Source organism: Streptomyces macrosporus (assembly GCF_039533145.1).
GTDB classification, from domain to species: domain Bacteria; phylum Actinomycetota; class Actinomycetes; order Streptomycetales; family Streptomycetaceae; genus Streptomyces; species Streptomyces macrosporus.
The window spans coordinates 163,498-220,675 of sequence record NZ_BAAASZ010000027.1 but is presented as its reverse complement, the minus strand read 5'-3'; the positions used below and the strand labels follow the sequence as shown (position 1 = coordinate 220,675).

Below are 57,178 nucleotides of genomic sequence, written 5' to 3'. Positions count from 1 at the left end.
CCGGCGGGCGGCGCGGAACTTGGCCACCTCCTCCAGGATCGTGGTCCGCGCGACGAAGAAGAACGACAGCCGGGGCGCGAAGTCGTCCACGTCCATCCCGGCCGCGACCGCGGTGCGCACGTACTCGATGCCGTCGGCGAGGGTGAAGGCGATCTCCTGCGCGGGCGTCGCCCCGGCCTCGGCCATGTGGTAGCCGGAGATGGAGATGGTGTTCCAGCGCGGCATCTCCGCCTTGCAGTACCGGAAGATGTCCGCGATCAGCCGCAGCGACGGCTTGGGCGGGAAGATGTAGGTGCCGCGGGCGATGTACTCCTTGAGCACGTCGTTCTGGATCGTGCCGGTCAGCTTCGCCGCCGGCACCCCCTGCTCCTCGGCGACCAGCTGGTACAGCAGCAGCAGGACCGCGGCGGGCGCGTTGATCGTCATCGAGGTGGAGACCTCGCCCAGCGGGATGCCGTCGAACAGCACCCGCATGTCCTCGATCGAGTCGATCGCCACGCCGACCTTGCCGACCTCGCCGTGGGCGATGGGCGCGTCGGAGTCGTGGCCCATCTGGGTGGGCAGGTCGAAGGCGACCGACAGGCCCATGGTGCCGTTGGCGATGAGCTGCTTGTAGCGGGCGTTGGACTCCACCGCCGTGCCGAAGCCGGCGTACTGCCGCATCGTCCACGGCCGTCCGGTGTACATCGTCGGGTAGACGCCCCGGGTGTACGGGTAGACGCCCGGCTCGCCCAGCTTCTCGGCCGGGTCCCAGCCCCGGAGCGCGTCGGGTCCGTAGACCGGCTCGATCGGCAGTCCGCTCTCCGTGAGCCGTGCGTTGCCGGCGTTGCCAGTCTCGCGTGCCATGTTCGATGCCTCCCGGTTCGTCGCCCTGTCCGACACGGACTGTAGCGATCGGCGCGCGGACGATGGGAGAGCCACAACCTGGGACCTTGCTCACAGGAGAGCAGGGGGGCTCTCGGAAGAGCCCGGCGCGCACCCCGCGCGACGATTCGTGCGGACCCCCTCCCCCATCGTCCACGGTTCGGGCATGGTTGCGACCGGGAATCCACAACCAGTGGAGGCCGGGCGGGAGCCGGGTTCTCCGATGTCCCGGGGGGTTTTCATGGCACACGGTTCCACCGGAACCGGCGTCCGCGCGGTGTGCGCCGCGGCGGCCGTCGTACTGCTGGGGGCGGGCTGTACGGTGCAGCCGGCCGGGGCGGAGTCGCGGCCCGTACCGTCCGCGCCGCCGTCCGTGCCGCCGTCCGCGGCACCGTCCGTGACCGACACCACACCGGCCGCCTCGCCGACGCCCCCGCCGTCGGCGTCCGCGAGCCCGGCGGAGCCGGAGGAGCGGAAGGGGCCGGAGCCGTCGGCGACGCCCACGCCCCCCGCGGCGCCCCCGCCGATCCTGGCGGAGGGCGCGCGGGGGGAGAAGGTGCGGGAGCTCCAGGCCCGGCTGCGCCAGGCGGGGCACTTCGACCTCGTTCCGACCGGCTACTACGGGACGATCACCGCCGCGTCGGTGTCCGCGTTCCGGCAGCGGGTGGGCCTGCCGGCCGGCGGCCAGGTCACGGACGCCACCTGGAACGCCCTGACGGCGCGGACGAGGACGCCCACGCGGCAGGAGCTGTACCCGTCGACCACCCGGCCGCCCGCCGACCCCGACCCGCGGTGCCTGACGGGACGGGTGTTGTGCATCAGCAAGGAGAGCCGGACGCTGACCTGGATGATCGACGGCAGGGTCCTGTCGGCGATGGACGTGCGCTTCGGCTCGGAGCTCACCCCGACCCGGGAGGGCGCGTTCAGGGTCACCTTCAAGAGCCGGCACCACCACTCGACGCTCTACGACACCCCGATGCCGTACGCGATGTTCTTCAGCGGGGGCCAGGCGGTGCACTACTCGGCGGACTTCGCCGCCAACGGCTACGACGGCGCCTCGCACGGCTGCGTCAACGTGCGGGACGAGGCGAGGATCGCCGCGCTCTTCGACCAGGTGAGGCCGGGCGACAAGGTGATCGTCCACTGATGGTCCGCGGGACCGGGAGCGCCGCGTGCGGCGGCGGGGACGCGGAAGGACGGTGAGAAGCGGCGCGGGCGGGGCCGGGGGAACGTGCCCCGCCCGCGCCTACGCGCATCCCGCAGGTACGGGGGGAACCTTGGGTGGCGCGCTCGCCGATGACCAGTCGGCTCGTTCTGTACTGCGTCGGTGGCTCGAAAAGTGTCACACCCGCCGGAGGAGATCCCTCCGGTCAGGGATCGGAGCAGGACGGAGGGTCAGAAACCGGCCGGCGCGGAGGACGGGCCGGCGGGATCGGGGTCGGTGCCCGTGCCTCCGCCCGGGCCGGCCGGACCGGTGTCGGTGAGGAAGGGCTCCTCGGGAGCCTCGGGAGCCTCGGGCAGCGTGTCGCCGCCCTCGCCCTCGTCGGGCAGCGTGTCGCCGCCCTCGCCCTCGTCGGGGAGGGCGTCGCCGCCCTCGCCTTCCTCGCCGTCCCTCGGGGGAGCGGTCGGAGCCGCGCCGCCGTTGGACGAGCCGCCGCCGTTGGACGAGCCGCCTCCGGGAGCGCCGTCGCCGTCGCCGTCCGTGCCGTCGTTCCGGCGGCAGAAGTCGTCGATCTTGTTGAGGCCGCCCGCGGCGCGCTCCAGGTCCACGCGGTCGGCCCGGTTCAGCACGCCGTTCTTGCGCTTGTCGCACAGCGCCACGACCCACGCCTCCGGTTCGGACGTCCGGTCGGCGGGCGCGTCGGCCCCGTCGCCGTCCTCGGCACCGTCCGCGGAGCGTCCGTCGCCCACGGCGCGGTCGCCGGGGGCCGCGCCGGCGGGGTCGCCGTCGCCCGTGCCCCCTCGGCCGCCGTGCGTTCCGCCGTCGCCGGGGCCGCCGTTCCGCCCGTCCTCGCCGGCCGGGACGCCGTTGCCGCCGGAGGCGCGCCGGGCGGAGTCCTCGTCCCCGGGCAGGCCCGACACGCTCGACACCGGGGAGGGCGAGCCGGTCCCGCGGTCGAACGGCGCCGGCAGCACACCGGTGCCCGCCGCGACGGCGACGCCGCCCACCACGCAGCCGGCGAGCCCCACCGCGAGGCCGGCCCGCAGGGGACGCCCGTACGAGCCCGCCCACGGCAGTCGGCGGACGCGCCGCCTCCCGGCACCGTCCGCGGCCTCGGCGCGGGCCGCTCGGAAGGCCGCCAGCGCGGCGGCCTCCCCGGGCAGTTCGGCTCCGTCGTCGCGTGCGCCGGGCGCGGACGCCCGACCGGCCGCGGCGGCGGCAGCGGTGGTGGTGGGGACGGCGGCGAGTTCGTCGAGGGCCTTCGCCAGGGCGGCCGCGCGCGCGTCGTGCGGCGCGGACGGGGAGGGGCCGTGGGCCGAACGGCCGCGCAGCAGACGCTCCGCGGCTTCCTCGTCCAGCCAGCTGTACCGGTCGTCGGCCCTCACGTTTCCCTCAGCGCTCTTCTGGCCTTTTCCGTCACACCCCGCGCCGTGCTCGCGCGCGGGGTGGGCACCCCGTCGCCCGTCGCTTCCTCTCCGTCGAGCATCTCCGCGAGCTTGCGCAGACCGCGGTGGGCGGCCGTCCGCACCGCGCCCGGCCGTTTGCCCAGCACCTTCGCGGCCCCCTTGGCGTCGAGCCCGACCACCACGCGCAGCACGACCGCCTCGGCCTGGTCGCGCGGCAGCCGGGAGATCAGGGCCATGGTGTGCCCGGTGCCGATCGACTCCAGCGCCTCGTCGACGGTGTCGGAGCCGGCGGGCAGCACGGCCAGCTCGGCCTCGTCGTCGACGGAACCGGTGGCGGGCCGCCGGCCGCGCGCCCGGATGTGGTCCAGCGCGCGGTTGCGGGCGATCCGCGCCGTCCAGCCGCGGAAGCGGTCGGCGTCGCCGTCGAAGCGGTCCAGGTCCCGGGCGATCTGCAGCCACGCCTCGGAGGCCACGTCCTCGGCGTCGGCCTCCGGAACCAGCGTCCGCACGTATCCCAGCAGGCGGGGATGGACAGCGCGGTAGACGGTGCGGAAGGCGCATTCGTCCCCCTCTCGCGCCGCTCGCACCGCTGCGGTGAGTTCCGCGTCTTCCCCCTGCACGCCTTGTCCTGCCCCACTTCGCGATGTAGCGCCCGGCCGCGCCCCTGGCCGAGCACGGTCTCGCCATGATGCTTCGATCTGCGTCGATGCGAAGCAGCACGCTACGACCTAGTGTGCTCTCCCGTCCATGCGGACGGGTTCTTAGTTACGGAGAAGAAAGGCGCCGAGGACGCTCCGGGGAGACCCCGGGAAGGGCTCGCGGAGGTCCTGCGGAGGGTCGTGTGGAAGGCGAGTAACACATTTCCGCTCCCCGACGCTGATGTGGACAGCGGGCCTCGCTCGGCGCGACGGCCCGTACTCGACGACGGCCGGGGTCTCTCCTGTGGGGGGTGGCGACCCCGGCCGTCTTCGCGTCTCCCGCCCTTCCTTCGTCCCCTCTCGCCCGTGTTTCGGGGCTTTCGCCCACATAGCCGTGACGTTTCGGCTTCCCCGCGCGCTGAGTGGAGAGTCCCGTCGCGGACGGGACGAGCGAGTTTTGGACATCGATCCAGACGACACGACAAGGGGCGGGACATTTGAGTCCGCGAAGAGCACGTGCGCGCAGAACGATGAGCGTGAGGAGGCGCGCCTGGCTGACCCTGGGCGCCGTGGTGGTCGGCGGCGCCGGAGTGGTGACCGTGGCCGTGGCGAACCCGCCGGAGAACCGCGAGCCGTCCGTGGCCGCGTCACCGGTCAGGGTCCACTCCGTGAAGCTCCAGGCCAAGGGCAACGGCAAGGAGGAGGTCGCCCGCCGCGACACCAGGCCGTTCAGCCTGCTGGGCATCTCCTGGCCACGGGCCACCGCCGAGATCGACGGCCGGGCCGAGATCCGCACCCGCAGCATCGAGACCGGCGAGTGGTCCCCGTGGCGGGAACTGGGCCTGGACCTGCACGTCCCCGAGGGCGAGGAGGGCCGTGAGGCCCAGGCCCGCGGCGCGACCGAACCGCGCTGGGTCGGCCCCTCGGACGGCGTGGAGGCCCGCGTCGTGTCGGACGACGGGCGGACGACCGCCGGACTCCCCGACGGGATGCGGCTGGACCTGGTCGACCCGGGCGTGACCAAGCGCGAGGCGAAGAACGCCGACGCCGCGGCCTCCGGCACGGACATGGAGCCCGCCGCCTACGTGGCGAACGACCCCACGGGCACCCCCTTGGAGCCCTCGGTGGAGACCACGACCCCGGCGCCGTCGACCGAGCCCTCCGACACCCCCACCACGGGCCCCGCCCCGTCGGACTCCGCCCCGGCGGACCCGACCACCGACCCCGGCGGCTCCCCCTCGCCCACCGACGGCGCGACGACGGACCCGTCTCCGACCCCGACCGTGCCGACCGCGCCCGAGTCGACCGTCACCCGGCCGCCGATCGTCTCCCGCGCCGCCTGGGGCGCCGACGAGTCCCTGGCCGAGGACCCCCCGGAGTACCTGGAGGGCGTCAAGGCGGTCTTCGTCCACCACACCACGGACGCCAACGCCTACAGCTGCTCGCAGTCGCCCGCGATCGTCCGGGCGATCATGGCGTACCACATCGAGAGCAACGGCTGGAACGACCTCGGCTACAACTTCCTCGTCGACAAGTGCGGCACGGTCTTCGAGGGCCGCCGCGGCGGCGTCGACCTGCCGGTGCGCGGCGCCCACACCTACGGCTTCAACGGCGACTCCACCGGCATCGCGGTGATCGGCAACTACGCCACCGACGGCGTGCCCACCCGGACCGTCCTGAACGCCGTCTCGCGCGTGGCCGCCTGGAAGCTCGGCCAGTACGGCGTGAACCCCGCCGGCAAGGTGACGCTCACCGCCGCGGGCGACACCGGCGTGTGGAAGACGGGCGAGCAGGCGACGCTCGACACCATCTCCGGCCACCGCGACGGCTTCGCCACCGAGTGCCCCGGCGACGCCCTGTACACCAAGCTGTCGGAGATCCGGCGCTTCGCCGCGAGCCCGGCCGCGAGCTCCGCCGCCCCGACCGCCGACGTCAACCGCGACGGCATGGCCGACATGGCGGCCGGCGCCCATCGGGCCGCAGTCGGCGGCAAGTCGGGCGCGGGCACCGTCACCGTGGTGCCCGGCGGCGTGGACGGCCCGGTCGCCGCGTCCAGGATCACCCTCTCCCAGTCCAGCCCGGGCGTCGTGGGCGCCGCCGAGTCGGGCGACAACTTCGGCGAGGCCACCGCGTACGGCGACGTCAACGGCGACGGCCACGCGGACCTGGTGGTCGGCATCCCCGGCGAGGACGACTCGGTGGGCCACACCGACGCCGGCGGGGCGACGATCCTCTACGGTCCCGCCTTCGACAGGAGCAACTGGCTGGAGGCCGCCACCGCGGACCGCGTGAGCGGGGCCCGGTTCGGTTCGACGATCGCCGTCGGCGACTTCGACAGCGACGGCCACGCCGACGTCTTCACCGCGTCCCGCAAGGGACCGGCGGGCTGGTGGGCGTTCGACGGCGCCGACCGCGGCGTGCGCAAGGGCACCCTGCAGGCGGCGTCCGGCACCATCTCCCACCTGGCGTCCGCCACCGGCGACTTCAACCGCGACGGCTACGCCGACGTGGTCCTCAACCACCGGGACTCCGGCGGCATCGGCCGGCTGACCCTCCTCAACGGCTCGGCCGAGGGCCTGAAGTACGTCGGTCTGGCCTCCGTCAAGGGCGGCCGCTCGGTCGCCGCGGGCGACATCAACGGCGACGGCCACGCGGACCTGGTGGTCGGCCAGCCCTACGCTTCCGAGTCCGGCGCCTACAGCGGCGGTCAGATCACCGTGCTGCCCGGTTCGGCGAGCGGCCCGACCACCACCGGCCGGAAGGTCTTCCACCAGAACACCTCCGGCGTCCCGGGCGCCGCCGAGGCCGGCGACGCGATGGGCTGGTCGGTCGCGACCGGCGACGTCAACGGCGACGGCCGCGACGACGTCCTCACCGGTCTGGCCCGCGAGGACCTCACCCGCGACGGCGTCAACCGCAAGGACGCGGGCATGGCGCTGCTGTTCCACGGCACCTCGTCCGGCCTGGGCACCTCCGGTGCCCAGACCCTCCACCAGGACGTCACGGGCATGCCCGGGGCGAGCGAGACCGGTGACCACCTCGGTTCGGAGTCCCTGCTCGCCGACCTCTCCGGCTGGGGCCGCGCGGACCTGGCCATCGGCGCCGACGGCGAGGACACCAACGACGGCACGATCCTCCAGCTCGACGCGGGCAGCACGGGCGTCTCGCCCTCCGGCGGCGTCTACTACACCCTCTCGAAGCTGGGCCTCCCCGCGGACGTCCGGCTGGGCGGCCAGTTGGCGCCGTGACCGGGTGACGCGCCCTCCGCGTGAGCGGACGGCGTGCACGGCGCCCGTGCACGGCGGGGGCCGGACGGGACACTCCCGTCCGGCCCCCTCGCCGTTTCCCCGCCCGCGGACGGGTACGTCCGCCCTTCCCTCCGCCGGGCGCCGCTGGGGGACGGGCCGGATCACGCCTGCCGGGTGTGGCGGTGTTCTCGTTGACATGGCGTCAATTGCGCTGCCGAGGACGGACCGTGTCGACGTTGCCCGCACGGCCGTGGAAGGATCTCGCCCGTGATGGATGCGGCGGGTGACGGCAACCGTGTCTCCCTCGAGCACAGCGGGGACCTGAGCGCTGCGGTTCTGGGTGCGCAGCGGGGCGACGAGGCGGCCTTCCGTGCCCTCTACCGACGTCTCAACCCCGAACTCCTCCGCTACGCGACCGTCATCGTCGGCCAGGACGCCGAGGACGTGGTGGCCGAGACCTGGTTACAGATCGCCCGGGACGTGTTGCGTTTCCAGGGGGACGGCGCCGCGTTCCGCCGTTTCGCCCTGGCCGTGACGCGCAACCGGGCCCGAGACGTCCTGCGTCGCAGGAAGAGGCGCGTACAGGAGATCACCGTACCGACCGACGAACTGCCCGAACCGCACGTCACCGGTGCCCCCGGCGGAGGAAGCGCCCCGGACGCGGCGGAGGTGGCCGGAGCGAAGCTGTCGACACGTGAGATCGTCTCCCTCATCGCCACTCTCCCCGGCCCACAGGCGGAGGCGGTCCTGCTGCGCGTGGTCCTGGACCTGGACACCAGGAGCAGCGCCGAGATCCTCGGCAAGCGACCGGGGGCGGTGGCCATGGCCCTGTCACGTGGTCTGAAGAAACTGGCCCGGCTGGTGGAACGGCCCGAGGCAACGGCGGTACGGAGGTGAACGACCCGATGCGGGACGGGAAGGAAGACGCCCGTGTGGACGAGGCCGTACTGCGCCGTCTGATCGCCGAGGGCTCCAGGGCGGGAGCCGGGCGCCGAGGCACGGACGACCAGCCGTCGGAGAGCAGTCTGCGCGCCCTCGCCGCCGCCCTCGACGCCGTGGCGGCCCCGCCGGAGCCCGGCGAACTCAAGGGCGAGGAGGAGGCGCTGGCGGCCTTCCGGGCGGCCCGTGCCGAGCGGGCCGACGCGCCGGCGACCGGCCTGCGGGGCCGTCTCGCCCGGCTGGCCCGGCGGCTGAGGCGCATGCGTACGAGCGCGCTCGGGGTGGTGGTGGTCGCCGTCCTCGGCAGCGGGGTGGCGGTGGCCGCCGGCGGGGTCCCGTTCCTGCCCGGGAACGGCCCGGAGGGAGCGTCCGGCACCTCGCCGGCGCCGGGCACCGGCTCGACCCCGTCCTCGCCCGCGTCCCCGGACCCCACGGCGGCGGGTCCGCGTCCCGGCGCCTCGGAACCCGGCGGGCTCCGGCCCTCCGGCGCCTCGTCGCGGCTCATCGCGCTGTGCCGGTCCCGCCAGAAGGACCCGGACACCGCTCCGCGGAAGGCGCTGGCCGCCGCGGCGGGCGGCGGCGACCGGGTCGACGCCTACTGCGCGCGGGTCCTGGACGACGCCACGGCGCGACCGGGCGGCGGAGACGACCGGGAGAACGGCCGGGGGCAGGGGAGCGACGGCGACCGGGGCAATGGCGGCGGCAACGGCAACCCCGGCGGAAACAACGGCACCTCCGGCACCTCCGGCACCTCCGGCGGCAACGGCGGCCAGGGCAACGGGAACGGCGGCGGAAACCCCGGTGGGAGCAACGGCAACCCCGCCGAGGGGAACCAGGGCGACAGCGGTCGGGGGAACGGCGGCCAGGGCAACGGGACCGCGGGCCGGGGCAACGACGGCGGGAACGGGAACGGCACCGCGGGCCAGGACAACGGCAACGGCACCGGCACCGGCACCGGTGGTCGGGGGAACGGCGGCGGCAACGGCACCGCGGGCCGCGGCGACGACGGCAACGGCGGCAACGGCCACCAGGGGAACGGAAACCGGGGCGGCGGCCAGGCCAACGGCCACGCCCACGGCCACCAGGGCAACGGCGGCCCCGGAAACGGGCCCGGGCTCGGCGCGCGGGGCGGCGGAAACCGCCCCTGACCCCGGGGCCGGACTCCCCCGTGAGGTGGGACGGAGCGGCGGTCGTGTCCGCCGTCCGCCCCACCCACGGTGATCACGCGGTGATCACGCGGTGGTCATGCCGTCACGGGCCCGTCTCAGCGGACCCGGACCGTGGCCGTGGCGACGGCCTCGGTGTGCCGCGCGTCCCCCGCGTAGCGGACGGTGTACTGGATCTCCCCCTTGGCCCCGGGCCGGTCCGTGAAGGTGAACGTGCCGTCGGCCGCGACCTCCGCGCTGCCGACGACCGTGCCCTCGCCGTCCGCGGGGTCGTCGAGGCGGCTCACCTCGACGGTGCTCCCGGCGGCGAACGGCGCCGTCGAGACCAGCCGCCCGGTCAGGACGAGGTCCTTGTTCCGGCCGGCGGACTCGGGCGCCTGGACCGTCATGGTCGTCTCCGTCTTCGCCGGCTCGTGGAGGACCTGGAGCGTCAGGTTCTCGGTCCCGTACTGCTCGGTGAGCGCGAAGATCCGGCCGGCGTCCGGGGTCCAGGCGAGGCCGGCGGGCCGCAGGGTCGGGGTGTGGCCCGAGGTCTGCGGGAAGTCGTACTCCCGGAACGCCGTGGAGAGGCCCGGCTCGAACAGGTAAACGTCGGGCGAGTAGGCGCCGTCGATCCCGGCCGCGATCGCCCCGTCGGGGGCGATGGCCACGGAGTTCGGGTACGAGTCGGTGGTGTAGCGGCCGGCGGCGGCCAGGTCCGAGGTCCGGTAGGCGTGGTGGTGGTACGGGTAGCCGCTGGCCAGGATCACCTGCCCGCCGTCCGGGGTGACGGCCATGTCCCGGAGGTTGCCGCTGCCGTCCGCGCCCGGGTCCCGGCGGTACGCCCGCCCCTGCGCCGTGCCCGAACCCACGTCGTACACCGCCACCTCCGTCGGGCTCTGGCCCGGGGCGCCGGCCACCAGCGTCCCCGGATCGCCCGGGGCCGAGGCCAGCAGCGGGGCGGAGTACCAGTCGTACGGGCCCTCCTGGTCGAGGGTGACCACCGGGTCGTCGGACGAGAGGTCGAGCGAGCCCAGATTGCCCTCGCCCGACGTGCCGTAGCCGAACCAGAGCCTCTCTCCGGCCAGGGCCACCTGTCTCGGCGCGGTGCCCGCGCCCGTGTCGTGGCGGGCGGTCTCCGCCAGGCTCCCGGTGTCGATCTCGGCTATCGCGTCGCCGTCCCGCAGCGCCACGTACAGGCTGCCGGAGTCCTCGGAGAGCGCGAGCCCGGTGGCGCCGGGCAGGGAGACGATCCGCGCGACGAGCGCGCCGTCGTAGTCGGTCACCACGACGCTGCCGCCCTGGGGATCGCTGATGAAGACGCGCTCGTGGACGCCGTCGACCACGATGTCGCCGTGGGACGTGATCGGGAGTTGGACGCTGCCGTCGGCGGCGGCCGGGGCCGCCCCGACACCGAGGAGCACCATCGAGCCGAGGGCGGCGGACAGCACGGCGCGTCCGGCCGCGCGACGGACCTGTCGAGCCCGCCGAGCCTGTCGAGCCTGTCGAGCCTGTCGAGTACGCAAGCCTCTTCCTCTCCACACAGGGGGTCGACCGGTCGGTCACCGGCCGTGATCGGAAACGTAGGCCACGCCACTGACAACACCCGTTCGAGCACCGGGAACCGGTCCGGACGGCGGCCGGCGCCCTCCTCCTCCCCGGCAGGCGCGGCGGATCCTCCCGGGGTGCGCCGATCCCCCGACAGGGCACCCCGTAGGGTCGGGCCATGGATCTCCGACTGCCCAGGCCCCGCGGACGGCTGCTCGCGGCGGCCGCCGCCGTCGCCGTCCTCGCCGGAGGCGGTGCGTGGGCGGCCCTCCCGGACGACGGGCCGGCCGTGCGCCACACGGAACGGACGTTCACCATGCCCGAGTCCGCCGACGGCGGGGACGGGGACGGCGGCACCGTCCGCATCGACACCTCCTACTTCACCGCCGGCGACCCGTCCGTGCGCCGCCCCGCGGTGCTGCTGGGCCACGGCTTCGGCGGCAGCAAGGCGGACCTGCGCGGACAGGCCGAGGACCTGGCCCGTTCCGGCTACGCCGTACTGACCTGGTCCGCCCGCGGATTCGGCGCCTCCACCGGCCGGATCGGGCTGAACGACCCCGAGCGCGAGGTCGCCGACGTCGGCCGCCTGATCGACTGGCTGGCGGAGCGGCCCGAGGTCCGGCTCGACGGGAAGGGCGACCCCCGGGTGGGGGTGGCGGGCGCCTCCTACGGCGGCGCGGTCTCGCTGCTGGCCGCCGGACACGACGAGCGGGTCGACGCCATCGCCCCCCGCATCACCTACTGGGACCTGTCCGAGGCCCTCTTCCCCGACGGCGTCTTCAAGGAGCTGTGGACCGGCATCTTCTTCACCACGGGCTCCACCGTCTCCGGCACCGGCACCCCCACCGCCGGGCCGGCGCCGAAGCGGGTCGGCTGCGGCCGGTTCGCCACGGAGCTGTGCGCGATGTACGAGCGGGTCGCCGTCTCCGGAGAGCCGGACGAGAAGGCGCGCGCACTGCTGCGGGAGCGCAGCCCGGTGGCCGTCGCCGACCGGATCGACGTGCCCACCCTGATCCTCCAGGGGCAGTCCGACTCGCTCTTCCCGCTCGACCACGCCGACGCCATGGCCGAGGCGATCCGCGCCAACGGCGCCCCCGTGGCGGTGGAGTGGATCGCGGGCGGCCACGACGGCGGGCCCGACGAGACCGCGCGGCTGGACGACCGGACGCGCGCCTGGTTCGACCGCCACCTCAAGGGCGACACCGGCGCGGACACCGGGCCGGCCTTCCGCGTCACCCGCACCGGCGGGATGGACTCCACCGACGGGGACGTCCGGCTGCGCGCCGCCACCGCCGAGAGCTACCCCGGCCTGCGCGCCGGCACCCGGACCATCGCCCTGCACGGACGCGAGCAGACCTTCGCCAACCCGGCGGGCGGCGGCCCGCCCGCCGTCTCCTCCGTGCCCGGTCTCGGGGCCGTCGGCGGACTGTCGGACCTGGGCGTGCAGCTCTCCCTGGACTACCCCGGCCAGCACGCCCGCTTCGAGTCGGCGCCGCTGGCGGAGGCCGTACAGGTCACCGGCACGCCCACGGTGCGGGTGAGGGTGGAGACGGACTCCGAGGACGGCGACGCGGTGCTGTTCGCCAAGCTCTACGACGTCGGCCCCGACGGGCGCCGGCAGTCCCTGCCCCACCAACTGGTGGCGCCGGTGCGGGTCACCGGCGCGGAGAAGGGCCGGACCGTCGAGGTGCGGCTGCCGTCGATCGACCACCGCTTCGAGTCCGGGCACCGCATGCGGCTGGTGCTGTCCGCGACCGACATGGCCTACGCCTCGCCGGTCGAACCGGCCGCCCACACCGTCTCCCTGGCCGGTGGCGGGGTGAGCGTGCCGACCGCGCCGGGGCTGGAGGTCGCCGCGGAGCCGCTGCCGTGGTGGGTGTGGGGCCTGCCGGCGGCCGGTGCCGTCGTGGGCGCGGCGCTCCTGCTGACCGGACGCCGCGGGACCGCGCGGGACGCCGCTCCGGAGACGGACCCCGAGCGGGCGGACGTGCCGCTGGAGATCACCGGCCTGTCCAAGCGGTACGCCGGCTCGGTCGACCGCTACGCGGTGCGCGACCTGTCCTTCCGCGTCGAGCGCGGCCAGGTGCTCGGCCTGCTGGGTCCCAACGGCGCGGGCAAGACCACCACGCTGCGCATGCTGATGGGCCTGATCACCCCCGACAGCGGCGAGATCCGGATCTTCGGCCGGCGGGTCCGTCCGGGCGCGCCCGTCCTGTCCAGGGTCGGCGCGTTCGTCGAGGGCGCGGGCTTCCTGCCGCACCTGTCCGGCCGGGCCAACCTGGAGCTGTACTGGCGGGCCACCGGACGCCCCGCCGAGGACGCCCACCTGGAGGAGGCGCTGGAGATCGCCGGGCTCGGCGACGCCCTGGAGCGCGCGGTGCGCACCTACTCGCAGGGCATGCGGCAGCGGCTGGCCATCGCCCAGGCCATGCTGGGGCTGCCGGACCTGCTGATCCTGGACGAGCCGACCAACGGTCTGGACCCGCCGCAGATCCGCGAGATGCGGGAGGTGATGATCCGCTACGCGGCCGGTGGCCGCACGGTGATCGTCTCCAGCCATCTGCTGGCCGAGGTCGAGCAGACGTGCACGCATCTGGTGGTCATGGACCGCGGGCGGCTGGTGCAGGCGGGCCCGGTGGAGGAGATCACCGGCTCCGGGGACACCGTGCTCGTCGGGGTGCGGGGTCCGATACCGGAGGAGCTGCCGGAGAAGGTGGCGGCCCTGCCCGGCGTCGGGTCGGCCGTCGCCACCGAGGAGGGGCTGCTGGTGCGGCTCGACGGCGCCACCACGGCGCGGCTGCTGACCGAACTCCTGCGGTTGGAGGTGCCGGTGGTCAGCGCCGGCCCGCACCGCCGTCTGGAGGACGCCTTCCTCACCCTGATCGGAGGAGCGCGATGACCGCCGGCACTTCCCAGTCCACCGCTTCCGGGCAGGTCTCCGGGCAGGCGGCGCCCGGGTACCACCCGCGGCGGACCCTGCCGCTGCGGGTGGAGGCGGTGCGGCAGCTGCGGCGCCGCCGCACCCTGGTGACCGGGCTGATCCTGGCCGGGCTGCCCTTCGTGCTGATCGCGGCCTTCGCGATCGGCGGCGAGCCCGAGCCCGGCGGGCGGCGGATCAACCTGATGGACACCGCCACCGCCTCGGGTCCGAACTTCGCCGCCATGGCGCTGTTCGTCTCGGCGGGCTTCCTGCTGGTGGTGCCGGTGGCGCTGTTCTGCGGCGACACGGTGGCCTCCGAGGCGGGCTGGTCCTCGCTGCGCTACCTGCTGGCCGCGCCGGTGCCGCGGACGCGGCTGCTGCTGAGCAAGCTCGCCGTGGCGCTGGTGTTCAGCGCCGCCGCGATGGCGCTGCTGCCGCTGGTGGCGCTGGCGGCGGGCTCGGTGGCGTACGGCTGGGGGCCGCTGGAGCTGCCGACGGGCGGGACGCTGCCCGTGGACGAGGCGGTGGGACGGCTCGCGGTGGCGGTGGCGTACGTCTTCGTCGGGCAGCTGGTCACGGCCGCGCTGGCGTTCTGGCTGTCGACGGTCACGGACGCGCCGCTGGGCGCGGTCGGCGGCGCGATCGGCCTGACGATCGTCGGCAACATCCTGGACGCGGTGACCGCGCTGGGCGACTGGCGCGAGCTGCTCCCCGCCCACTGGCAGTTCGCCTGGGCGGACGTGTTCCAGGACGAGGTGGAGTGGGGCGGGATGCTCCGGGGGTCGGCGGTCTCGGTGGCCTACGCGCTGGTGCTGTTCGCCCTGGCCTTCCGCCACTTCCGCGCCAAGGACGTGGTGTCCTGAGCCCTCCGGGGCGTTCCGGACGGGGTGTCCCGAGGGGCCGTCGGGCCGCTCGGGACACCCGTCAGGACACCCGGCCGGCCAGGTTCCGGAAGTCGGGCCAGTCCAGGGCGGGCGGCGCGGGGTCCCACAGCTTCTGGGCCACGGCCCGCAGCGGCATGCGGACGCCGCGGGCGACCTGCTCGGCGGTCTGGGCCCCGGCCAGGTCGCACCAGACGGCCAGCCGCCCGCCCGGAATCCGGTCCGGTCCGGCGAGGCCGGCCGGCACGGGTTCGGTGCCGCGCAGCACGGCCGGGGTCCACTCCTCGTAGATGCGCTCGCCGGTCGGGTAGAAGAACCGGTTGGGCTCGCCGAGCACGTAGTACAGGTACTCGTCGTTGAGGTTGATCACCTCCCAGCCCTCCCGCAGGTACTCCTCGGGCTGCCGGGCGCCGATCTCCTTCCCCGTCCAGTAGGCCACCTGGCGGGGTCTGCTGGGACGGACGACGCCGCCGCGGTGCTGCCCGTCGTTCCACACCTGCGGGACGAAGCCCTCCTTCCGCACGGTGGCGGCGCGGTCGTTGAGCCAGGCCGTGGCCAGGTCCTGGATGTCGGCCCGGGGGCCGTGCTCGCGGCGGGCGGCCGCGGCCAGGTCCGGATAGGAGGACTCGGGGTCGGAGGCCATCAGCGCCCGGTACTCGTCGCCGCCCAGGTGCCAGTACGGGCCGTCGCCGGGCTGGTCGCGGAAGAGGGGGGCGTACTCCCGCAGCAGGTCGTCCACGAGCCGGGCGGCGCGCGGGTCGGAGACGTCGACGGCGCCGGGGGCGGGGTCGCCGTCGACGTCGCGCAACTGGAGTTCGGGGTGGGCGTCGAGGACCGCGCCGAGGTGGCCGGGCGAGTCGATCTCGGGGATGACGGCGATGTGGCGGGAGTTGGCCAGCTCCACGATCCGGCGCAGTTCCTCCTTGGTCAGGTGCGGGTCGGAGACGATCTCCGGGTGGGAGGTGCTCTCGACGCGGAACGCCTGGTCGTCGGAGAGGTGGAGCTGGAGCTGGTTGAGCTTGAGGTCGCCCATCTCGCGGATGCGGTCCTCGATCCAGTCGGCGTCGAAGTGCTTGCGCGCGATGTCGATCATGAAGCCGCGCTGCGGGCGGTCCGGCCAGTCCCGGATGGTGCCCCGGGGCATCCGACCGCCGTCGCGGAGGGCCTGGAGGAGGGTGCGGGTGCCGTAGAAGACCCCGGTGTCGGTGCGGCCGGTGATGGTGACCCGGCCGAGGTCGGCGGTGAGCGTGTAGCCCTCACGGCCCCGGATCTCCTCGTCGGGGGCGTCGGGGTCCAGGACGAGTTCGACGTCGCCGGGCTCGGGGGGACCGGCGGCGTGGTCGACGTCCAGCTCCTCGGCGAGCAGTTCCGCCTCGTCGGCCGCCGCGCCGTCGGGGTCGGCCACGATCCGGGTGCGGGGGCCGGGCTGCCAGCCGGGTCCGGGTCCGGGCTCCCACCGCCGTACGGAGGGGATGGTGTCGGGGGCGGCGGGGAGCGCGACGACGGGAACGTCGGCGGCGTTCCACGAGCCGTTCCACGAGCCGCCGGAGGGGGTGTCGCCGTCGGGTTCGTCGCCGGGCAGGGCGACGAGCGCGATCGCCACCGCGACGGCCAGCGCGGCGACGATCGCCGCGAGGACCGCCGGCTTCTTCCGTGAGGTGCGCCTGCGTCTACGTCCCATGGAGTGACCGTATTGCCCCTTTCCGGCCCTCATCCGTCAACCATGCGCCCGAGGCTCGTCTCGTCCGGGTGAAAAGTCCCCACCCCCCGGGCACGTCCTTCCCCGTATCGTTACCGTTGCGTCATCTCCCGTCACACGGTCACCCCGGACCTCAGACACCATCCGTCGCCTCTCCATCCGTCGTCACCCCCCGTCCCGCGACGTCTCCGACGTCTCCCCGCGCACGAGGAGTCCATGCGCCTGCCCCCTCAGCGAAGCGAGGCAACGCCGCTCCACCGCCTCAACAGCGCCTCGCCCGCCGATCTCCGGGATGCCCTGCTCACCTGCTGCGGCAGTCGACGCTGGGCGGGGAGCATCGTCGCCCACCGCCCCTACCCGGATCTGGAGTCGCTGCTCGCCGCCGCCGACGAGGCCGGCTACGACCTCACCGACGAGGACCTCTCCGAGGCGCTGACCAGGGAGTCCTCCACCGGCCCGGCGTACGGGGGCCTGCTGTGGGACGGGCGTCCCATCACCATCTCCGGCCCCGGCACGCTCGCGGCGCACACGGCCCTGCGCGCCGCGCAGGCCGCCTACGAGAGCCGCTTCGGATACGCCTTCGTGCTGTGCGTGGACGGCGTCCGCGAGGAGGAGGCGCTCGGCCACGCCCTCGCCGCGATCCGCACCCGGCTGGGCAACGAGGCCGAGCGGGAGCGCGCGGTGGCCGCCGAGGAACTGCGCCGCGTCGCGCGCGGCCGGCTGCTGCGCCTGGTCCGGGAGGGACGCTTCGGGGCGTCTTGCACGGACGAGCCCGGACACGGTCCGGAAAAAGCGTCGAAAGCCGTACGTCAAGGACGTACCCCTAGTCCGTCCGTGCCTGATTGATCACATCCGGGACCCCCGGGGAACCGAACCGACAGGGCGTCGATACCATGACGTATGGCCGGTGGACCGTACCCGGCCGGGCCAGACCGACATAGAAGCCGGCCGGCCCCGTGATACCGCTCCCGGAGGGTTTTTCCGTGCCGGCTGGAACGCTGTACCGCGGCCGGGAAGGCATGTGGTCCTGGGTGGCTCACCGAGTCACCGGTGTCCTCATTTTCTTCTTCCTGTTCGTGCACGTCCTGGACACATCGCTGGTCCGCGTCTCCCCGGAGGCGTACGACGACACCGTGGCGGTCTACAAGACACCGATCGTCGCACTGCTGGAGTACGGCCTCGTGGCCGCCATCCTCTTCCACGCGCTCAACGGCCTGCGGGTCGTGGCCGTCGACTTCTGGTCGAAGGGCACGAAGTACCAGAGGCAGATGCTGTGGGCCGTGATGGGCATCTGGATCGTGCTGATGATCGGGGCCATCTACCCCGTCCTCGGGCACGCCGTGAGCGAGTTGTTCGGGAGCTGAGCCATGGCCTTTGACGTAGACAACCCCGCCCCGGTCATCGAGCCGCCCCGTGCCCGCACGGGCAGGACTCCCAAGGCCACGCGCGGCAACTTCGAACTGCACGCCTGGATCTTCATGCGGCTGTCCGGCATCGTGCTGGTCGCCCTGGTCATCGGCCACCTGCTGATCCAGCTCGTCCTCGACGGCGGCGTCAGCAAGATCAACTTCGCCTTCGTGGCCGGCCGCTGGGCCTCGCCCTTCTGGATGACGTGGGACCTGCTGATGCTGTGGCTCGCCATGCTGCACGGCGCCAACGGCCTGCGGACCGTCATCAACGACTACGCCGAGCGGGACAGCACGCGCTTCTGGCTGAAGATGCTGCTGTACACCGCCACGGTGTTCACCGTCCTCCTGGGCACGCTGGTGATCTTCACCTTCGACCCGAACATCCGCTAGAGCCGGGGCTGAGGCCAAACCAATGAAGATCCACAAGTACGACACCGTCATCGTCGGCGCCGGCGGGGCCGGGATGCGCGCGGCCATCGAGGCCACCAAGCGCAGCCGCACCGCCGTGCTGACCAAGCTCTACCCCACCCGGTCCCACACCGGCGCCGCCCAGGGCGGCATGGCCGCCGCCCTGGCCAATGTCGAGGAGGACAACTGGGAGTGGCACACCTTCGACACGATCAAGGGCGGTGACTACCTGGTCGACCAGGACGCCGCCGAGATCCTGGCGAAGGAGGCCATCGACGCCGTCCTCGACCTGGAGAAGATGGGTCTGCCGTTCAACCGGACCCCGGACGGCAGGATCGACCAGCGCCGCTTCGGCGGCCACTCCCGCAACCACGGCGAGGCCCCGGTGCGCCGGTCCTGCTACGCGGCGGACCGCACCGGCCACATGATCCTCCAGACGCTGTACCAGAACTGCGTCAAGGAGGGCGTGGAGTTCTTCAACGAGTTCTACGTCCTGGACCTGCTGCTCAACGAGGTCGACGGGGTCCGCAAGACCGCGGGCGTCGTCGCCTACGAGCTGGCCACCGGCGACATCCACGTCTTCCAGGCGAAGGCCGTCATCTTCGCCTCGGGCGGCAACGGCAAGTTCTTCAAGGTCACCTCCAACGCGCACACCCTGACCGGTGACGGCCAGGCCGCCGCGTTCCGCCGCGGGCTGCCGCTGGAGGACATGGAGTTCTTCCAGTTCCACCCGACCGGCATCTGGCGCATGGGCATCCTCCTCACCGAGGGCGCCCGCGGCGAGGGCGGCATCCTCCGCAACAAGGACGGCGAGCGCTTCATGGAGAAGTACGCGCCCGTCATGAAGGACCTGGCCTCGCGTGACGTCGTCTCCCGCGCGATCTACACCGAGATCCGCGAGGGCCGCGGCTGCGGCCCCGAGGGCGACCACGTCTACCTGGACCTGACCCACCTGCCGCCGGAGCAGCTCGACGCCAAGCTGCCGGACATCACCGAGTTCGCGCGCACCTACCTGGGCATCGAGCCGTACACCGACCCGATTCCGATCCAGCCGACCGCGCACTACGCGATGGGCGGCATCCCGACCAACGTCATGGGCGAGGTGCTGGCCGACAACACCACGGTGGTGCCGGGCCTGTACGCCGCCGGCGAGGTCGCCTGCGTGTCGGTGCACGGCGCCAACCGCCTGGGCACCAACTCGCTGCTGGACATCAACGTCTTCGGCCGTCGGGCCGGCATCGCCGCCGCCGAGTACGCCGCGACCCACGACTACGTCGACCTGCCGGAGGACCCGGCGGCGTTCGTCGTGGAGCGTGTGGAGTCGCTGCGCTCCTCGGAGGGCACCGAGCGGGTCACCGAGATCCGCAAGGCGCTCCAGGAGACCATGGACAAGAACGTCATGGTCTTCCGCACCGAGCAGACGCTGAAGGAGGCCGTCGAGGAGATCGGCGCCCTGCGCAAGCGCTACAAGAACGTGTCGGTGCAGGACAAGGGCAAGCGGTTCAACACCGACCTGCTGGAGGCCATCGAGCTGGGCAACCTGCTCGAACTGGCCGAGGTGACGGCCGTCTCCGCGCTGGCCCGCAAGGAGTCGCGCGGCGGCCACTACCGCGAGGACTACCCCAACCGCGACGACGTCAACTTCATGCGGCACACGATGGCGTACCGCGAGGTGGGCGACGACGGCACCGAGTCGATCCGGCTGGACTACAAGCCGGTCGTGCAGACCCGCTACCAGCCGATGGAGCGTAAGTACTGATGGCCACTCCCGTCATGGACAAGGCCGAGGCCGGAGCCCCGGCGAACGACAGCCCCTACATCACCGCCACCTTCCGCATCCGGCGGTTCAACCCGGAGGTCTCCGACGAGGCCTACTGGGAGGACTTCCAGCTGGAGGTGGACCCCAAGGAACGCGTCCTGGACGCCCTCCACAAGATCAAGTGGGAGCTGGACGGCACGCTGACCTTCCGGCGTTCCTGCGCGCACGGCATCTGCGGCTCCGACGCGATGCGCATCAACGGTCGCAACCGGCTGGCGTGCAAGACGCTGATCAAGGACGTCAACCCGGACAAGCCGATCGTCGTCGAGGCCATAAAGGGCCTGACGCTCCAGAAGGACCTGGTGGTCGACATGGAGCCGTTCTTCCAGGCGTACCGGGACGTGATGCCCTTCCTGATCACCAAGGGCAACGAGCCGACCCGCGAGCGCCTGCAGTCCCCCGAGGACCGCGAGCGCTTCGACGACACCACCAAGTGCATCCTGTGCGCCGCGTGCACCACCTCGTGCCCGGTGTTCTGGAACGACGGCCAGTACTTCGGCCCGGCGGCGATCGTCAACGCCCACCGCTTCATCTTCGACTCCCGCGACGAGGCCGGTGAGCAGCGCCTGGAGATCCTCAACGACCGCGAGGGCGTGTGGCGCTGCCGCACCACCTTCAACTGCACGGAGGCCTGCCCGCGCGGCATCGAGATCACCAAGGCCATCCAGGAGGTCAAGCGCGCGCTGATCACGCGGCGCTACTGAGCGGCCCGGACGCGGGTCGGGGAACCGGCCCGCGCCGGAGCGTGAAGAGGGCCCGGCCCCGGGGGAGGATCTCCCCCGGGGCCGGGCCCTTTCCGTGCCGTCTCCGGGGCCGTCCGTCCGCCCCCGCGGCGGGAGCGGACGGACGGTCCCGGACGATCAGATGCGGTCCAGCTCCCACAGCCGCCAGACGCCGCTGTTGTCCGTCAGGTACTGCGCGCCGGCGATGTCGTCCGTGGTCAGCGCGTACGCCTTCCCCTGCCACAGCGGCAGCAGCGGCACGTCCACCGCCACGCGCCGGTGGATCTCCAGGAACTGCTCCAGCACCCCGCCCCGGTCGTAGCCGCGCCGGGTGGCGCGGATGAGCCGGTCGACCCGCCGGTCGCTGTACCCGGTGTGGTACACGCCGTCCGTGCCCACCAGCGGCGCGGTGTAGGCGTCGGCCTCGGGGTGGCTGCGGAACCGGTCGACGAGGTAGGCGTCGAGCGTGCCCTTCTCCATGCCCTTCCGGAAGGCGTCGTCCCCGTACTCCCGGATGGTGACCTCGAACAGGCCGGAGGACTCCAACTGGCTGCTCAGCGTCCCGGCCTCCTCGGCCCCCGCCGGCTGCTCCGTGGAGTAGGCGATCTCGAAGCGCACCGGCGTCTCGACGCCCGCCCGGCGCAGCAGTTCCGCCGCGCGCTCGGCGTCGGGCTCGCCGTAGCGCTGGTGGAAGGTGGCGGCGTGGCCGTTGACGCCCTGCGGGATCAGCGAGTACAGCGGCTCCACCGTGCGCTGGTGGACGTGGCGGGCCAGCGACGTGCGGTTCACCAGGGAGGCGACGGCCTGCCGGACCGCCCGGTCGGACACGGGCGAGGAGGGGCGGAGGTTGAACGCCAGCGAGCGCACCTCGTGTCCGGGCTGCTCGTGGAACCGGATGCCCGCGCTGCTCGGGCCGATCCCGGCCATCTCGGCGGACGGCATGTCGCCGACGTTGACGTCGATCTCCCGCTTCGCCCATGCCGTGGACAGGTCCTCGGGCTCCGCGTAGTAGCGGATCTCGACGTGGTGGGTGGGGAGCTTCTCCAGCAGCCCGACGTACTCCTCGTTGGGCACCAGCCGGACCGTGCTGCCGGGCTCGTACTCGTCGAGCACGTACGGGCCCGAGCCGATCGCCTCGTCGCCCCGGAGCAGTCTGTCGGCGGGGTACTTCTCGCTGTCCACGATCGATCCCGCGCCGCCGGCGATCTTGTACGGGAAGGCGGCGTCGGAGGTCTTCAGCCGGAACTCCACCACGCCGTCGTCGACCCGCACCTCCCGGAGGGTGTCGAACAGCTCCGCCGGCCCCCGGGGGTCGGCGATCTTCAGGATGCGGTCGAAGGAGTGCTTGACGTCCTCCGCGGTCAGCGCGCCGCCGTCGCTGAACCTCAGCCCCTCGCGCAGGGTGCAGCGGTAGACCGTGAGCTCGCTGTCCGCGAAACGGCACTGGTCCGCGGCGTCGGGCACCGGCTCGGCGTTGCCGGGGGTGAAGGTCATCAGCGACTGGTAGAGGTTGCCGAACAGCCGCCACGAGCCCGTGTCGTACGCACCGGCCGGGTCGAGCGAGGTGATCCCGTCGGTGGTGCCCACGGTGATCGTCCGCTCCTCGGGGCCAGGGCCCACCAGGCTCCAGCCGCCCACTCCGGCCGTGACGATCACCCCCATCGCCACCCCGAGCCAGACGGCTCTCCTGCCCCCGAACCTGCTCATGTGCGGTCGCCCCCTTTCTCACCGGGCCAGTGGCTCGATCATCGATCGCGCCCGGACCATAGAAAATCAGGAGGAAGCACCCAGACAGAAGAAGTTCCCGGGTAACAGTCGGATACCGGTTGGCGTGGGAGGTTTGAAACGGCTCGCGGTGTCCGTCCCGGCGTCCCGTCAGGCCTGCCGGGAGGCCAGCTCCACCACGGTGATGTCGGACTCCGCGCCCACCCGTACGGGCGGTCCCCAGGCCCCCGCGCCCCGGCTGACGAACAGCTGGGTGTCGCCGTAGCGCTCCAGGCCCGCGAGGGTGGGGTTGGCGGCCTGGGCGAGGTAGGTGGCCGGCCACATCTGGCCGCCGTGGGTGTGCCCGGAGAGCTGGAGGTCGACGCCGTGGTCCACGGCCTCGTGGATCTGGACGGGCTGGTGGGCCAGGAGGACCACCGCCCGGGAGGTGTCGCGGTCGCCCAGCGCCCGCTCGAAGTCCGGCCCCTGGCCCTCCTCCTCGCCGGCGATGTCGTTGACGCCGGCCAGGTCGAAGTGGCGCAGCTCGCGGCGGGCGTTCTCCAGCGGTTCCACGCCCAGGTCGCGGACGTGGTCGATCCACTCGCCGGCGTCGCCGAAGTACTCGTGGTTGCCGGTGACGAAGTACGAGCCGTCGCGCGAGCGGAGCCGGGAGAGCGGCTCGGCGTCCGGGCCGAGGTCGGCGACGCTGCCGTCCACCAGGTCGCCGACGATGGCGACCATGTCGGCGTTCGCCCGGTTGATGGTGTCCACGATCCGCTCGGTGTGGGAGCGGCCCAGGATCGGGCCGAGGTGGATGTCGCTGACCACGGCGATGCGGTAGCCGTGGGCGGCGCGGGGCAGCTTGGCCAGCGGCACGGTGACGCGCTTGAGCTTCGGACCCCTCAGCACGCCGTGGGTGCCGTATCCGACGGTGCCGGCCGCGGCCACGCCCGCGGCGACGGCCACGGTGCGTGCCACGAACAGCCGCCGTGACGGGCCGGTCGCCGGGGGGCGCCCGTCGCTTCCGGCGCCGTCGCCGCGTCCGCCGGTCCCGTCACCGGCCCCGCCGGCCCCGTCACCGGCCCCGCCGGCCCCGTCGTCGCCGTCGCGCACCGCGACCGCGGTGGGGGCGAGCCGCGCCGCGGTCGCCGTCCCGGCGCCGTCCGCCGCGGCGGAGGACGCCACGGTGTCGGCCGGGAGGGCGCGTGCCGCGCCGGCGGTCTCCCCGCCCGCGTCGGGAACCCGGTCGGGGGCCGCGCCGGCGGCGTCCCGCCGCTCCAGGAAGCGGCGCAGCAGCGGCCGGACGGCCTCGCCCACCAGCAGGGCCAGCAGCAGGTAGAGGAGCAGGGCGAGCCAGAGGTAGCCCGGCCAGGCGAGGACCCGCTCGGCCGCGAAGGGCAGCCCGGCGCGGTGGACGACCTGGGTGGCGACGGTGGTGAGCGGCAGCAGGACGATCAGGGCCGTGCCCAGGCGTCTGTACCAGGTGCCCGGCGCCGACACGTCGCGCACCAGGCGCCGCCACAGGTACCAGTGCGCGCCCACCAGCAGGCCGACCATCAGCAGCGCGACGGCCGCGTAGACCACGATCATTCCCGGTTTCACCCTCCCACCCGATGCCGCACCCGATTCTTCCTTGTCCGCGGGCCGGCACGGATGCCGGGTCGGCATTCGGAACAACGGAGTTCGCCGTCCGGGCGTGCCCGCATCCGCGCGGATCTTCGGCGCGGATCTTCGGCGCGGATCTTCGGCGCGGGTCCTGGCGCGGATCTTCGGCCGGGAGGACGCCGGGCGCCGTGGGCGGGACGTCGTCGGGCGGGACCGGAGGGTCAGCCGCTCGTCTCGCGCCCGCGCAACGCGCGCAGGCCGCGCAGGCCGATGACGCCGATCACCGTCCCCAGCACGAACGACGTGACGGCCAGCAGGAGGTGGATCCAGAAGTACGCGGTGGGGTCGCCCGCGTCGTCGAACGCCAGGCCGCTGCTGTCCTTCCACAGGTTCCTGACGAAGGTGGTCCACACGAACCAGCTCCACACCCCGAAGGCGACCAGGAACCACGAAACGGGACGAGAGAGTTTCACACCCCCCAGTATGTCCATCGGACCAAAGGAATCACCGGCAGGGGCGGTGGCTGCCACCGCGATGGTCCCCTCGGTGGTCCGTCCGCGGCTCCGTGCCGGTACGTTCGCTGCGTGTCGAATACCCATTCCGTGATCGCCCGCGCGCGCCGTGTGCGCAGCGCTCGCGGCCTCGTGGCCGCCACCACCGTCCTGCTCGTCCCGTGCCTGCTCGTCGGTGCCCCGGCCGGGGCCGCGGCGCGTGCCGTGAGCGATGAGCCCGGCGAGCCGAGACCGCCCGCCACCATGTCGACCGTGGGGGGTGAGCGCCTCGGCCTGCCCGGGGTCCAGATACAACCCCGGCCCGGTGCGGGCGCCCCCGAACTGCCGGACTCGCTCACCTCGCGATCGTGGATCGTGGCGGACGCCGAGACCGGCGAGGTGCTGGCGGCGAAGAACGCGCACTGGCCGCTCGCCCCGGCCAGCACCCTCAAGATGCTGTTCGCCGACACGCTGATCCCGAAGTTCGACGAGGACGAGACCCACACGGTCAGCCGTGAGGAGCTGGAGGCCGTCGGCCCCGGCAGCAGCCTGGTCGGCATCAAGGAGGGTCTCACCTACACCGTCCGCGACCTGTGGCTGGGCGTCTTCCTCCGCTCGGGCAACGACGCGGTGCACGTGCTGTCCGCCATGAACGACGGCGTGGACAAGACCGTGCGGGAGATGAACGAGCACGCCCGCGAGCTGGGCGCGACCGACACCCACGTCGTCAGCCCCGACGGCTACGACGCCGACGGGCAGGTCTCCTCCGCCTACGACCTGACCCTGATCGCCCGCTCCGGGATGCAGAAGCCGAAGTTCCGCGAGTACGCGGCGACCGTCCGGGCCCGGTTCCCCGGCGAGGTGAAGAAGGGCGAGGACGGCAAGAGGAAGCGGGAGACCTTCGAGATCCAGAACACCAACCGGCTGCTGACCGGCGACGTGGGCCTGGAACCCTACGACGGCATCGCCGGCGTCAAGAACGGCTACACCTCGAAGGCCGGCTCCACCTTCACCGGCGTCGCCCAGCGCGGCGACCGGGTGCTGCTGGTGACCGCCATGCACCCCGAGGAGGGGAGCGTGCGCGTCTACAAGGAGACCGCCGAACTCCTCGACTGGGGCTTCGAGGCCGCCGGCAAGGTCGAGCCCGTGGGCGAGCTGGTCCCGCCGGAGGGGGCGCAGGACGGGGAGGGCAAGAACACCGACGACAGGCCCGGCGACCCGGCGGACGCGGGGGCCCGGCCCGGCGGCCACACCGCGGCCGGCGCGCACGACTCCTCGGACGGCGCCGGTACGGCCCTGATGGTCGTGGCGGCGGCCCTGGCCGTGCTCGGCGCGGGCGCCTGGGGCGTGCACCGGCGCTGGCCGCTGCCGGCCCTCTCCGGCCTGGGACGCGGCACGCGGGACAGGGCCGTGCTCGGCAGCCCGGAGAACCCGGACCCGCTGGACCGCGCCGAGACCCCCGGCAAGAGGCCCGACACCCCCGGCGGAGCGACCGGCCCGGCGGCCGGCGGGGAGGGCTGAGCGGACTCTCCGACTTCCCGGACCGGCCCCCCGACCGACGCGCCGGAGCGCGTCAGAGCGAGGGGGCCGGAGGACGGGAGAAGGTCGGCTGCTGCGGCAGCGGCAGGGAAGAGGGCGACGAGGACGACGTCGCGGACGGGGCGCCGAAGGCGAACTCGCGCTGGAGGCGCCACACGCAGTCCTCGCCCTGCTCGTACAGCGCGAACCCGGTCGCCGTCCAGGCGGCCTCGAAGTCGGCCAGCTCGGCGTACGCCCGGTCCATCGCCTCCTCGGCGATGCCGTGGGCGACCGTGACGTGCGGGTGGTACGGGAACTGCAACTCGCGCGCCAGCGGCCCGTCCGCCGCGCGGACGCGCTCCTGGAGCCGTCCGCAGGCCGCCGAGCCCTCGACGACCTGCACGTAGACGACCGGCGACAGCGGACGGAAGGTGCCCGTGCCCGACAGCCGCATCGGGAACGACCGGCCGGCCGCGGCCACCCCGGCGAGGTGCTCCTCGATCTCGGGGCGGCGGGCGGCGTCCACCTCGGTCGGTGGCAGAAGGGTCACGTGGGTGGGGATGCCATGAGCCGCGGGGTCGCCGAAGCCCGCGCGCCGCTCCTGGAGCAGGCTGCCGTAGGGCTCCGGGACCGCGATCGATACGCCGAGCGTGACGGTCCCCACGTGGTTCTCCTTCCTCTTCCTCGTCTGTCTGTCCCCCAGGGTCGACGGTGTTCGGATCAGTGCTTGGCGGGCACGAAGCCCACCTTCTCGTACGCCAGGGCCAGCGTCTCCGCGGCGACCGCGCGGGCCTTCTCCGCGCCCTTGGCCAGAACCGAGTCCAACGTCTCCGGGTCCTCCAGGTATTCCTGGGTGCGCTCCCGGAAGGGGGCCACCCAGGCGGCGACGACCTCGGCGAGGTCCGTCTTGAGGGCACCGTAACCCTTGCCCGCGTACTGCTGCTCCAGTTCGGGGATGCCGGTACCGGTCAGAGTGGCGTAGATCACCAGCAGGTTGCTGACGCCGGGCTTGTTCTCCTCGTCGTAGCGGATCTCGGTGCCGGTGTCGGTGACCGCGCTCTTGATCTTCTTCGCGGACGCCTTCGGGTCGTCGAGCAGGCTGACCACGCCCTTGGGCGAGGCGGCCGACTTGCTCATCTTCACCGTCGGTTCCTGGAGGTCGTAGATCTTGGCGGTGTCCTTGAGGATGTACGCCGAGGGCACGGTGAAGGTGTGGCCGTAGCGGCTGTTGAAGCGCTCGGCGATGTCGCGGGTCAGCTCGATGTGCTGGCGCTGGTCCTCCCCGACCGGGACCTGGTCGGCCTGGTACAGCAGGATGTCCGCGACCTGGAGGATCGGGTAGGTGAACAGGCCGACCGACGTCCCCTCGGCGCCCTGACGGGCGCTCTTGTCCTTGAACTGCGTCATCCGCGACGCCTCGCCGAAGCCGGTGAGGCAGTTCATCACCCAGGCGAGCTGCGCGTGCTCGGGCACGTGGCTCTGGACGAACAGCGTGCAGCGGTCCGGGTCCAGCCCGGCGGCCAGGAGCTGGGCGGCGGCCAGCCGGGTGGCGTCGCGCAGGGCCTTCGGGTCCTGGGGGATCGTGATGGCGTGCAGGTCGACGACCGCGTAGAACGCGTCGTGCGTCTCCTGCAGTTCCACCCACTGACGGACGGCACCGAGGTAGTTGCCGAGGTGGAAGGAGCCCGCGGTGGGCTGGATGCCTGAGAAAACACGGGGACGGTCAGTGGCCATGGCGCCATTCTCGCAGAGCGCCCCGACAGCCCTCACCGGAGTATCGGCCGCTCCGCGCGGGCCTCCGGGGGCCTCGCGACGCGGGAACGACGACCGCCGAAGGGTTTCTTCGCGAAGCGGACGTACGACGATAGAGATAGGCATCACACGCGGCGACCGCCGCAGGATCGCCGGTGCACCCGTCCCACTCCGCCCACCCGAACCGGAGCGTTTCCATGGCCGTCTCAGCAGGATCGTCCGCGGAACTGATCGCCACCGCCGAAGCGCGCGGCGCGCACAACTACCACCCCCTGCCCGTCGTCGTCACCGCGGCCGAGGGGGCGTGGATGACCGACGTCGAGGGCAGGCGCTACCTCGATCTGCTCGCCGGCTACTCGGCGCTGAACTTCGGCCACGGCCACCCCCGGCTGGTCGAGGCCGCCCGGAGGCAGTTGGACCGGCTCACGCTCACCTCGCGCGCCTTCCACCACGACCGCTTCGCGGCCTTCTGCGCCGAGCTGGCCGACCTGTGCGGCATGGAGATGGTGCTGCCGATGAACACCGGCGCCGAGGCCGTGGAGACGGCGGTGAAGACGGCCCGCAAGTGGGGCTACCGGGTCAAGGGCGTGCCGGAGGGGCGGGCGAGGATCATCGTCGCCGAGAACAACTTCCACGGCCGCACCACCACCATCGTCAGCTTCTCCACCGACCCGGAGGCGCGCGCCGACTACGCGCCCTACACCCCGGGCTTCGAGATCGTCCCCTACGGCGACCTGGACGCGCTGGAGGCGGCGATCGACGAGGACCCCGAGAGCACCGTCGCCGTGCTGCTGGAGCCGATCCAGGGCGAGGCGGGCGTGCTGGTGCCGCCGCCGGGCTACCTGGCGGGCGTGCGCGCGCTGACCCGCGACCGGAACGTGCTGTTCGTCGCGGACGAGATCCAGTCGGGCCTGGGCCGCACCGGGAAGACCTTCGCGTGCGAGCACGAGGGCGTCGTTCCGGACGTGTACGTGCTGGGCAAGGCGCTCGGCGGCGGCATCGTGCCCGTCTCGGCGGTGGTCTCCTCGGCCGAGGTGCTGGGCGTCTTCCGGCCCGGCGAGCACGGTTCGACGTTCGGCGGCAACCCGCTGGCCTGCGCGGTGGCGCTGGAGGTCGTCGCGATGCTGCGGACCGGCGAGTTCCAGCAGCGGGCCGCGGAGCTGGGCGAGCACCTCCACCAGGAGTTGGGCCTGCTGGTGGGCGGCGGCGCGGTGGAGGCGGTGCGGGGACGCGGACTGTGGGCGGGCGTGGACGTCGCCCCGTCCCTGGGCACGGGCCGGCGGATCTCCGAGCTGCTGATGGAGCACGGCGTCCTGGTGAAGGACACCCACGGTTCGACCATCCGCATCGCCCCGCCGCTGGTGATCTCCAAGGAGGACCTGGACTGGGGCCTGGACCGGCTCCGCGCGGTCCTGGGCGCCTGAGGGCCCGGCGTGGGGCGCCCGGCCGCCGGGCGTCCCACGCCCCCGTCTCCCCCGCCCCGGTCTACGCCGCCGCCCGGCCGAGGGCGTCGCGCAGCACCCGGCACAGGGCGTCCACGGCCGCGGCGAAGGCGTGCTCCGGCGGGGCGCCGTAGCCGACGACGAGCCCGTCGGGGCCGGTGTCGGGGCTCTCCGGGTGCCGGAAGCGGGCGAGTCCCTCCACGGCCACCCCCGCCCGTCGCGCCGCCCGCAGCGTCTCCTCCTCCGTGCCCGGCGGCAGCTCCACCACGACGTGGAGCCCGGCCGCGATGCCGGTGACCCGGACCTCGGGGGCGCGCTCGGCGAGAGCGGCCACGAGGTGGTCGCGGCGGTGCCGGTAGCGGAGCCGCATGGCGCGCACGTGCCGGTCGTACGCGCCGGACTCGACGAAGTCGGCCAGCGTGAGCTGGTCCAGGGTGCCGCAGGTGTCCGCCGTCTCCCTCCGGGCGGCCCGCACCCCGTCCACCAGTTGGTCGGGCACCACCATCCAGGCCAGCCGCAGCCCCGGCGCGAGGCTCTTGCTGGCGGTGCCGAGGTAGACCACCCGCTCCGGGTCGAGGTCCTGGAGCGCGCCGACGGACCGGCGGTCGTAGCGGAACTCCCCGTCGTAGTCGTCCTCCAGCACCAGGCCGCCGACGGACCGCGCCCAGTCGACGACGGCCGCCCGCCGGTCCGGGTGGAGGGGGACGCCGGTCGGGAACTGGTGGGCGGGGGTGAGGAGGACGGTCCGCGCCCCGGTGCCGGGCAGGGCGGTCACGTCGGCGCCCCGGTCGTCCACCGGCAGCGGGACCGTCCGCGCTCCGGCGCGGGCGAGCAGGTCGCGGTGGACCCACAGGCCGCGGGACTCCACCGCCACCGTCCGGCCGACCAGTCCGCCCAGCAGCGTCAGGGCGCGGACGAAGCCCGCGCAGACCACGATCCGGTCCGGGGCGGCGCGCACGCCCCGCGCCCGGGCGAGGTAGTCGGCCAGCGCCCGGCGCAACTCCGGGCGTCCGTACGGGTCGTCGTAGTCGTAGCCGAAGGCGGCGCTGGGCGCGGCGGTCAGGGCGCGGCGGGCGGAGGTGAGCCAGGCGGACCGGGGGAAGGCGGAGACGTCCGGCCGTCCGGTGCGCAGGTCGTGACGGGGGCGCGCCGGCGTACGGGCGGGTTCGGACGGCGCCCGCCGCACGGCCGCGAGCCGGCGCGCGGTGGGTTCGGCGCGCTGCGCGACACGGGTGCCGGAGCCCTGGCGCGCGGTGAGCCACCCCTCGGCGACGAGTTCGGCGTAGGCGTCGGCCACGGTGTTGCGGGCGACGCCGAGGTCGGCGGCGAGCGAACGGGAGGAGGGCAGCCGGGTGCCGGGGGCCAGCCGTCCGGTGCGCACCGCCTCGCGCAGGGCACGTGTCAGCGACGCCCGCAGCCCGCCCGGACCGCCGAGGTCCAGGTGGAGGTCGCTGCCCGAAGTGGCCCAGGATTTCCGCATGGAAATGGACCATACCCATGAGCCGGCACCGCCCTAGGGTCATGGGTATGACGATGCGTCAAAGAGCCACGAACACCCACACCCCCCGCGTGAACGTCTGGAAGCTGGCCCCCGGCGTCTACGAGGGCATGTACGCCTTCCAGGAGGCCGCGGCCAAGGAACTCGACCCGGTCGTCGGCGAGTTGGTCAAGATCCGCGCCTCGCAGATCAACAAGTGCGCCTTCTGCCTGGACATGCACCTCACCGACGCCCGGAAGATGGGCGAGTCCCAGCTCCGGCTGGATCTGATCGCCGCCTGGGAGGAGACCCCGGGCCTGTTCACCGAGAGGGAGCGGGCGGCGCTCGCGCTCACCGAGGCGATCACGCTGCTCGCCGAGGACTCCGTGCCGGACGAGGTGTACGAGCGGGCGGCGGAGCACTTCGACGAGGCCGAACTGGCCCATCTGATCGCCCAGATCGTCGCCATCAACGCCTGGAACCGCTTCCAGGTGACCACCCGCGCGGTCCCCGCCTCGCTGAAGAACAACGACGGGGAGTGACCGTGCCCGCCCCCGACGCGGCGGAGGGGTTCCGGGCGCTCCACCACGGCCCGGAACCCCTGGTGCTGCCCAACGTCTGGGACGCGGCGAGCGCCCGCGCCTTCGCCGGCGCGGGCTTCCCCGCGCTCGCCACGTCCAGCAGCGCCGTGGCCGCCGTCCTGGGGTACGCCGACGGCGAGGCCACGCCGGCGGACGAGATGTTCGCGGCCGTCGCCCGGATCGCGCGGTCGGTGGACGTGCCGGTGACGGCCGACGTCGAGCGGGGCTACGGACTGGCCCCGAAGGAGATCGTCCGGCGGCTGCTGGACGCCGGGGCGGTCGGCTGCAACCTGGAGGACTCCGACCCGGCCGCGCGGGAGACGGTGGACCCGCGCCGGCAGGCGGAGTGGCTGGCCGAGGTGTGCGCCGAGGCGGACGGGAGGCTGCTGGTCAACGCCCGCGTCGACACGTACCTGCGGGGTGCGCCCGACCCCTTGGCGGCGGCCGTCGAGCGGGGGCGTCTGTACGCGGCGGCGGGCGCGGGCTGCCTCTACCCCATCTTCGCGCCGCCGGAGCACCTGGCCGTGCTCGCGGCGGAGACCGGTCTCCCGGTGAACGCCCTGTGCGTGCCCGGCACGTCCCCGACGCCCGCCGAGCTGGGCGCCCTGGGCGCCTCCCGCGTCACCTTCGGCGGCTCGCTCCACGCCCGCGCCTCCGCCGGGCTCACGGCGCTCGCCGCCGAACTGCGCACCGGCTGATCTCCGCTCGAAGACGCTCGAAGACGGCCGTCCGCGGGCCTCAGACCCCGCGGACGGCCCTGATGTGGTCCATGTGCTCCTCGCCCCAGTCGCCGAGCGGAAGCAGCGCCTTGTTGAGCGAGGCCCCCGTCTCGGTCAGGGAGTACTCGACCCTCGGCGGGACCTCCCGGTGGACCTCGCGGTGGACGATGCCGTCCGCCTCCAGCTCCCGCAGCTGCTGGATCAGCATCTTCTCGCTGATGCCCGACAGCGACCGCCTCAGTTCGCCGAACCGCCGCGCCCCCTCGTGCAGCTCCCACAGGATGAGCGGCTTCCACTTGCCGCCGACGACGGCCACGGCGGCGTCCAGTCCGCAGCTGAAGGGTCCTCGTTTCCCGCCCACGTCCCGCTCACTCCCTCTGTTCGGCCATTACTTACCTTTTGGTGAGTACTGCACTCAATAGTAGGTACTTGTCGCCTGTTCAGCGAGGGGCAAGGATCGGTGGTGCGCGGCGCGAACGGATTCCGACGAACCACCCGACAGGGGAGTGCACGATGAACACCACCGCCACGGACGGTGGCCGGACACCGGTGACGGTGATCGGCCTGGGGAGGATGGGGGCCGCGCTGGCCGGGGCGTTCCTGGCCGCCGGGCATCCGACCACCGTGTGGAACCGCTCGCCGGAGAAGGCCGGCCCGCTGGTGGAGCGGGGCGCCGTCCGGGCCGCCACGGTCGCCGACGCGGTGGCGGCGAGTCCCCTGGTGGTGGTGTGCGTCCTGGACTACGCCACCGTCCACCGCCTCCTCGGCCCCGCGGGCGGCGCCCTGGCCGGGCGGACGGTGGTCAACCTCACCAACGGCACCCCGAGGCAGGCCGGGGAGGTCGCCGAGCTGGTGGCCGGGCACGGTGCCGAGTACCTCGACGGCGGGATCATGGCCGTCCCCCCGCTCATCGGCACCCCCCACTCCCTGGTCCTCTACAGCGGCGCGCCCGACGTCTTCGAACGCCGGCGGCCGACGCTGGAGGTGCTGGGCACCGCCACCCACCTCGGCTCCGACCCGGGTCTCGCGCCGCTGTACGACCTGGCGCTGCTCACCGGCATGTACGGGATGTTCTCCGGCCTCCTCCACGCCACCGCCCTGGTCCGCGCGGCGGGCGTCGCGGCGCGGGACTTCGCGCCGATGCTCTCCTCCTGGGTGAAGACCATGACGGACGCCGCGCTGCCGGGGATCGCCGCGTACGCGGACACCGGGGACCACGGGGGCGAGGCCGGCTCCCCGCTCGCCATGCAGGCGGCGGCCTTCGCCAACTTCCTGGACACCGGCGAGGAGCTGGGCGTCCGCCCGGACCTGCTCCTCCCCCTGACGAGGCTCGTGGAACGCCGGGTCGCCGACGGCCACGGCGACGAGGACATCCACGGCGTCCTCGACCTGCTCGCCACCGAACCGAAGGAGAACCGGGCACCGTGAACGCCTACGCGAACCGAAAGGCCGTCGTCACCGGCGGCACCCACGGCATGGGACGCGCGATCGTGGACGCGCTGCTCGACGGCGGCGCCGAGGTGCTGCTGACCGGCCGCGACGAGGGGAACCTGGAGGCGGCGCGCGCCGAACTCCCGGACCGGGCCCACGTCGTGCGCTCCGACGTCACCGACCTCGCCGACGTCGACGCGCTCGCCGCCACCGTCGGCGAGAGGCTCGGCCGGATCGACTTCCTCTTCGTCAACGCCGGCTACTCCAGGCTGGAGCCGTACGACGCGGTGACGGAGGAGACCTACGACCGGACCTTCGCCGTCAACGCCAAGGGCGCGTTCTTCACCGCGCAGCGCCTGGCGCCGCTGGTCCGAGACGGCGGCTCGATCGTCTTCACCACCTCCGTCGCCAACAAGTCGGGCTTCCCCGGCATGACCGTCTACGCGGGCGCCAAGGCCGCGGTCTGGGCGTTCGCCCAGGGCCTGGCCGCCGAGCTGCTGCCCCGGGGCATCCGCGTGAACGCCGTCAGTCCCGGCTTCGTCCGCACCCCCACCATGGGCGTGTACGGCGTCACGGCCGAGGAGCGGGCCGCGTTCGAGAAGGAGGGCGCCGAGGCCACGCCCATGGGCCGCATCGGCTCCCCCGCGGAAGTGGCGCGGGCCGCGCTGTTCCTGGCCGCCGACGCCACCTTCACCACGGGCGTCGAACTCCCGGTGGACGGCGGCATCAACCAGAACATCACCGCCCCCCACCCCGCCCGGGCCTGACCCGCGTCGGGAACGGCGACCGGGGTGTCCCCGAGTCGACGTGCCGCCGGCTTCCCTGATTCTCGGTGAGGACTTGCGCACGGACCGTCAGTTGGCGACGATCGCCGGGAGGCGCCGCGCCCGCGGCCGGAGCGCCGTGTGACGCCCCGTCCCCGCGGGACGCCGGCGGCACCGCCGACCTGAAGCCGGAAAGGACATGCTGGTGGCAGCGACTCGTCCGCGCACACCCGGTCGCCGTGCCCGGTTCCGGGAGCTCCAACGCACCTGCGAAAGACTCGTCACCGAGGCCGGCATCACCTCCGGCTCCGGCGGCGTCACGGCCATGTGCGACCAGGTCAGCCGCCGGCGCGGCCGTGACATCCGTCTCACTCCGATGGTGCTGGAGGAGCCGATGCTCCACGGACTGTGGATCGCCCTGGACGACACGGACGTGATCGTCTACCGGGAGGACACCAGCAGGTCCCACCAGGAGCACATCATCGCGCACGAGCTCTCCCACATCATCTGCGGGCACGGCTCCGGCGGGGTCTCCGGACCGCCCGTCCTGGCGCGCCTGTTACCGGACCTCGTCCCGGGCGTCACCCCGGACCTCGTCCGCAGGACCCTCCGGCGGTCCGCCTACCGCGACCGGGAGGAGCAGGAGGCCGAGACGATGGCCTCGCTCATCCTGGCGCGCGCCCACCGGGAGACCGCCGAGGGCCCCGCCGCCCTGGCCCCCGAGGACGCCACCGTCATGGCCCGCGTGGAAAGCGTCATCGGTCGCGGATGATCTACGACGTCCTCGCGCACATCTGTGCCCTCGCCGGGCTCGCCGCGTTCTGCTACAGACTCCCGGAACTCCTCCAGCGCAGGACCGACCCGGCGCTCTGGGCGCTCGCGGTCTACTTCCTGTGCTCCGGCCTGAGCTTCCTCATCGACCTCAACTGGCTGCGGGACCACGTCTCCGGCTTCTTCGGCTATCCGAACCTCACCACGATCATGACGCAGGCCGCGGTGGTCGTGCTGACGGCGGCCCAGCAGGTCGTGCTGGTCCACTGGTCCCACCCGCCCGAGCAGGCCCGGCTCCGGGCGAAACGGCGCGTCCTGGCGTTCTCCGTCGCGCTCGTGGCCCTCGTCGCCCTGTTCTTCATCGTGGAGCCCTACCGGCAGTCCCCCTCCGCGGAGGGCACCCTGCTGCGCAACATGCGCGACGTCGACTACGCCGGCTACCTGCTCTTCTACATCACCATCTGCGCGGTGGGGCAGGTCGGGGCGGTACGGCTGTCCTACCGCTACGCGCGCATCGCCCGCCGCACCTGGCTGCGCACGGGCATGTGGACGGTCACCGCGGGCGCGTCGTTCATCCTGCTCTACTGCGCCATCCGCTACACCCAGACGATCGGCACCCAGCTCGGCTTCGACATGAGCTCCTGGGAACCGGCGTACTGGCTGGCCGGCGACATCGGGTCGCTCCTGCAACTGTTCGGCTGGACCGTCCCCTCCTGGGGTCCGGCCGTCTCCGCCTGGGTGGCGAACTACCGGTCCTACCTGCGGCTGCGCCCCCTGTGGTGGGCCCTGTACGACGCGGTGCCGGCGATCGCGCTCGAACCGCCGCCGAGCAGGGCGCTGGACCGTCTCCCGCCGTCCGATCTGGAGTACCGGCTCTACCGGCGCGTCATCGAGATACTCGACGGCTACCACGCCCTGCGGCCGCACCTGGCCCACGCCGCGGCGCGGCACGGCCACCCGCCGGACCGGGCGCGGCACTCCCCCGCCGACGAGGCCCGCTTCCTGAAGGCGGCCCTCAGGGCGCGGGCCGAGGGATCCGCGGCGCCTCCGTCCCCCGCCGCGTCGGTCCCGCCCCCGTTCGCCGGACACCGAGACGACTTCGCGGAGGAAGTGGCATGGCTGACCGAGGTGGCGAGGTCCTTCGCCCGGATCTCCTCCTCCCGGATCACCGCGCGCGACGAGTGACGGGCTCCCACCGCACGGCACGGACCGGGGCCCCGCCCCCACCGGCGCCTCCACCGGACGTACGCGCCGTGACGGCCGAGCTCCTCGCGCTCGACCGGACGCACGGCGCGCGCCGGGCGGCCCCCGAGGCGGTGCGCGCGGTCGAGGCGGTCGCGGGCCACCCCTGCCCGCCGTCCGCGTCCGGCCCGGACGGCGCGGCGCTCGCGGAGCTGTTCCAGGTCGCCGCGTGGATCCTGTTCGACGCCGAGCGGCACGGGCTGTCGCAGCGGCTCGGCCGGCGGGCGCTCGCCCTGTGCCGGGACCTCCCGGAGGAGGAACGCTCCCTCGAACTGCTGGTCCTGTCGGTGCTGAGCATGCAGCAGGCCCACCTCGGGCGCCCCGACGAGTCCCTGCGCATCTCCTCGTCCGTCCTGGCCAGGGGGGACCTGCCGGCGCGGGTGGCCGCCCTGTTCCACGTGCGCGAGGCCCGCGCACACGCCCAGCTCGGCAGGCGGCGGGACGCGCTGCGGTCCCTGGGCGCCGCCCGGGAGCTGTGCGCGGACGGGCCCTCGGCCCAGGACCCGCCCTGGGCCTGGTGGTTCGACCGCGCGGAGCTCGACGGCCACCACGGGCTCGTCCTGGCCGACCTGGGAGACGCGGACGGCGCGGCGTCCCTGCTGCACGCGGCGGTGGAGTCGGGCGACGGGCCCGCCTACCGCTCCCTGTTCGCCGCCGACCTGGCCCGCGTCCTCGTGCGCGCCGGCGCGTGGCGGGATGCGGACACCTGGCTGTCCGCCCTGGCCGAGACCGCCCCCCGCATGGGCTCCGTACGGGCCCTGAACTCCCTGGGACGGGCGCTCGGCACCGTCGAACGCGGCCGCCGCGTACCCCGCGGCCTGCGGGACACGGCCCGAGACCTCACCGGACTGCTCGGGCGGGAGATCCCGCCCCGCGACCGGTGACGAACACGCCCACCACCGAACCCCTGGGAGACCCCCATGACGTCACGGACATCCCGCCGCCTCCGTCTCGCCGCCGTCCTCACGGCCCTCGTCTGCGCGACGGGCGCGTCCACCGGCCGCACGACGATGCCCCAACAGCCGTACGACGGAACCGCCGCCCGTGCCGAGCCGTACGGCTCCCACTCCCCCCACACCCAACCGTACGTGCGGACGCAGCTCTTCTTCGGCACCGGCCGCCACAACGGCGAACCGCCGATCACCGAGGAACAGTTCATGGCCTTCCTGAAGGAGCACGTCACTCCGCGCTTCCCGTCCGGCCTCACCCTCCAGGAGGGGTACGGCCAGTGGCGCGACAGGACCGGCTCCATCAACGGCGAGCACTCCTACGAGCTCATCCTGCTCTACCCGAGAGAGGCGGCGAGGACCCACGACGCCGACATCGAGTACATTCGTGACAAGTACACGACAATGTACGGTCTGGAGTCCGTGGGCAGGGTGGACGAGGAGGTCCAGGCCGACTTCTGACCCCGCGCCCGGTGGCCGCCCCTCCGGGGGCGGCGACGGGAACCGCGGCACGAGCCGGTGCGGCCCGTCCGCCCCGGCCGCGGCGGTCCGCGTCCCGCTTCCCCGCGACATTCGCCGGGGAGCGACCGGCGCTCCCGTCGGCGGCGGACGTTAGGCTCGGTGGCCCGCCACTGACAACCAGCCCTGGGGAGAGCACGTGTCGGCGAGCGACCCGGTCAGCGAGCACTTCGGCGCCGATGGCATGCGCCGCTTCTCCTCCGCCGCGCTCTACGGCGCGGCGGTGCCCGACGAGGCCGCGCGGACGCTGGAGGAGACCGGCGTGCCCGTGGCGGTGGGCCCGTACTTCCGCGCCTCGGCCGTGAGCGAGGCCGTACGGCTCGGCGTGTACGCCTCCCATCACCGGCTGGACGCGCCGCCGCCGGAGCTGGAGGGCTGGGTCCGGCTGGGCGACGACCGGGGGGCGGAGCTGTGCGTCCGGCCGGACGGCGCCGTGCAGGCGGTGTTCCTCTCCGAGGTCGTGCCGGACATGTTCGTCAACGCGAGCGTGGAGTCGCTGAACCGCTCCCTGACCGCCCTCGATCACGCCCTGTCGCGCATCGCGGCGGCCGACGGCGTGCAGGGGGCCGCCGCGGTCTTCCGGGCCCTGAACGGCGAGCTGCGCGCGGTGGACCCGGCGGCCTTCGCCGAGCGGGAGAGCTGGTGGCCGAGGGTGCTGGACGACGTGCGCCACACCCTCAACTTCCCCTTCTCCGCGGCCTTCGAGTTCATCGCGGACAGCGGGCAGAAGGAGATCGTCACCGACCGGACGGGACCGGGCCGGCTCCACCCGGAGGAGCGGATCTGGCAGCGTCTGTCCTCCTCCGGCGTCACGCCCGAGCGCGTCACGCGCGTCTACTGCGAGCTGGAGCCGTGCGTGATGCCGGGTCACTACTGCGCGGTCCGGATGCGGGAGCTGTTCCCGCACGCGGAGTTCACCCACAGCTTCGACTACGGGCAGACGGCGGAATCGCGCGAGGAGGGCTTCAAACAGTTGCTCCTCCACGCCGCCGGGCAGGCGCGCGGGCAGGGGTGACGGGGCCGTGCCGGAGGGAACGGGCAGACGTCTGCGGCGTCCGGGCGCCGGCCGCGAACCGGCGGCCTCGGCCCTGCTGGGCTGGTTGGTCGACCCCCACGCCCCGAACCTGTGCGTGGTGACGGGACCGGCGGGGGCGGGGAAGTCCCATCTGCTGGCGTGGCTGGTCCAGTACGGCGGTACCCGTTCGGACGAGGGCGGCGACCGGCGCGTCCACGCGGTGGCGCCCCTGACCGGGGTGGGCGTGCGCGGCGCGGCGTGGTTGCTCGCCGACGATCTGCGGGTGGCGGCCAGGGCGCCGGGCGAGCTGGTCGAGGCGGTGGCGGCCGACACCCGGCGCACGGTGGCGATCGCCGCCGACCTCCACGCGGCGCACTCCCCCGAGGCGGTCGTCGAGCAGGTGCTGCTGCCGCTGCTGCGCGTCCCCCACGTCCGGCTGCTGGTGGAGTCCCGTACCGGCGAGCCGTGCACCGCCGCCCTGCTCGACGCCGCGTCCGACCCGGCCGTGCTGGACCTGGCGGAGGCGCGCTGGACGGACCGCGCCGGCTTCGCACGCTGGGTGGCGGGGCTGGGCACGGGGGTGAACGCGGAGGAGGCGTACCCCGCCCCCGGACGCGCGCTGGGCCGCCGCCCGGAGGTTCCGCGGGTGTTCCGGCCGCCCTCCCTCACCCCGTCCGCGATGGTCACCGCCGACCCGCACGCGGTCACCGCGTGGCTGGAGGACGCCGAACGGGACGGGGAGCACATCGGCGCGCTGGGCCGCGCCTGGTTGCGCGCCGGGCGGTCCCTCTGCCGCGACCAGCCCCCTTCCGCCCGCGCGCTCACCCTGCTCGCGGCGCTCGGCGACGGCGCGGCGGAGGGCGTGCGGGGCGAGCTGGCGTCCCTCGCCGAGCCCGAGCCGTGGCGGGTGGTCCGCTCCCTCACCCGGGACGACGACGGGCGGGGTTGGCCCGGTCCCGTCTCCGCCCTGGCCGCCGGGCGGGCCGGACACGACGGCGCGCTGCTCGTCGCCGACCACCTCGGCGAGGTCCGGGTGGTGGACGCGGACCGCTGGGACCCCCGCGGCAGGCTGGCCACGGGCGAGGTCGGCGCGGCCCGTGCGGTGCTCTGCCTGCCCGAGGGCACGGTGGTCGTGCTGGACGAGTGGGGGCGGGTGCGTCCGGCCGGGGAGATCGCGGAACCCGTCCCCGGCCTGCGTCTGAAGGTGCTCGTCGACCCGGACGCGGACCCGTGGAAGGCCCTGCGGGACGCGGTCCTCTCCCTTCCCGAGACCGTCGACGCCCCTCTCACCGCCGCGTGCTCGCTCCCCGACGGCGCCGTCTTCGGCGACGAGCGGGGCCGCGTCCACGTCCTCACCCGGGACACCGCCCGCTCCCGGCCGCTCTCCCGGAGCCTGCACCAAGGCCGTGTCACGGCGCTCGCGGCGCTCTCCCTCGGCCGGGGCGGGCCGACGCTGCTCTACTCGGGCGGCCTGGACGGACGCGTACGGGCGTGGGGGGCGGGGGCGGAGCCCCTGCGGGTGCCGGTCCGCGAACGGCCCGTCCCCGTCGTCGCGTTGGGCGCCGCGTCCGGTGCCCTGGTGGTGGCGTGGGCGGACGGACTGGTGGAGTACGAGTCCCTGGGCGGCGGCACGGTGGCGACCTTCCGTCCCGGTCCTCCGGTGCGGGCGGTGTGCTGCCACGGCGGGGACGGCGACGACCCTCGGCTGACGATCGGCATGGACGAGTCCGTCGTGACCCTCGCCCCGCGTTTCCCCGGCGATTGACGCATACGGGTATCGAGAACAACTCGCTTTCCCCCTAGGCTCGTTGGGGCAACCATGTGGGTCACCGCCCGCGTCCTCTCCGGTGGGCGGAGGCATGGTAGACGGGGGAAGGGGCGTCCGTATGGCCATCGAGCTTCCGGACGAAGTGCGGGAGGTCCTCGACTTCATCGGCATCGACTGGCCGGACATCAACGAGGACGAGCTGAGGGACACGGCGTCCGAGTACCGGGAGTTCGCCAAAGAGCTGCGCGACACGATCACCAAGGCCAACCGGGCGTGCAGCCACGTCACCGCCGGCAAGAGCAAGGGGCAGGCGGTCGACGCCTTCAGGCAGCGGTGGGGCACGGTCTCCGGCCAGGACATGAAGAAGCTGGCCGACGCCGTCGACGTGCTGGCCGGTGTCATGGACACCGGGGCCGACTACGTCGTCGCCTGCAAGCTGGCGATCATCGCGAACGTCACCACCACCATCGCCACGGCCACCGGCGGTGTCATCGGCGCCATCTTCACCGGAGGGCTCTCCGCCCTGCTCAGCGCCGCGGCGATCGCCGCGCTGAAGCAGCTGGTCAAGGAGGTGATCGACCTCCTCATCTCGCAGCTCGTCGAGCTGGCGACCGAGAAGATCGAGGGCAAGGTGATGGGCCTGCTGGAGGGGCTCTTCGACGGGGGGACCGGTTCCGGCGGGAAGGACGGGAACGGCAATCTCCTGCCCGAGGGGTCCGACGCCCTGGGACAGGAACTGTGGATCGAGTTCGCCGAGTTCGAGGACGCCATCGCCGAACTGGGCGAGGAGCACAAGAGGTTCACCGACAAGAAGAACGACTTCACCGGCAAGCGCCAGAAGCGCAGCATGGTCGGGAAGAAGGACGGCCGCTTCGCCAAGTTCGGTGCCGCCATCGACAAGGCCGAAGAGAAGATCGAGCTCTCGGCGCACAAGATGAGCAAGGAGCTGGAGAAGAACGTCGACGGCCTGGACACCACCAAGCGGTCCAACGACAAGAACGAGAAGGACACCAAGGAGAAGTTCGACAAGGAGCACTGCGACGGGGACGACGATGTCCCGATGTACCTTCTCAACGCCGATGGCACCGTCGTCAGGCTGCACCCCGACGGCACCAGCACTCCGGTCGGCGGCAACGATCAGTCCGGCATTCGGGAGATCATGACGGAGCCCGGCCAGAAGCCGGGTGAGGCGGGTCGGGTCTGGCGCCCCAGGGACAGGGAGAACCATCCCTTCGGGGTCAGCCCGAGCAAAGACACGAAGAGGGTGCAATCGGAACGGGTGGACCCGGGGAGTACCGACCTGTCCCGAGCGACCCAGATCGCCCGTTACCACAACCAGGACTGGGGCGGAGGAAACTACGCGGCCGGTCGCTATGTAAGCGACAGCGGAAAGGAAATCATTATAGTAGGAAACAGCGAAGGGCCGCACTCCGAGCGCACGATCGGCTACCCCTTGCTGAAGGCCGGAAAGCAGGACAACCTGACGGAGCTCTACACGGAGCGGCAGCCGTGCCAGGGCAGACCTTCGTGGTGCGACAAGTGGACGGCCAAACACTTCGGGGAGGACCTGCAGGTCACACACTCCCAAAAGTACGACAACAGTGAGTCCAGAAAGACCCGTGACACCGAGCACGCCGAATACCGGGAATGGCTCGAAAAGCAGCAGAAGAAGCACGGGGTCACGGGCGGATTCAAATAGCACACAACGCGCGACGGGAACAGGATGAGCAACGTGCGCTTCTCCCTCACTCACGAGGAAATCGTGTCGGTCTTCGGCGCCGAACAGGTCTCTCGCTCCGATCGGAACGAGGCCGAGGACCTCGGGCTCTCCGGGCCCACCTTGGAATTCCTGTGCACCGTTGGGCTGCCGCGCATGCCGAAGGCGGAAATCTCCGCTCCGCACGGAAAGGTCCGTCTGCGGGACCTGGAGAACGCGTCCCAGGAAAGCCACGGATACTCCGAGGAGATCCTGGAGTGGATTATCCTGGGAAACCTTCCCGGCTCCACCCTGGCTCTGGACCCGGTGACCGGGATCGTCCACGGGAGCTACGACGACTTCGAGACGCACATGCCCCTGCACTCCGACGTCTCGTCCCTGGCCTACACCGTCTACGCGGTGAAGAGAATCCTCCCCGAGGTCGCCGCGGCGGCCGACCAGGAAGAGCGCGACGAACTCGTCGACGGGCTGCAGCGGTTCATCGCCGAGCGCGACCCGCTTCCCTTCGCCGACGAGGACAGCGAGTGGAACGGCGCCTTCGACGAGATCGCCATGGGCATGTGGACCTGACCCGGCCCCCCGTCCCGCCCTCCCCCGCAAGGAGGTCGCGCGGCCGGCAGAGGACGCCGCCCGCCTCGGGCGGCTTCCCCGGAGCGACGCGGACCGGTTGGTCCGCCCCGAACACCTCCTCCCACACCGGTCGGAGTCGGCCGGACCGGCGTCCCCGACCATCGACGCGAACCGCATCAGCCCGTGGTCACCGGTCCTCGGTGGCGAACGGAGTGCCGTTCGCCACCGAGGACCGAGGGCTCAGCCCCGGTGGGCGGCGTGGAGGAGCAGGACCATCGCGACGGTGGAGACGGTGACCAGCAGGGTGGTCCAGGTGCACGACTCCAGGCGCCCGCGACGCCGCTCGTGGGACATCACTCCGTCTCCCCTCCCTTCCACGCCGGGCAGCCGACCAGCGGTGTCCGGTCGGCCCGGTCGACGATGCGGTGGGTGTGCACGGCGACGGTGGCCGTCTCGTACCGCCAACCGCCGGGGGCGTCGGCCAGTGCCCTGACGTGGGCCGGATCGTGGTAGGCCAACGGCGACAGACAACCGCGCATCCCGCGCAGCAGCGCGGGCACGTCCTGCCCGATCAGCACCCCGTACGCCACCCTCGACACCGGGTGCCGCGCGTCGCGGCGGACGGACCAGCACAGCCGGTACCAGCCCTCGTCGTCGGGCTCCTCCGGCGACCCGGCTCGCGTCGGAGCCGTCGGGGCCACGGCATGGCAGGCGCAGCCGCAGATCAGGTGACGGACGCCGGGGACGCCGCTGTCGCGCGGCGCGTGGTCGGCGCAGTCGCCGTGCAGCCCGATCACGCAGGGCGGAGAGACGAACTCCGGTTCACCCACCCGCACCCCCGCCCCGATCATCGGGTACTCCCGAAGGTCACCTTCCAGCCGGGCCGGAGGGTGTGCGGGGTGTAGACGTAGCCGGGGTGTGGACCGCGCGGGCGGATGTCGCGGGTGTCCGGGTCCGGCCCCGTCGTCGCCGACAACGGCACCCGCCTGCGCCGCCGTTGTGCGGTGTGCTCGTGCCTCGTGCACACCGGGGGCTTCCGGTGCCTCCCGGTGGCCGGAAGCGCTCGGGACAGCAGCAGGACAAGGGCAGGACCATACGCCCGGTCCAGGACACGCGCGATAAGGTCTCGCACGTCATCAACTCCCTCGAAGTTGGTGGCCATGCCCCCGGGCCGGTCGCAGCGGTCGCGGGGGTTCTCTGCGTGACCGAGCCTAGAAGACCTGTATACCCCTGTCTACTCATAGCTATAGCTAACAGCTTCTATGTCCAGGTGTGTGCCGATACATACCCTCGGCGGGTGACCGAGTTCGAGTTCGACCCGACCCGGCCGAAGTGGGAGCAGATCGCCGACGTGGTCCGGGGACGCATCCACAGCGGCGAGTACCCACCCCGTCACCTGATCTCCGAAGTGCGACTCGAAGCGGAATTCGGGGTCGCACGGGTCACGGTCAGGAAGGCGACGGCGGCCCTGCGCGAGGAGGGCCTGATCGTCACAAGGCCGGGCATGGGCTCGTTCGTCGCCGGCGGGGAGTGAGGGAGACGGGCGAAGGAGCGGGGAAGTCGGCGGGCACGCCCCCGGAGAACACGGCGGGCCCGGAACGCGTGCGCGTTCCGGGCCCGTGGCCGTGTGACCGGGCCGGTCGTCGGCCGGTCAGTTCCTCGGGAGCCACTTCTCCCAGGTGTCCCTGTTCTCCTTCACCCACTTCTCCGCCGCCCGCTCCGACGACATGCCGTCGCCGGCGATCCACTTGGCGACCTGGTTCTGCTGCTCGGTCGACCAGCGGAAGTTCTTGATGAACTCCGCGGCCTCGCCGCCCTTCTCCGCGAAGCCGGCGTTGAGGTACTTCTGCAGCGGGGTGTCGGGGTAGGCGCAGGCGACCTTCTCCGGGTCGGCGTCGCAGCCCTCGGTGTACTCGGGCAGTTCGACCTCGACCATCTCGACCTCGGCGTTCAGCCACTGCGGCGTCCACCAGTACGTCAGGAACGGCTCCTTGTTCTCGACGTACTTCCTGATCTGGGTGATCTGGGCGGCCTCGCTGCCCGCGTAGACGGTCTTCAGGTTCAGGTCGAGGTTCTTGATGATCGCGTCGTCGTGGGTGGTGTACGACGGCGAGCCTTCCAGGATCTGACCCTTGCCGTTGCTCTCGGTGGTCTTCAGCTCGTCGGCGTACTTGTTGAGGTTCTTCCAGTGGGTGACGTCGGGGTGTTCGTCGGCGAAGTACTTCGGCACGAACCAGCCGATGTGGCCGACCACCCCGAGGTCGCCGCCCGGGACGACGGCCTTCTTCTCCTCGACGTAGAGCTCCTCCTTCTCGGGGACGCCGCCCCAGTCCTCCAGGATGACGTCCGCCTTGCCGCTGCCGAGGGCGTCCCAGGCGACCGGCTCGTCCATCTGGACGACCTTGACCCTGGTGTCGAGTTCCTCCTCCAGGAGGTGCTTGGCGACGGCGGCGTTCGCCTCGGCTCCGACCCAGGAGGGGACGGCGATGGTGACGATGCCGTCGCTCGCGGAGATGTTGGTGTCGGCGGCTCCGCAGCCACCGAGCACCGCCATGCCGAAGGCGCTCGCCCCGGCGACCAGGGTGGTCCGAATCCGTCTGTTGTTCATGCTGGCGTGTCCTTGTGTGCTGTCGGCGCTGTCGGTCGCGGTGTCGGTTCCGGTGTCGGTTCCGGCCGGGGCCGGACGGGGACCGTCACCGGCCGCCGGGCTTCCGTGCCGTCGCGGGCTGGGTGATCCGGTCCAGGACCACGCCGAGGCAGACGATCGCCGCACCGGCGGTGAGGCCGACGCCGAGTTCGCTCTTCTGCAGGCCGTAGACGACGTCGTAGCCGAGCGCGCCGCCGCCCACCAGTCCGCCGATGACGACGATGGCGAGGACGAGGACGACGCCCTGGTTGACGGCCAGCAGCAGGGCGGGCCGGGCCAGCGGGAGCTGGACCTGCCAGAGCTGCTGGAGCGGGGAGGCGCCCATGGAGCGGGCCGCCTCCAGGGCTCCCGGGTCGATCTGCCGGACGCCCTGGACGGTGATGCGGATGACGGCGGGCAGCGCGTAGACGACCGCCGCGATGATGGCCGCGGTGCGGCTGGCGTTGAACAGCGCCACGACCGGGATCAGGTAGATGAACTGCGGCATCGTCTGCATCACGTCGAGCACCGGGCGGATCGCCCGGTCCACCCAGGCCACGCGGGCGGCCACGACGCCGATGGCGAAGCCCAGCAGCAGGGTGACCACCAGCGCGGCGAGCACCTGGGAGAGGGTGTTGAGCGAGCTGGGCCACAGTCCCATCGCGCCGATCGCCGCGAGGGCGGCGGTGACGGTCAGGGCGGTGCGCCAGGTGCCGACCAGCAGGGCGAGGGCGGCGACGACCAGGAGCAGCAGCCACCAGGGGGTGCCCTGGAGGCCGGCGCGCAGCGGGTTGAGGACCCAGTTGGCGAAGTTCTCGGACCAGATGAGGGTGCCGCCGACGACGGGGATGCCCGAGCCGAGGTTCTCGGTGACCCAGGTGACGGCGGTGTTGACCGGGGTGGAGACGGAGACCGTCCAGCTTCCCGGCCAGTCCCTGCCGACGACGGGGCCCGCGGCCACGGCGGCGGCCACCACGGCGAGGGAGCCGAGCCGGGTGGACCAGGCGCGCAGCGGGCTCACGGGGACGGACGAGGAGGTGTCGTCCAGCCGCGCGCCGGCGGCGGCGGTCGTGCGGTCCAGCCAGATCGCGAGCAGCACGATGGCGATGCCGGGGCCGAGCGCCTGGCCCACGTCCACCCGGGACAGGGCCGTGAAGACCTCGTCGCCCAGACCGCCCGCGCCGATCACCGAGGCGAGGACGACCATCGACAGGCACATCATGATGGTCTGGTTCAGGCCGAGCAGCATCTGCCGGCGGGCCAGCGGCAGCCGGGCCGTCCACAGCCGCTGCCAGGGGTTCGCGCCCAGGGAGGTGGCCGCCTCCAGCGCGGCCGGGTCGGCTTCGCGCAGGCCGAGCGAGGTGAGCCGGGCCATGGGCGGGGCCGCGTAGATGACGGTGGCGATCAGGGCCGAGGGCGTGCCGATGCCGAAGAGGAGGACGAACGGCAGCAGGTAGGCGAAGGCCGGCATCACCTGCATGGTGTCGAACACCGGGCGCAGCAGCTTCTCGCAGCGGTCGGAGAGCCCGGCGGCCAGGCCGAGCAGGACGCCCAGGACGGCGGAGGCGGCGACCGCGACGACCATCAGCGCCAGGGTCTCCATGGCGGGCTCCCACAGCCCCAGCAGCCCGATCACCGCGAAGGTGGCCAGGGCGGTGGCGGCGGTGCGCAGGGCCCGGCGGCCGAGGTTCGCGCCGCCCGCGTACCAGGCGACGACCACGGCGGCGGCGGTCACGCCCACCCAGCCGAGTCCGTCGAGGAAGGCGAACACGCCGTCGACGGCGTACTGGGTGTTGTTGCTGATGTGGAGCAGGAAGTAGAGGAACAGCCAGTGGGAGTCGCGGTTGTCGACGATCCAGGCGTCCAGTCGCTCCAGCGGGGCCCGCACGTCGTACGTCAGGGCGGCGGGCCAGCTTCCGCTGCCCCACAGGGAGGCGGCCACGGGGACCGCCACGATCGCGACGGCGGCGAGGGCGAGGAGTTTCCATCCGGTGGTCCGGCCGCCGACGCGGCCGGCGAGGCGGCGCAGGGCGCCCGGGGGCGCCGGGGGTTTCTTCCGCCGGCCCGCCTCGGCGGGCGCGGTCTGTTGCTCCGTCTGTTGCTTCGTCTGTTGCTTCGTGGCCGTGGAGGGGGTCGGAGCGAGAGCCGTCATACGGCCACCACCTCCCGGCCGTTGGTATCGGATCCCCCGGTATCGGGATCCACCCCCGCGACGACGGCCAGCAGCCGGGCGTGGTCGACGACGCCGAGGACGCGTCCGTTCGCCGTGACGCGGGCGTGCTCGCCGCTGCGGGCCACGGCCTCGATGGCGTCGGCGACGACCGTGTCGGGGGCGAGGGCGACCCCGGCGTCGGCCTCGTCGGCCAGCGCCGGGCGCATGGCGCGGCGGACGGAGACGACCTGTTCGCGCGGCACGTCGCGGACGAAGTCGCGGACGTAGTCGTCGGCCGGTTCGGCGACGATCTCCTCGGGGGTGCCGAGCTGGACGATCTCGCCGTCGCGCATCAGCGCGATGCGGTCGCCGACGCGCAGCGCCTCGGTCAGGTCGTGGGTGATGAAGACCATCGTGCGGCCCTCCTCGCGGTGGAGGCGGATGACCTCCTCCTGCATGTCGCGGCGGATCAGCGGGTCCAGGGCGCTGAACGGCTCGTCGAACAGCAGCACCTCGGGGTCGACGGCCAGGGCGCGGGCCAGGCCGACGCGCTGCTGCTGACCGCCGGAGAGCTGACCGGGGCGGCGGTCGCCGAGTCCGGCGAGCCCGACCTTCTCGATCACCTCGGCGGCGCGGGCGCGGCGCTCGGCCCTCCCCACGCCCTGGATCTCCAGCCCGTAGGCGACGTTGTCGAGCACGGTGCGGTGGGGCAGCAGCCCGAAGTGCTGGAAGACCATGGCGGCGCGGCGGCGGCGCAGTTCGCGCAGCCTGCCCTTGTCCATGGCGAGGACGTCCTCGCCGTCGATGTGGAGGGTGCCGCTGGTGGGCTCGATCAGCCGGGTCAGGCAGCGCACGAGGGTGGACTTGCCGGAGCCGGACAGGCCCATGACGACGAACACCTCGCCCCGGGCGACGTCGAAGGAGACGTCGCGGACGGCGGCGGTGCAGCCGGTCCGCTCGCGCACCTCGGCGGCGGACAGGCCGGTCAGGGACTCGTCGTCGGGGACGCGGTGGGCCTTGGGCCCGAAGACCTTCCACAGGTTGCGGACGGAGAACACCTGATCGGTGGTCACGCGGCACCTCCAGGGGCCGTGATGGGGGCGGACGGTTCGTCGTCGCGGAGCAGGTCGGCGGCCTTCTCGCCGACCATGAGCACGCCGATCATGGGATTGACGGCGGGGATGGTGGGGAAGACCGACGCGTCGGCGACGCGGACGCCGTCCAGCCCTCGGACGCGCAACGCCGGGTCCACGACGGCCAGTTCGTCGTCGACCGCGCCCATCCGGCAGGTGCCGGCGGGGTGGTAGACGGTGTGCGCGGCCTTGCGGGCGTACTCGCTCAGCTCCTCGTCGGAGGTGACGTCCGGTCCGGGGCAGACCTCGCGCTTGAGCCAGGAGTTCAGCGGCGCGGTCTCGGCGATCCGCCGGGCGATGCGGATGCCGTCGACGAGGGTGCGGGCGTCGTAGTCCTCCTCGTCGGTGAAGTACCGGAAGTCCAGGGCCGGCTTGACGGACGGGTCGGCGCTGGTGAGGTAGAGCCGGCCGCGGCTGCGCGGCTTGGGGATGTTGGGGGTCATCGACACGCCGTGGGGCGGCTTCTCGTAGCCCAGCCGCTCGGGGTTGTCGGTGAAGGGGATCTGGTAGAAGTGGAACATCAGGTCCGGACCGGGCGAGTTCGGGTCCCGGCGGACGAACAGGCCCGCGTCGGAGTCCATCGCCGAGTTGTCGGGGATCGGCCCGTGGGTCTCCCAGACGATGACCGACTCGGGGTGGTCGAGCAGGTTCTCGCCGACGCCCGGCAGGTCGTGGACGACGGGGATGCCCAGGCGCCGGAGGTCGTCGGCCGGTCCGACGCCGGAGAGCAGCAGCAGTCGGGGGGTGTCCACGGCGCCCGCGCACAGGACCACCTCGCGGGCGGCGCGCACCAGCTTCTCCTCGCCGTCCTTGGTGCGGACGTGGACGCCGGTGACGCGCTTGCCGTCGTCGCCGCCGAACTCCAGGCGGTACGCCCAGGTCTCCAGCCACAGGTGGAGGTTGGGGCGGTCGCCGGCCTCCATGTGGGGGTGGAGGTAGGCGACGGAGGCGGAGGAGCGCTTGTTGGTCTCCGGGTGGTAGGCGAGGTCGAAGAAGCCGACGCCCTCGTGGAACGGCGCGCGGTTGAAGCCCTCCACGCGCGGCACGCCGAGCGCGGCCCGGGCGGCGTCGACGAAGTCGCGGGCGATGGCGTTCCGGTCCTTCTCGTCGACGGGGACGATGTTGTTGCGCAGCCGGTGGTAGTAGGGCTCCATCGCGATGGCGTTCCAGCCCTTCGCGCCGGCGGCCTCCCACTCCTCCCAGTCCGACGGCAGCGGCTTGAAGGAGATCAGGGTGTTGTGCGAGGAGCAGCCGCCGAGCACGCGGGCGCGGCTGTGCCGGATGTGGGAGTTGCCGCGCGGCTGCTCGGTGGTGGGGTAGTCGTAGTCGAGGTCGCCGCCGAGCAGGCCGAGCCAGCGGCGCAGGGTCAGCACGTCTTCCCGGTCGATGTCGGAGGGGCCGCCCTCGATGACGGCGACGGTGGTGTCGGGGTCCTCGACGAGTCGGGAGGCGATCACCGATCCGGCCGTGCCGCCGCCGATGACGACGTAGTCGTAGGTGTGGGCATCGCTGGGCATGGAGTGTTGCTCCTGTAGGGAATTGCGGGCGAGCGGTGGGGCTTTCCGGGGTCCGCGCCCCGGTGCGTCGGGGGGTGGGGGCCGGGACGCGGGCGCGTTCAGCCGGCGAACCAGCGGACCGGCGCGGGCCGCAGGTTCTCGTAGACGTGCTTGGTCTCGCGGTACTCGTCGAGGCCCGTGGGACCGAGCTCCCGGCCGACGCCGGACTTGCCGAAGCCGCCCCATTCCGCCTGGGGGAGGTACGGGTGGTAGTCGTTGATCCACACGGTGCCGTGGCGGAGCCGGGCGGCCACGCGGCGGGCGCGGGCGGTGTCGCCGGAGAAGACGGCGCCCGCCAGCCCGTACTCGGTGTCGTTGGCCAGGGCCACGGCCTCGTCCTCGGTGCGGAAGGTCTCCACGGTCAGGATCGGGCCGAAGGTCTCCTCGCGGACCACCCGCATCTCGCGGGTGCAGCGGTCGAGCACGGTGGGCTCGTAGAAGTAGCCGGTGGCCGGACGCGTCTCGGAGGGCTCGGGCCGCTTTCCGCCGCAGCGCAGCACCGCGCCCTCGGCGAGCGCGGACGCGACGTACGCCTCGGTCTTGTCGAGCTGCTGCTGGGAGACGAGCGGGCCGCACTCGACGCCGGGCTCGGTGCCGCGGCCCAGCCGGATGAGGCGGGCGCGGCGGGCCAGTTCGGTGACGAAGCGGTCGTGGACGGACTCCTCCAGGATGAGGCGGCTGCCCGCCGAGCAGACCTGGCCGCTGTGGATGAACGCGGCGTTGAGGGCCTGGTCGACGGCGGTGTCGAAGCCCTCGTCCGTGGCGCAGGCGTCGGCGAAGACGACGTTGGGGTTCTTGCCGCCCAGTTCCAGGGCGACCTTCTTGACGGTGGCCGCCGCGGCGGCGGCGACCTTGGTGCCGCTGACCAGGCCGCCGGTGAAGGAGACGAGGTCCACGCCGGGGTGGGTGGACATCCGGGCGCCGACCGGGTCGCCGGGGCCGGTGACGAGGTTGGCCACGCCCGCCGGGAGCCCCGCCTCGGCCAGCAGCCGCACGAGGTGGACCGTGGAGAGCGGGGTGACCTCGCTGGGCTTGACGACGAAGGTGTTGCCCGCGGCGAGCGCCGGGGCGATCTTCCAACTCGCCTGGAGCAGGGGGTAGTTCCAGGGGGTGATCAGGGCGCAGACCCCGACCGGCTCGTGGACGACGACGCTGTGGACGTCCGCGCTGCCCGCGTCGACCACGCGCCCGCCGGAGGTGTTCACCGCCAGGTCGGCGAAGTAGCGGAAGGCCGCCGTGACGTCGTCGACGTCGACGCGGCCCTCCTCCAGGGTCTTGCCGGTGTCGCGGGACTCGGTGAGCGCGATCTCCTCGCGGTCCCGCTGGAGGAGGTCGGCGACGCGGCGCAGCAGCGCCGCCCGCTCGGCGGTGGGGGTGCGGGGCCAGTCGCCGGTGTCGAAGGCGCGGCGGGCGGCTTCGACCGCGGCGTCGGTGTCCTCGGCGCCGCCCTCGGAGACGACCGCGAGCACCGTGGCGTCGGCGGGGTCGAGGACCTCTCGGGTGGCGCCGGACGCGGCCGGGCGCCATCGGCCGTCGATGTACAGGGTCTCGGATGCCGACACGTTCCGTACTGCCTTCCTCGCGGGTTGCCACAACCGTCCGGCCGGAGCCGAACGAGAGCGAGGCCTGCCCCCATGGCCGAAATTCATGCCTGAAATCCCAAGAGAAGTGGGACTCCTCACAAACGAAAAGGCGACTCAACCGGGACGTATACGAAGGAATTAAATGCAATGTCCTGTAATGAAGCGCCAAATCGGGCAGTGCGCGGCGCGACGGCCCGTGTGCGGCGCGTGGCCGCCGGAGGAACGGAGAAGGCCCCCGGCGGGAAGCCGGGGGCCTTCGTGATCGGGCGGACCGTGTGCGCCGGACGGGCCCGGTCGGAGCCCGTCGAGCCCGATCGGACCCTGACTGGTTTCGGTCGGATTTCGGTCGGATTTCGGTCAGATGAGGCCGAGACCGCGGACGGCCTCGCGCTCCTCCTCCAGCTCCTTCACCGAGGCGTCGATGCGGGTCCGGGAGAACTCGTTGATCTCCAGCCCCTGGACGATCTCGTACCCGCCGTCCCGGCAGACGACCGGGAAGGAGGAGATCAGGCCCTCCGGGACGCCGTAGGAGCCGTCGGAGGGAACGGCCATGGAGGTCCAGTCGCCCTCCGGGGTGCCGTTGACCCAGGTGTGGACGTGGTCGATGGCGGCGTTGGCGGCGGAGGCGGCCGAGGAGGCGCCGCGGGCCTCGATGATGGCGGCGCCGCGCTTGGCGACGGTCGGAATGAACTCCTCCGCCAGCCACTTCTCGTCGTTGACGGTCTCGGCGGCGTTCTTGCCGGCGATCTCGGCGTGGAAGATGTCCGGGTACTGGGTCGCGGAGTGGTTGCCCCAGATCGTCAGCTTGCGGATCTCGTCCACCGGGGCGCCGGTCTTCTTCGCGAGCTGCGACAGCGCCCGGTTGTGGTCCAGGCGGGTCATCGCGGTGAACCGCTCGGCCGGTACGTCGGGGGCGGCGGCCTGGGCGATCAGGGCGTTGGTGTTGGCCGGGTTGCCGACGACCAGGACCTTGACGTCGTCCGCGGCGTGGTCGTTGATGGCCTTGCCCTGCGGCTTGAAGATGCCGCCGTTGGCCTCCAGCAGGTCGCCGCGCTCCATGCCCTTGGTGCGGGGACGGGCACCGACGAGCAGGGCGACGTTGGCGCCGTCGAACGCCTTGTTCGGGTCGTCGGTGATCTCGATGCCCTTCAGCAGCGGGAAGGCGCAGTCGTCCAGCTCCATGGCGGTGCCCTCGGCGGCCTTCAGCCCCTGCGGGATCTCCAGGAGGCGCAGCGCGACCGGCACGTCCGCGCCGAGGAGCTGACCGGAGGCGATGCGGAACAGCAGCGCGTAGCCGATCTGGCCGGCGGCGCCGGTGACGGTGACATTGACGGGAGTGCGGGTCATGGCGGTCTCCGTAGTACCTGACAGTGGCGGCTGGGTCTCCAACGTATCTCTACATCAAGAGACCTGGCGTCAGGCTATCCGACATCCCCGGCACGGGAGCAGCCGCCCGCTTCAGGAGGAGACGCGGGCGGCTGCCAGGGGGCAATGCCGCACCCGTGGGGGGTGTGGGACTCGCCTGCCCCGAATCGCCGTATTCATGCCGGTGGTCGTCGGCCGTGTTCGGACCGTCACCGCGAACCGGTGGTGCACCCCTCCGCGCCGGCCGCGGTCGTCACGCAGGCCGACGGGGCCTGGGGGCTCGCGGCGCCGACCATCGGGGTGAACGCCTCGCCCGAGGCGCCCACCTCGTCGCGCTGCGTCGCCCCCGCCGCGGTGATCCGCACCGTGTCGCCGGTCTCGGCGCCGGTGACGCGGGCCCAGGCCGCCCGGCACACCTCGCTGTAGCGGACCTCCACGTACGCCTCGCCCACCACGGCCTCCGCGACGGTGGTGACGTTCTGGCCGCCGCAGCCCATGGTCTCCGGGTCCTGCCCGGTGCAGTCGTCGCCGCGGCACTTCACGCCGGCGGGCGGCTTCGGCTTCTTCTCCGCGGTGGGCGAGGCCGTCGGCGTGGCGACCGGGTACTCCCCGTCCTCGCGCAGGGAGAGGACGAACGCGCCCGCGGCCACCAGCACCAGCGCGCTGACGGCGCCCGCGACGAGCATCGCCACCGGACGGCGCCGCTCGGCCGGCGGCGGGGCGGACGGACGGTCCGCGGCAGGAGCGGCGGGCGCGGCGGGTCGGGCGGGCGCGGCGGTGCGGGCGGGCGCGGCGGTGCGGACGTCCCGCGGCAGGAGCAGCTCCGTGGTCCGCTCCACGGCCTCCTCGGGCGACGTCTCCCCCTCGCCGAGGGCGGCGCGCGCCTGGGCGATCCGGATGGCCTCCATGGTCTCGTCGTGCCGCATCTCGGCACGGCTCCAGGCCCGTTCGGCCAGCTCCCACAGCGTGCCCAGGTGCCGTACGTCGATGCCGGTCACCTCGGCGAACGCCTTGATGGCGCCGCGCGGAGGCAGCAGCCGGCCGTTGAGGTACCGCTCCCACGACGTCTTGCTGTACCCGGTGCGGTCGGCGATCGCGACCACGCTCAGTCCGGAACGGTCGACCAGCCGCCGGAGCCGGCCGGTGAACTCGCGGATCTGCGGGTCCATCTCCTCCGGCAACGCCTTCCACCGAGGCATCGGTCTCCCCCTCGTGCGCCCGTGCTTGCCCGTTCGGCCCCGTGCCTCGCCGCCCCGGTCCGCACGCCGACCGTGCCCACGGGGACGTGGGAAGCCGGGGCGACAGTTCCCGGCCGGGGCGCACGGGAGCGAATCCGGGACATTGTCCCACCATATGAGAGCGGCCCGGTCCTCCTCGAAGGAGGGCCGGGCCGCGGTCGGTGCCGCTAGCGGATCGTGAAGTGGACGACGTCCTCCAGGAAGGGGATCTCCAGCACGGGGTCGGGCTGCGCCATCAGCGCCAGCAGCACGATCGCGGTGCCCAGCACGCCGTACGTCGCCACGTCCGTGAAGCGGGAACGCACCGCCAGCATCCCCACCGACGGCACCGTCCAGCGGAGCACGGCGCCGGCGAGCAGGGACGCGCCGATGAGCAGGACGCCCGCGCGGAAGTTGCCGAGCGTCACCAGCAGGCCGACGGCCGCCCCGGCCAGCACGCACAGGATCGGCCACTGCCGCGCCGGGGCGGGAGCGTCCCCGGGGGCCGCCCGCCCGCCGCCCTCGGGACGGGCGGTGTCCCGGGTGAACGTGGGGAACCGCCGCGACGCCCGCCGCGGGGTCTCCTCCGGTCCCCCGGCGCTCCCGCTCGCCCCCGTCCTCCCGGCGTCAGCCGACACTGCCCGCCTCCGCGGCGCGCTCGGCGGCCTGGACGACGTTCGCCAGCAGCATCGCCCGCGTCATCGGGCCGACACCGCCCGGGTTCGGGGAGAGCCACCCGGCGACCTCCGCGACGTCCGGGTGCACGTCGCCGACGATCCTCCCGGTCGCGTCCCGGCTGACGCCCACGTCCAGCACGGCCGCCCCCGGCTTGACGTGCTCGGGCAGGACCAGGTGCGGCGACCCGGCCGCCGCCACCACGATGTCCGCCTCGCGCAGCTTCGCGCCCAGGTCGCGGGTGCCGGTGTGGCACAGGGTCACCGTCGCGTTCTCGGTGCGGCGGGTCAGCAGCAGGCCGATGGAGCGGCCGACGGTGATCCCGCGGCCGACGACGGCCACGTTCGCGCCGTTGATCTCCACGTCGTGGCGGCGGAGCAGCTCGATGATGCCGTTCGGGGTGCACGGCAGCGGCGCCGGCTCGTTCAGCACCAGGCGGCCGAGGTTCATCGGGTGGAGTCCGTCGGCGTCCTTGGCCGGGTCCATCAGCTCCAGGACGCGGTTGGTGTCCACGCCGCGCGGCAGCGGGAGCTGCACGATGTAGCCGGTGCACGCCGGGTCGTCGTTGAGCTCGCGGACGACCGCCTCGATGTCCTCCTGGCTCGCGGTGCCGGGCAGCTCGCGCTGGATGGAGGCGATGCCGACCTCGGCGCAGTCGCGGTGCTTGCCCGCCACGTACTTCTGGCTGCCGACGTCGTCCCCGACCAGCAGGGTGCCCAGGCCGGGCTGGACGCCGCGGGCCTTGAGGGCCTCGACACGGGCGGCGAGTTCGGACTTGATCGCGGCTGCGGTGGCCTTGCCATCGAGAATCTGGGCGGTCATGGCCCCCATCCTCCCGGATGCGGGCGCCTGGGCTCCAATCGCCCTCCGGTCGCCCTCCGATCGCCCCCGGCCGCTCCGCACGCCGGCCGGACGCGCGCGCACGGGACGTGAGCGGGGCGTCGCCGGCGCCGACCGGCCGGCGCGGGCTTCGGCCGTGTCCTGGGTACGTTGCGGATTCGCCACAGTCTCCCATCGTGTCTGGACAGCATCATCCGCGCTCACCAGCATGGACGCCGGCGCCGCGCCCGCCGGGAGGCCGACGGCACGGCGTACGGGGGGCACGTCCACACACGATCCGATCCCTCGCGCGGCAGGTTCGCGGAGGCGGTGCGGCGTTCCCTCCGCACGTCCTCCGGGACGCCACCTCGGCCCGAACCGTCCCCGTTCCACCCGCTCGGAGGGAACCACTCGTGAGCTACCCACCGCCGCCCGGCGGCCAGCCGCCGAACCCCTACGGCCAGCAACCGCCGCAGCCCGGATACGGGTACCCCCAGCAGGGCGTGCCGCCGCAGGCCGGGTACGGACACCCGCAGCAGGGCGCGTACCCGCAGTACCCGCAGCAGCCCTACGGCGGCGGCATGCCGCCGTACGCGAGCTGGGGCGCACGGCTCGGCGCCACGCTGCTGGACGGCCTGATGGTCAACCTGCTCCCGATGATCCTGGTCGTGGCCGGCTACGCGCAGATCATCGGCGCCGCCGTCGACGCGGTCGAGAGCTGCCCGGTCGGCGACACGGCCTGCGCGGAGGTCTCCGTCCAGGTGCCCGGCAGCGCCTGGGCGCTGATCACCGTCGGCGCCCTGCTGTCCCTGGCCGGCTTCCTGTGGCTGACCTACAAGGAGGGCAGCACCGGACAGACGCCCGGCAAGAAGGCCCTGAAGATCAGCGTGCTGCGGGAGGCCGACGGCCGGCCGCTCGGTTTCGGCATGGCCTTCGTACGGCGGCTGGCGCACACCCTGGACGGCATGGCCTGCTACATCGGCTACCTGTGGCCGCTGTGGGACGCCAAGAAGCAGACCTTCGCCGACAAGGTCATGAGCACCGTCGTCGTCAAGCAGCAGTAGCGGAGCGGGGCGACGTCCGGTTCCTCCTCTTCCGCTCCTCCCCGGATCCGTCCGGTCGTCCGCGTCGGACAGGGATGGTCCGGCCGGTACGGGGCACTGGGTCATGAGGAGCGGCGCGGCCCGCGGGACGGGTACCGCGCCCGGCGA

At 73.1% G+C, this 57,178-nt stretch carries 49 protein-coding genes (1 of these 49 cut by a window edge); 27 read left to right on the top strand and 22 right to left on the bottom strand.

Annotated elements, in window-relative coordinates:
• Positions 1 to 846 carry the 5' portion of an acyl-CoA mutase large subunit family protein gene (locus tag ABD335_RS20110; RefSeq protein ID WP_344325290.1) on the bottom strand. The gene continues 762 nt to the left of window position 1, outside the view, so only the first 846 of its 1,608 coding nucleotides appear in the window; the start codon lies at positions 844 to 846; the stop codon falls past the left edge of the window.
• A 259-nt stretch (positions 847 to 1,105) separates the two neighbouring features.
• Here ABD335_RS20110 and ABD335_RS20105 point away from each other — a divergent pair, with 259 nt between their 5' ends.
• Positions 1,106 to 2,011 (top strand): L,D-transpeptidase family protein, encoded by a 906-nt coding sequence (locus ABD335_RS20105; protein WP_344325287.1) that lies wholly within the window; start codon positions 1,106 to 1,108, stop codon positions 2,009 to 2,011.
• A 248-nt stretch (positions 2,012 to 2,259) separates the two neighbouring features.
• Here ABD335_RS20105 and ABD335_RS20100 read toward each other — a convergent pair whose 3' ends face one another.
• Both ABD335_RS20100 and ABD335_RS20095 read right to left on the bottom strand, forming a co-directional pair.
• Positions 2,260 to 3,411 (bottom strand): hypothetical protein, encoded by a 1,152-nt coding sequence (locus ABD335_RS20100; RefSeq protein ID WP_344325285.1) that lies wholly within the window; start codon positions 3,409 to 3,411, stop codon positions 2,260 to 2,262.
• Positions 3,408 to 4,052, bottom strand: a complete 645-nt coding sequence (locus ABD335_RS20095; RefSeq protein ID WP_344325283.1) for an RNA polymerase sigma factor — start codon at positions 4,050 to 4,052, stop codon at positions 3,408 to 3,410. The genes ABD335_RS20100 and ABD335_RS20095 overlap by 4 nt, the downstream gene beginning before the upstream one ends.
• A 548-nt stretch (positions 4,053 to 4,600) precedes the next feature.
• On the opposite strand from ABD335_RS20095, the gene ABD335_RS20090 reads away from it, so the two are divergent.
• The 3 genes from ABD335_RS20090 to ABD335_RS20080 all read left to right on the top strand — a co-directional run bounded on the left by ABD335_RS20090 (position 4,601) and on the right by ABD335_RS20080 (position 9,405).
• Positions 4,601 to 7,318 (top strand): FG-GAP-like repeat-containing protein, encoded by a 2,718-nt coding sequence (locus ABD335_RS20090; RefSeq protein ID WP_344325280.1) that lies wholly within the window; start codon positions 4,601 to 4,603, stop codon positions 7,316 to 7,318.
• A gap of 270 nt (positions 7,319 to 7,588) precedes the next feature.
• Positions 7,589 to 8,215, top strand: a complete 627-nt coding sequence (locus ABD335_RS20085; protein WP_344325694.1) for an RNA polymerase sigma factor — start codon at positions 7,589 to 7,591, stop codon at positions 8,213 to 8,215.
• 35 nt (positions 8,216 to 8,250) lie between these two features.
• Positions 8,251 to 9,405, top strand: coding sequence for a hypothetical protein (locus ABD335_RS20080; RefSeq protein WP_344325277.1), 1,155 nt, complete (start codon positions 8,251 to 8,253; stop codon positions 9,403 to 9,405).
• Positions 9,406 to 9,521: 116 nt separating this feature from the next.
• On the opposite strand, the gene ABD335_RS20075 is transcribed toward ABD335_RS20080, so the two are convergent.
• Positions 9,522 to 10,853: a YncE family protein gene (locus tag ABD335_RS20075; RefSeq protein ID WP_344325275.1), complete on the bottom strand. Its 1,332-nt coding sequence runs from the start codon at positions 10,851 to 10,853 to the stop codon at positions 9,522 to 9,524.
• A 275-nt stretch (positions 10,854 to 11,128) separates the two neighbouring features.
• On the opposite strand from ABD335_RS20075, the gene ABD335_RS20070 reads away from it, so the two are divergent.
• A complete protein-coding gene (locus ABD335_RS20070) occupies positions 11,129 to 13,849 on the top strand; it encodes an alpha/beta fold hydrolase (RefSeq protein WP_344325273.1) in 2,721 nt (906 codons plus the stop codon).
• Positions 13,846 to 14,733, top strand: coding sequence for an ABC transporter permease (locus tag ABD335_RS20065; protein WP_344325270.1), 888 nt, complete (start codon positions 13,846 to 13,848; stop codon positions 14,731 to 14,733). The genes ABD335_RS20070 and ABD335_RS20065 overlap by 4 nt, the downstream gene beginning before the upstream one ends.
• A gap of 61 nt (positions 14,734 to 14,794) precedes the next feature.
• Here the strand turns inward: ABD335_RS20065 and ABD335_RS20060 are convergent, their stop codons facing one another.
• On the bottom strand, positions 14,795 to 16,432 hold the full coding sequence (locus tag ABD335_RS20060) for a beta-N-acetylhexosaminidase (RefSeq protein WP_344325267.1): 1,638 nt from the start codon (positions 16,430 to 16,432) through the stop codon (positions 14,795 to 14,797).
• Positions 16,433 to 16,666: 234 nt separating this feature from the next.
• Between ABD335_RS20060 and ABD335_RS20055 the strand changes: the two genes are divergently transcribed.
• The 5 genes from ABD335_RS20055 to ABD335_RS20035 all read left to right on the top strand — a co-directional run bounded on the left by ABD335_RS20055 (position 16,667) and on the right by ABD335_RS20035 (position 20,790).
• Positions 16,667 to 17,296: a 2-oxo-4-hydroxy-4-carboxy-5-ureidoimidazoline decarboxylase gene (locus tag ABD335_RS20055; RefSeq protein ID WP_344325264.1), complete on the top strand. Its 630-nt coding sequence runs from the start codon at positions 16,667 to 16,669 to the stop codon at positions 17,294 to 17,296.
• 137 nt (positions 17,297 to 17,433) lie between these two features.
• Positions 17,434 to 17,814 carry a succinate dehydrogenase, cytochrome b556 subunit gene (gene sdhC / locus ABD335_RS20050; RefSeq protein ID WP_344325261.1) on the top strand — a complete coding sequence of 127 codons (381 nt, stop codon included), beginning with the start codon at positions 17,434 to 17,436 and terminating at the stop codon, positions 17,812 to 17,814.
• A 3-nt stretch (positions 17,815 to 17,817) separates the two neighbouring features.
• Positions 17,818 to 18,249 (top strand): succinate dehydrogenase hydrophobic membrane anchor subunit, encoded by a 432-nt coding sequence (locus ABD335_RS20045; RefSeq protein WP_324925272.1) that lies wholly within the window; start codon positions 17,818 to 17,820, stop codon positions 18,247 to 18,249.
• A 22-nt stretch (positions 18,250 to 18,271) separates the two neighbouring features.
• Positions 18,272 to 20,026: a succinate dehydrogenase flavoprotein subunit gene (sdhA, locus tag ABD335_RS20040; protein WP_344325254.1), complete on the top strand. Its 1,755-nt coding sequence runs from the start codon at positions 18,272 to 18,274 to the stop codon at positions 20,024 to 20,026.
• Entirely contained in the window at positions 20,026 to 20,790 is a 765-nt protein-coding gene (locus ABD335_RS20035; RefSeq protein WP_344325252.1) for a succinate dehydrogenase iron-sulfur subunit, read from the top strand. Before sdhA ends, ABD335_RS20035 begins: the two co-directional genes overlap by 1 nt.
• A 156-nt stretch (positions 20,791 to 20,946) precedes the next feature.
• Here ABD335_RS20035 and ABD335_RS20030 read toward each other — a convergent pair whose 3' ends face one another.
• The 3 genes from ABD335_RS20030 to ABD335_RS20020 form a co-directional block, all read right to left on the bottom strand.
• A complete protein-coding gene (locus tag ABD335_RS20030; protein WP_344325249.1) occupies positions 20,947 to 22,515 on the bottom strand; it encodes an ABC transporter substrate-binding protein in 1,569 nt (522 codons plus the stop codon).
• A 168-nt stretch (positions 22,516 to 22,683) separates the two neighbouring features.
• The gene (locus tag ABD335_RS20025) at positions 22,684 to 24,102 is read right to left on the bottom strand and encodes a metallophosphoesterase (protein ID WP_344325246.1); all 1,419 of its coding nucleotides are present in this window, start codon (positions 24,100 to 24,102) and stop codon (positions 22,684 to 22,686) included.
• Positions 24,103 to 24,338: 236 nt separating this feature from the next.
• Complete coding sequence (locus ABD335_RS20020) at positions 24,339 to 24,590, bottom strand: SCO4848 family membrane protein (RefSeq protein ID WP_344325243.1); 252 nt, start codon at positions 24,588 to 24,590, stop codon at positions 24,339 to 24,341.
• Positions 24,591 to 24,761: 171 nt separating this feature from the next.
• On the opposite strand from ABD335_RS20020, the gene ABD335_RS20015 reads away from it, so the two are divergent.
• Positions 24,762 to 26,129, top strand: coding sequence for a D-alanyl-D-alanine carboxypeptidase family protein (locus tag ABD335_RS20015; protein ID WP_486387929.1), 1,368 nt, complete (start codon positions 24,762 to 24,764; stop codon positions 26,127 to 26,129).
• A gap of 52 nt (positions 26,130 to 26,181) precedes the next feature.
• Here ABD335_RS20015 and ABD335_RS20010 read toward each other — a convergent pair whose 3' ends face one another.
• Positions 26,182 to 26,790 carry a 2'-5' RNA ligase family protein gene (locus ABD335_RS20010; protein ID WP_344325240.1) on the bottom strand — a complete coding sequence of 203 codons (609 nt, stop codon included), beginning with the start codon at positions 26,788 to 26,790 and terminating at the stop codon, positions 26,182 to 26,184.
• A gap of 56 nt (positions 26,791 to 26,846) precedes the next feature.
• Positions 26,847 to 27,860: a tryptophan--tRNA ligase gene (gene trpS, locus ABD335_RS20005; protein ID WP_344325237.1), complete on the bottom strand. Its 1,014-nt coding sequence runs from the start codon at positions 27,858 to 27,860 to the stop codon at positions 26,847 to 26,849.
• Between the two features lie 215 nt (positions 27,861 to 28,075).
• On the opposite strand from trpS, the gene rocD reads away from it, so the two are divergent.
• Positions 28,076 to 29,302: an ornithine--oxo-acid transaminase gene (gene rocD, locus ABD335_RS20000; protein ID WP_344325234.1), complete on the top strand. Its 1,227-nt coding sequence runs from the start codon at positions 28,076 to 28,078 to the stop codon at positions 29,300 to 29,302.
• 61 nt (positions 29,303 to 29,363) lie between these two features.
• On the opposite strand, the gene pdxR is transcribed toward rocD, so the two are convergent.
• On the bottom strand, positions 29,364 to 30,800 hold the full coding sequence (pdxR, locus tag ABD335_RS19995; RefSeq protein WP_344325231.1) for a MocR-like pyridoxine biosynthesis transcription factor PdxR: 1,437 nt from the start codon (positions 30,798 to 30,800) through the stop codon (positions 29,364 to 29,366).
• Positions 30,801 to 30,847: 47 nt separating this feature from the next.
• Between pdxR and ABD335_RS19990 the strand changes: the two genes are divergently transcribed.
• Positions 30,848 to 31,339, top strand: a complete 492-nt coding sequence (locus ABD335_RS19990; RefSeq protein ID WP_344325228.1) for a carboxymuconolactone decarboxylase family protein — start codon at positions 30,848 to 30,850, stop codon at positions 31,337 to 31,339.
• 2 nt (positions 31,340 to 31,341) lie between these two features.
• Complete coding sequence (locus ABD335_RS19985; protein WP_344325225.1) at positions 31,342 to 32,076, top strand: isocitrate lyase/PEP mutase family protein; 735 nt, start codon at positions 31,342 to 31,344, stop codon at positions 32,074 to 32,076.
• A gap of 40 nt (positions 32,077 to 32,116) precedes the next feature.
• Here the strand turns inward: ABD335_RS19985 and ABD335_RS19980 are convergent, their stop codons facing one another.
• Complete coding sequence (locus tag ABD335_RS19980; RefSeq protein ID WP_344325222.1) at positions 32,117 to 32,458, bottom strand: winged helix-turn-helix transcriptional regulator; 342 nt, start codon at positions 32,456 to 32,458, stop codon at positions 32,117 to 32,119.
• 152 nt (positions 32,459 to 32,610) lie between these two features.
• On the opposite strand from ABD335_RS19980, the gene ABD335_RS19975 reads away from it, so the two are divergent.
• From ABD335_RS19975 to ABD335_RS19930, 10 genes are all read left to right on the top strand, one after another.
• On the top strand, positions 32,611 to 33,525 hold the full coding sequence (locus ABD335_RS19975) for an NAD(P)-dependent oxidoreductase (RefSeq protein WP_344325219.1): 915 nt from the start codon (positions 32,611 to 32,613) through the stop codon (positions 33,523 to 33,525).
• On the top strand, positions 33,522 to 34,295 hold the full coding sequence (locus ABD335_RS19970) for an SDR family NAD(P)-dependent oxidoreductase (protein WP_344325216.1): 774 nt from the start codon (positions 33,522 to 33,524) through the stop codon (positions 34,293 to 34,295). Before ABD335_RS19975 ends, ABD335_RS19970 begins: the two co-directional genes overlap by 4 nt.
• Positions 34,296 to 34,497: 202 nt before the next feature.
• Complete coding sequence (locus tag ABD335_RS19965; protein WP_344325214.1) at positions 34,498 to 35,064, top strand: toxin; 567 nt, start codon at positions 34,498 to 34,500, stop codon at positions 35,062 to 35,064.
• Positions 35,061 to 36,248: an MAB_1171c family putative transporter gene (locus tag ABD335_RS19960; RefSeq protein ID WP_344325211.1), complete on the top strand. Its 1,188-nt coding sequence runs from the start codon at positions 35,061 to 35,063 to the stop codon at positions 36,246 to 36,248. The genes ABD335_RS19965 and ABD335_RS19960 overlap by 4 nt, the downstream gene beginning before the upstream one ends.
• Positions 36,249 to 36,316: 68 nt before the next feature.
• A complete protein-coding gene (locus tag ABD335_RS19955; RefSeq protein ID WP_344325208.1) occupies positions 36,317 to 37,189 on the top strand; it encodes an NsdA family TPR-like regulatory protein in 873 nt (290 codons plus the stop codon).
• 36 nt (positions 37,190 to 37,225) lie between these two features.
• Positions 37,226 to 37,714 carry a DUF3574 domain-containing protein gene (locus tag ABD335_RS19950; RefSeq protein ID WP_344325205.1) on the top strand — a complete coding sequence of 163 codons (489 nt, stop codon included), beginning with the start codon at positions 37,226 to 37,228 and terminating at the stop codon, positions 37,712 to 37,714.
• Between the two features lie 196 nt (positions 37,715 to 37,910).
• The gene (locus ABD335_RS19945; RefSeq protein ID WP_344325202.1) at positions 37,911 to 38,786 is read left to right on the top strand and encodes an SUKH-4 family immunity protein; all 876 of its coding nucleotides are present in this window, start codon (positions 37,911 to 37,913) and stop codon (positions 38,784 to 38,786) included.
• A 7-nt stretch (positions 38,787 to 38,793) separates the two neighbouring features.
• Positions 38,794 to 40,551 (top strand): thioesterase domain-containing protein, encoded by a 1,758-nt coding sequence (locus ABD335_RS19940; protein WP_344325199.1) that lies wholly within the window; start codon positions 38,794 to 38,796, stop codon positions 40,549 to 40,551.
• A gap of 121 nt (positions 40,552 to 40,672) precedes the next feature.
• The gene (locus ABD335_RS19935; RefSeq protein ID WP_344325196.1) at positions 40,673 to 42,253 is read left to right on the top strand and encodes a WXG100-like domain-containing protein; all 1,581 of its coding nucleotides are present in this window, start codon (positions 40,673 to 40,675) and stop codon (positions 42,251 to 42,253) included.
• Positions 42,254 to 42,277: 24 nt separating this feature from the next.
• Positions 42,278 to 42,841 carry an SUKH-4 family immunity protein gene (locus ABD335_RS19930; RefSeq protein ID WP_344325194.1) on the top strand — a complete coding sequence of 188 codons (564 nt, stop codon included), beginning with the start codon at positions 42,278 to 42,280 and terminating at the stop codon, positions 42,839 to 42,841.
• Positions 42,842 to 43,194: 353 nt separating this feature from the next.
• Here the strand turns inward: ABD335_RS19930 and ABD335_RS19925 are convergent, their stop codons facing one another.
• On the bottom strand, positions 43,195 to 43,692 hold the full coding sequence (locus tag ABD335_RS19925; RefSeq protein WP_344325191.1) for a hypothetical protein: 498 nt from the start codon (positions 43,690 to 43,692) through the stop codon (positions 43,195 to 43,197).
• Between the two features lie 446 nt (positions 43,693 to 44,138).
• Here ABD335_RS19925 and ABD335_RS19920 point away from each other — a divergent pair, with 446 nt between their 5' ends.
• On the top strand, positions 44,139 to 44,375 hold the full coding sequence (locus ABD335_RS19920) for a GntR family transcriptional regulator (protein WP_344325188.1): 237 nt from the start codon (positions 44,139 to 44,141) through the stop codon (positions 44,373 to 44,375).
• 117 nt (positions 44,376 to 44,492) lie between these two features.
• Here the strand turns inward: ABD335_RS19920 and ABD335_RS19915 are convergent, their stop codons facing one another.
• From ABD335_RS19915 to ABD335_RS19875, 9 genes are all read right to left on the bottom strand, one after another.
• Complete coding sequence (locus tag ABD335_RS19915; protein ID WP_344325185.1) at positions 44,493 to 45,449, bottom strand: ABC transporter substrate-binding protein; 957 nt, start codon at positions 45,447 to 45,449, stop codon at positions 44,493 to 44,495.
• An 85-nt stretch (positions 45,450 to 45,534) separates the two neighbouring features.
• Positions 45,535 to 47,619 (bottom strand): ABC transporter permease subunit, encoded by a 2,085-nt coding sequence (locus ABD335_RS19910; RefSeq protein ID WP_344325182.1) that lies wholly within the window; start codon positions 47,617 to 47,619, stop codon positions 45,535 to 45,537.
• Complete coding sequence (locus ABD335_RS19905) at positions 47,616 to 48,692, bottom strand: quaternary amine ABC transporter ATP-binding protein (protein WP_344325179.1); 1,077 nt, start codon at positions 48,690 to 48,692, stop codon at positions 47,616 to 47,618. The genes ABD335_RS19910 and ABD335_RS19905 overlap by 4 nt, the downstream gene beginning before the upstream one ends.
• Positions 48,689 to 50,269, bottom strand: coding sequence for a GMC family oxidoreductase (locus ABD335_RS19900; protein ID WP_344325176.1), 1,581 nt, complete (start codon positions 50,267 to 50,269; stop codon positions 48,689 to 48,691). Before ABD335_RS19900 ends, ABD335_RS19905 begins: the two co-directional genes overlap by 4 nt.
• Positions 50,270 to 50,367: 98 nt before the next feature.
• Complete coding sequence (locus tag ABD335_RS19895; protein WP_344325173.1) at positions 50,368 to 51,870, bottom strand: aldehyde dehydrogenase family protein; 1,503 nt, start codon at positions 51,868 to 51,870, stop codon at positions 50,368 to 50,370.
• A gap of 378 nt (positions 51,871 to 52,248) precedes the next feature.
• Positions 52,249 to 53,238 (bottom strand): malate dehydrogenase, encoded by a 990-nt coding sequence (locus ABD335_RS19890; protein ID WP_344325170.1) that lies wholly within the window; start codon positions 53,236 to 53,238, stop codon positions 52,249 to 52,251.
• 227 nt (positions 53,239 to 53,465) lie between these two features.
• Positions 53,466 to 54,455, bottom strand: a complete 990-nt coding sequence (locus ABD335_RS19885) for a helix-turn-helix domain-containing protein (RefSeq protein WP_344325168.1) — start codon at positions 54,453 to 54,455, stop codon at positions 53,466 to 53,468.
• A gap of 206 nt (positions 54,456 to 54,661) precedes the next feature.
• A complete protein-coding gene (locus ABD335_RS19880) occupies positions 54,662 to 55,111 on the bottom strand; it encodes a DUF3017 domain-containing protein (protein WP_344325165.1) in 450 nt (149 codons plus the stop codon).
• Positions 55,101 to 55,970 carry a bifunctional methylenetetrahydrofolate dehydrogenase/methenyltetrahydrofolate cyclohydrolase gene (locus ABD335_RS19875; protein ID WP_344325162.1) on the bottom strand — a complete coding sequence of 290 codons (870 nt, stop codon included), beginning with the start codon at positions 55,968 to 55,970 and terminating at the stop codon, positions 55,101 to 55,103. The genes ABD335_RS19880 and ABD335_RS19875 overlap by 11 nt, the downstream gene beginning before the upstream one ends.
• Before the next feature lie 410 nt (positions 55,971 to 56,380).
• On the opposite strand from ABD335_RS19875, the gene ABD335_RS19870 reads away from it, so the two are divergent.
• The gene (locus tag ABD335_RS19870; RefSeq protein ID WP_344325160.1) at positions 56,381 to 57,031 is read left to right on the top strand and encodes an RDD family protein; all 651 of its coding nucleotides are present in this window, start codon (positions 56,381 to 56,383) and stop codon (positions 57,029 to 57,031) included.
• Positions 57,032 to 57,178 lie beyond the last annotated feature (147 nt).

Coding starts and splice junctions, on each gene's coding strand:
- ABD335_RS20105 (WP_344325287.1), top strand. CDS start 1,106: ATGGCACACGGTTCCACCGGAACCGGCGTCCGCGCGGTGTGCGCCGCG.
- ABD335_RS20090 (WP_344325280.1), top strand. CDS start 4,601: ATGAGCGTGAGGAGGCGCGCCTGGCTGACCCTGGGCGCCGTGGTGGTC.
- ABD335_RS20085 (WP_344325694.1), top strand. CDS start 7,589: ATGGATGCGGCGGGTGACGGCAACCGTGTCTCCCTCGAGCACAGCGGG.
- ABD335_RS20070 (WP_344325273.1), top strand. CDS start 11,129: ATGGATCTCCGACTGCCCAGGCCCCGCGGACGGCTGCTCGCGGCGGCC.
- ABD335_RS20065 (WP_344325270.1), top strand. CDS start 13,846: ATGACCGCCGGCACTTCCCAGTCCACCGCTTCCGGGCAGGTCTCCGGG.
- ABD335_RS20060 (WP_344325267.1), bottom strand. CDS start 16,432: ATGGGACGTAGACGCAGGCGCACCTCACGGAAGAAGCCGGCGGTCCTC.
- ABD335_RS20055 (WP_344325264.1), top strand. CDS start 16,667: ATGCGCCTGCCCCCTCAGCGAAGCGAGGCAACGCCGCTCCACCGCCTC.
- ABD335_RS20045 (WP_324925272.1), top strand. CDS start 17,818: ATGGCCTTTGACGTAGACAACCCCGCCCCGGTCATCGAGCCGCCCCGT.
- sdhA (WP_344325254.1), top strand. CDS start 18,272: ATGAAGATCCACAAGTACGACACCGTCATCGTCGGCGCCGGCGGGGCC.
- ABD335_RS20035 (WP_344325252.1), top strand. CDS start 20,026: ATGGCCACTCCCGTCATGGACAAGGCCGAGGCCGGAGCCCCGGCGAAC.
- ABD335_RS20030 (WP_344325249.1), bottom strand. CDS start 22,515: ATGAGCAGGTTCGGGGGCAGGAGAGCCGTCTGGCTCGGGGTGGCGATG.
- ABD335_RS20025 (WP_344325246.1), bottom strand. CDS start 24,102: ATGATCGTGGTCTACGCGGCCGTCGCGCTGCTGATGGTCGGCCTGCTG.
- trpS (WP_344325237.1), bottom strand. CDS start 27,860: ATGGCCACTGACCGTCCCCGTGTTTTCTCAGGCATCCAGCCCACCGCG.
- rocD (WP_344325234.1), top strand. CDS start 28,076: ATGGCCGTCTCAGCAGGATCGTCCGCGGAACTGATCGCCACCGCCGAA.
- pdxR (WP_344325231.1), bottom strand. CDS start 30,800: ATGCGGAAATCCTGGGCCACTTCGGGCAGCGACCTCCACCTGGACCTC.
- ABD335_RS19990 (WP_344325228.1), top strand. CDS start 30,848: ATGACGATGCGTCAAAGAGCCACGAACACCCACACCCCCCGCGTGAAC.
- ABD335_RS19975 (WP_344325219.1), top strand. CDS start 32,611: ATGAACACCACCGCCACGGACGGTGGCCGGACACCGGTGACGGTGATC.
- ABD335_RS19960 (WP_344325211.1), top strand. CDS start 35,061: ATGATCTACGACGTCCTCGCGCACATCTGTGCCCTCGCCGGGCTCGCC.
- ABD335_RS19950 (WP_344325205.1), top strand. CDS start 37,226: ATGACGTCACGGACATCCCGCCGCCTCCGTCTCGCCGCCGTCCTCACG.
- ABD335_RS19935 (WP_344325196.1), top strand. CDS start 40,673: ATGGCCATCGAGCTTCCGGACGAAGTGCGGGAGGTCCTCGACTTCATC.
- ABD335_RS19930 (WP_344325194.1), top strand. CDS start 42,278: ATGAGCAACGTGCGCTTCTCCCTCACTCACGAGGAAATCGTGTCGGTC.
- ABD335_RS19925 (WP_344325191.1), bottom strand. CDS start 43,692: ATGATCGGGGCGGGGGTGCGGGTGGGTGAACCGGAGTTCGTCTCTCCG.
- ABD335_RS19915 (WP_344325185.1), bottom strand. CDS start 45,449: ATGAACAACAGACGGATTCGGACCACCCTGGTCGCCGGGGCGAGCGCC.
- ABD335_RS19910 (WP_344325182.1), bottom strand. CDS start 47,619: ATGACGGCTCTCGCTCCGACCCCCTCCACGGCCACGAAGCAACAGACG.
- ABD335_RS19900 (WP_344325176.1), bottom strand. CDS start 50,269: ATGCCCAGCGATGCCCACACCTACGACTACGTCGTCATCGGCGGCGGC.
- ABD335_RS19890 (WP_344325170.1), bottom strand. CDS start 53,238: ATGACCCGCACTCCCGTCAATGTCACCGTCACCGGCGCCGCCGGCCAG.
- ABD335_RS19885 (WP_344325168.1), bottom strand. CDS start 54,455: ATGCCTCGGTGGAAGGCGTTGCCGGAGGAGATGGACCCGCAGATCCGC.
- ABD335_RS19875 (WP_344325162.1), bottom strand. CDS start 55,970: ATGACCGCCCAGATTCTCGATGGCAAGGCCACCGCAGCCGCGATCAAG.